51 protein-coding genes and 1 riboswitch are annotated in these 57,671 nt (G+C 65.2%); of the genes, 30 read left to right on the top strand and 21 right to left on the bottom strand.

Annotation, left to right across the window (positions count from 1 at the left end):
• Positions 1-45: 45 nt before the first annotated feature.
• Both VF168_13205 and VF168_13200 read right to left on the bottom strand, forming a co-directional pair.
• The gene (locus VF168_13205) at positions 46-1,017 is read right to left on the bottom strand and encodes a threonine/serine dehydratase (GenBank protein ID HEX7005137.1); all 972 of its coding nucleotides are present in this window, start codon (positions 1,015-1,017) and stop codon (positions 46-48) included.
• 9 nt (positions 1,018-1,026) lie between these two features.
• A complete protein-coding gene (locus tag VF168_13200; protein ID HEX7005136.1) occupies positions 1,027-1,989 on the bottom strand; it encodes a PfkB family carbohydrate kinase in 963 nt (320 codons plus the stop codon).
• 251 nt (positions 1,990-2,240) lie between these two features.
• Between VF168_13200 and VF168_13195 the strand changes: the two genes are divergently transcribed.
• The 4 genes from VF168_13195 to VF168_13180 all read left to right on the top strand — a co-directional run bounded on the left by VF168_13195 (position 2,241) and on the right by VF168_13180 (position 8,579).
• The gene (locus tag VF168_13195) at positions 2,241-5,045 is read left to right on the top strand and encodes a 2-oxoglutarate dehydrogenase E1 component (GenBank protein ID HEX7005135.1); all 2,805 of its coding nucleotides are present in this window, start codon (positions 2,241-2,243) and stop codon (positions 5,043-5,045) included.
• Between the two features lie 144 nt (positions 5,046-5,189).
• Positions 5,190-6,494: a 2-oxoglutarate dehydrogenase complex dihydrolipoyllysine-residue succinyltransferase gene (gene odhB, locus VF168_13190; protein HEX7005134.1), complete on the top strand. Its 1,305-nt coding sequence runs from the start codon at positions 5,190-5,192 to the stop codon at positions 6,492-6,494.
• 56 nt (positions 6,495-6,550) lie between these two features.
• A complete protein-coding gene (lpdA, locus tag VF168_13185) occupies positions 6,551-7,936 on the top strand; it encodes a dihydrolipoyl dehydrogenase (GenBank protein ID HEX7005133.1) in 1,386 nt (461 codons plus the stop codon).
• A gap of 136 nt (positions 7,937-8,072) precedes the next feature.
• Positions 8,073-8,579 (top strand): plastocyanin/azurin family copper-binding protein, encoded by a 507-nt coding sequence (locus VF168_13180; GenBank protein HEX7005132.1) that lies wholly within the window; start codon positions 8,073-8,075, stop codon positions 8,577-8,579.
• 76 nt (positions 8,580-8,655) lie between these two features.
• Here the strand turns inward: VF168_13180 and VF168_13175 are convergent, their stop codons facing one another.
• Positions 8,656-10,758, bottom strand: a complete 2,103-nt coding sequence (locus tag VF168_13175) for an EAL domain-containing protein (protein ID HEX7005131.1) — start codon at positions 10,756-10,758, stop codon at positions 8,656-8,658.
• 221 nt (positions 10,759-10,979) lie between these two features.
• Between VF168_13175 and mqnE the strand changes: the two genes are divergently transcribed.
• Positions 10,980-12,113 (top strand): aminofutalosine synthase MqnE, encoded by a 1,134-nt coding sequence (mqnE, locus tag VF168_13170; GenBank protein HEX7005130.1) that lies wholly within the window; start codon positions 10,980-10,982, stop codon positions 12,111-12,113.
• Complete coding sequence (locus tag VF168_13165; protein ID HEX7005129.1) at positions 12,106-12,966, top strand: menaquinone biosynthesis protein; 861 nt, start codon at positions 12,106-12,108, stop codon at positions 12,964-12,966. The genes mqnE and VF168_13165 overlap by 8 nt, the downstream gene beginning before the upstream one ends.
• Positions 12,967-12,975: 9 nt before the next feature.
• Here VF168_13165 and VF168_13160 read toward each other — a convergent pair whose 3' ends face one another.
• Genes VF168_13160 through hslV form a run of 3 tightly spaced genes read right to left on the bottom strand, consistent with a single transcriptional unit; the run spans position 12,976 to position 15,476 of the window.
• The gene (locus tag VF168_13160) at positions 12,976-13,548 is read right to left on the bottom strand and encodes a dienelactone hydrolase family protein (protein ID HEX7005128.1); all 573 of its coding nucleotides are present in this window, start codon (positions 13,546-13,548) and stop codon (positions 12,976-12,978) included.
• A 57-nt stretch (positions 13,549-13,605) separates the two neighbouring features.
• A complete protein-coding gene (gene hslU / locus VF168_13155; protein ID HEX7005127.1) occupies positions 13,606-14,913 on the bottom strand; it encodes an ATP-dependent protease ATPase subunit HslU in 1,308 nt (435 codons plus the stop codon).
• Positions 14,910-15,476: an ATP-dependent protease subunit HslV gene (gene hslV, locus VF168_13150; protein HEX7005126.1), complete on the bottom strand. Its 567-nt coding sequence runs from the start codon at positions 15,474-15,476 to the stop codon at positions 14,910-14,912. The genes hslU and hslV overlap by 4 nt, the downstream gene beginning before the upstream one ends.
• A gap of 211 nt (positions 15,477-15,687) precedes the next feature.
• Between hslV and VF168_13145 the strand changes: the two genes are divergently transcribed.
• Positions 15,688-16,296 (top strand): thymidine kinase, encoded by a 609-nt coding sequence (locus tag VF168_13145; protein HEX7005125.1) that lies wholly within the window; start codon positions 15,688-15,690, stop codon positions 16,294-16,296.
• Positions 16,297-16,302: 6 nt separating this feature from the next.
• A complete protein-coding gene (locus VF168_13140; GenBank protein ID HEX7005124.1) occupies positions 16,303-17,202 on the top strand; it encodes a cation diffusion facilitator family transporter in 900 nt (299 codons plus the stop codon).
• Here the strand turns inward: VF168_13140 and VF168_13135 are convergent.
• From VF168_13135 to VF168_13120, 4 genes are all read right to left on the bottom strand, one after another.
• Positions 17,199-18,275: a hypothetical protein gene (locus VF168_13135; GenBank protein HEX7005123.1), complete on the bottom strand. Its 1,077-nt coding sequence runs from the start codon at positions 18,273-18,275 to the stop codon at positions 17,199-17,201. The genes VF168_13140 and VF168_13135 overlap by 4 nt on opposite strands.
• Positions 18,272-19,564, bottom strand: coding sequence for an aspartate--tRNA(Asn) ligase (gene aspS / locus VF168_13130; protein ID HEX7005122.1), 1,293 nt, complete (start codon positions 19,562-19,564; stop codon positions 18,272-18,274). Before aspS ends, VF168_13135 begins: the two co-directional genes overlap by 4 nt.
• A 174-nt stretch (positions 19,565-19,738) precedes the next feature.
• On the bottom strand, positions 19,739-20,140 hold the full coding sequence (locus tag VF168_13125; GenBank protein HEX7005121.1) for a hypothetical protein: 402 nt from the start codon (positions 20,138-20,140) through the stop codon (positions 19,739-19,741).
• A gap of 40 nt (positions 20,141-20,180) precedes the next feature.
• On the bottom strand, positions 20,181-20,600 hold the full coding sequence (locus VF168_13120; GenBank protein HEX7005120.1) for an NUDIX domain-containing protein: 420 nt from the start codon (positions 20,598-20,600) through the stop codon (positions 20,181-20,183).
• Positions 20,601-20,803: 203 nt separating this feature from the next.
• On the opposite strand from VF168_13120, the gene VF168_13115 reads away from it, so the two are divergent.
• The 4 genes from VF168_13115 (at position 20,804) to VF168_13100 (ending at position 23,880) form a co-directional block, all read left to right on the top strand.
• Positions 20,804-21,637 carry an aminoglycoside phosphotransferase family protein gene (locus VF168_13115; GenBank protein ID HEX7005119.1) on the top strand — a complete coding sequence of 278 codons (834 nt, stop codon included), beginning with the start codon at positions 20,804-20,806 and terminating at the stop codon, positions 21,635-21,637.
• 44 nt (positions 21,638-21,681) lie between these two features.
• Positions 21,682-22,167, top strand: coding sequence for a hypothetical protein (locus VF168_13110; protein ID HEX7005118.1), 486 nt, complete (start codon positions 21,682-21,684; stop codon positions 22,165-22,167).
• 2 nt (positions 22,168-22,169) lie between these two features.
• Positions 22,170-22,859 (top strand): class I SAM-dependent methyltransferase, encoded by a 690-nt coding sequence (locus VF168_13105; protein HEX7005117.1) that lies wholly within the window; start codon positions 22,170-22,172, stop codon positions 22,857-22,859.
• 160 nt (positions 22,860-23,019) lie between these two features.
• Entirely contained in the window at positions 23,020-23,880 is an 861-nt protein-coding gene (locus tag VF168_13100; protein HEX7005116.1) for a sulfurtransferase, read from the top strand.
• Positions 23,881-23,925: 45 nt separating this feature from the next.
• On the opposite strand, the gene VF168_13095 is transcribed toward VF168_13100, so the two are convergent.
• From VF168_13095 to VF168_13085, 3 genes are read right to left on the bottom strand one after another with little or no spacing between them, the layout of a single operon-like run.
• Positions 23,926-24,660 (bottom strand): thiamine diphosphokinase, encoded by a 735-nt coding sequence (locus VF168_13095; protein HEX7005115.1) that lies wholly within the window; start codon positions 24,658-24,660, stop codon positions 23,926-23,928.
• A 31-nt stretch (positions 24,661-24,691) separates the two neighbouring features.
• Positions 24,692-25,675: an ABC transporter ATP-binding protein gene (locus VF168_13090; protein ID HEX7005114.1), complete on the bottom strand. Its 984-nt coding sequence runs from the start codon at positions 25,673-25,675 to the stop codon at positions 24,692-24,694.
• A complete protein-coding gene (locus VF168_13085; protein ID HEX7005113.1) occupies positions 25,672-27,243 on the bottom strand; it encodes an ABC transporter permease subunit in 1,572 nt (523 codons plus the stop codon). The genes VF168_13090 and VF168_13085 overlap by 4 nt, the downstream gene beginning before the upstream one ends.
• 305 nt (positions 27,244-27,548) lie before the next feature.
• Here VF168_13085 and VF168_13080 point away from each other — a divergent pair, with 305 nt between their 5' ends.
• Entirely contained in the window at positions 27,549-29,399 is a 1,851-nt protein-coding gene (locus VF168_13080) for an ABC transporter ATP-binding protein (protein HEX7005112.1), read from the top strand.
• Entirely contained in the window at positions 29,396-31,198 is a 1,803-nt protein-coding gene (locus tag VF168_13075; GenBank protein ID HEX7005111.1) for an ABC transporter ATP-binding protein, read from the top strand. The genes VF168_13080 and VF168_13075 overlap by 4 nt, the downstream gene beginning before the upstream one ends.
• Positions 31,199-31,624: 426 nt before the next feature.
• On the opposite strand, the gene VF168_13070 is transcribed toward VF168_13075, so the two are convergent.
• Both VF168_13070 and VF168_13065 read right to left on the bottom strand, forming a co-directional pair.
• Positions 31,625-32,677 (bottom strand): thiamine ABC transporter substrate-binding protein, encoded by a 1,053-nt coding sequence (locus VF168_13070; protein HEX7005110.1) that lies wholly within the window; start codon positions 32,675-32,677, stop codon positions 31,625-31,627.
• 66 nt (positions 32,678-32,743) lie between these two features.
• Positions 32,744-32,847: riboswitch (TPP riboswitch) on the bottom strand.
• 27 nt (positions 32,848-32,874) lie between these two features.
• Positions 32,875-34,080 carry an MFS transporter gene (locus VF168_13065; protein HEX7005109.1) on the bottom strand — a complete coding sequence of 402 codons (1,206 nt, stop codon included), beginning with the start codon at positions 34,078-34,080 and terminating at the stop codon, positions 32,875-32,877.
• A gap of 147 nt (positions 34,081-34,227) precedes the next feature.
• Between VF168_13065 and VF168_13060 the strand changes: the two genes are divergently transcribed.
• The 4 genes from VF168_13060 (at position 34,228) to VF168_13045 (ending at position 38,415) form a co-directional block, all read left to right on the top strand.
• Positions 34,228-36,522 (top strand): endonuclease MutS2, encoded by a 2,295-nt coding sequence (locus VF168_13060; GenBank protein HEX7005108.1) that lies wholly within the window; start codon positions 34,228-34,230, stop codon positions 36,520-36,522.
• Positions 36,515-37,171 carry an HAD-IA family hydrolase gene (locus tag VF168_13055; GenBank protein ID HEX7005107.1) on the top strand — a complete coding sequence of 219 codons (657 nt, stop codon included), beginning with the start codon at positions 36,515-36,517 and terminating at the stop codon, positions 37,169-37,171. The genes VF168_13060 and VF168_13055 overlap by 8 nt, the downstream gene beginning before the upstream one ends.
• Positions 37,172-37,204: 33 nt before the next feature.
• Positions 37,205-37,891 carry a TIGR00730 family Rossman fold protein gene (locus tag VF168_13050; protein ID HEX7005106.1) on the top strand — a complete coding sequence of 229 codons (687 nt, stop codon included), beginning with the start codon at positions 37,205-37,207 and terminating at the stop codon, positions 37,889-37,891.
• Positions 37,892-38,142: 251 nt separating this feature from the next.
• Positions 38,143-38,415 (top strand): hypothetical protein, encoded by a 273-nt coding sequence (locus VF168_13045; GenBank protein ID HEX7005105.1) that lies wholly within the window; start codon positions 38,143-38,145, stop codon positions 38,413-38,415.
• 14 nt (positions 38,416-38,429) lie between these two features.
• On the opposite strand, the gene VF168_13040 is transcribed toward VF168_13045, so the two are convergent.
• Positions 38,430-39,554: an ankyrin repeat domain-containing protein gene (locus tag VF168_13040; GenBank protein ID HEX7005104.1), complete on the bottom strand. Its 1,125-nt coding sequence runs from the start codon at positions 39,552-39,554 to the stop codon at positions 38,430-38,432.
• A 126-nt stretch (positions 39,555-39,680) separates the two neighbouring features.
• Between VF168_13040 and VF168_13035 the strand changes: the two genes are divergently transcribed.
• The 6 genes from VF168_13035 (at position 39,681) to VF168_13010 (ending at position 44,571) form a co-directional block, all read left to right on the top strand.
• A complete protein-coding gene (locus tag VF168_13035) occupies positions 39,681-41,066 on the top strand; it encodes an MATE family efflux transporter (protein ID HEX7005103.1) in 1,386 nt (461 codons plus the stop codon).
• Complete coding sequence (locus VF168_13030; GenBank protein HEX7005102.1) at positions 41,066-41,194, top strand: hypothetical protein; 129 nt, start codon at positions 41,066-41,068, stop codon at positions 41,192-41,194. Before VF168_13035 ends, VF168_13030 begins: the two co-directional genes overlap by 1 nt.
• Before the next feature lie 10 nt (positions 41,195-41,204).
• On the top strand, positions 41,205-41,678 hold the full coding sequence (locus tag VF168_13025; GenBank protein HEX7005101.1) for a hypothetical protein: 474 nt from the start codon (positions 41,205-41,207) through the stop codon (positions 41,676-41,678).
• A gap of 59 nt (positions 41,679-41,737) precedes the next feature.
• The gene (locus tag VF168_13020) at positions 41,738-42,283 is read left to right on the top strand and encodes a chromate transporter (protein ID HEX7005100.1); all 546 of its coding nucleotides are present in this window, start codon (positions 41,738-41,740) and stop codon (positions 42,281-42,283) included.
• Positions 42,284-42,308: 25 nt separating this feature from the next.
• Entirely contained in the window at positions 42,309-43,889 is a 1,581-nt protein-coding gene (locus tag VF168_13015) for a gamma-glutamyltransferase family protein (GenBank protein HEX7005099.1), read from the top strand.
• A 253-nt stretch (positions 43,890-44,142) separates the two neighbouring features.
• Entirely contained in the window at positions 44,143-44,571 is a 429-nt protein-coding gene (locus tag VF168_13010) for a peptidylprolyl isomerase (protein ID HEX7005098.1), read from the top strand.
• 13 nt (positions 44,572-44,584) lie between these two features.
• On the opposite strand, the gene VF168_13005 is transcribed toward VF168_13010, so the two are convergent.
• Both VF168_13005 and VF168_13000 read right to left on the bottom strand, forming a co-directional pair.
• Positions 44,585-44,845: a GlsB/YeaQ/YmgE family stress response membrane protein gene (locus tag VF168_13005; GenBank protein HEX7005097.1), complete on the bottom strand. Its 261-nt coding sequence runs from the start codon at positions 44,843-44,845 to the stop codon at positions 44,585-44,587.
• A 127-nt stretch (positions 44,846-44,972) separates the two neighbouring features.
• Positions 44,973-45,980 carry a rod shape-determining protein gene (locus VF168_13000; protein ID HEX7005096.1) on the bottom strand — a complete coding sequence of 336 codons (1,008 nt, stop codon included), beginning with the start codon at positions 45,978-45,980 and terminating at the stop codon, positions 44,973-44,975.
• A 213-nt stretch (positions 45,981-46,193) separates the two neighbouring features.
• Here VF168_13000 and VF168_12995 point away from each other — a divergent pair, with 213 nt between their 5' ends.
• Together VF168_12995 and VF168_12990 are read left to right on the top strand one after the other, a co-directional pair.
• Entirely contained in the window at positions 46,194-47,630 is a 1,437-nt protein-coding gene (locus VF168_12995; protein ID HEX7005095.1) for an FAD-dependent oxidoreductase, read from the top strand.
• 248 nt (positions 47,631-47,878) lie between these two features.
• A complete protein-coding gene (locus tag VF168_12990; protein ID HEX7005094.1) occupies positions 47,879-48,610 on the top strand; it encodes a methyltransferase domain-containing protein in 732 nt (243 codons plus the stop codon).
• Between the two features lie 132 nt (positions 48,611-48,742).
• Here VF168_12990 and VF168_12985 read toward each other — a convergent pair whose 3' ends face one another.
• Together VF168_12985 and VF168_12980 are read right to left on the bottom strand one after the other, a co-directional pair.
• Positions 48,743-49,627, bottom strand: coding sequence for an NAD(P)-dependent oxidoreductase (locus VF168_12985; protein ID HEX7005093.1), 885 nt, complete (start codon positions 49,625-49,627; stop codon positions 48,743-48,745).
• A gap of 82 nt (positions 49,628-49,709) precedes the next feature.
• On the bottom strand, positions 49,710-52,892 hold the full coding sequence (locus VF168_12980; protein HEX7005092.1) for a tetratricopeptide repeat protein: 3,183 nt from the start codon (positions 52,890-52,892) through the stop codon (positions 49,710-49,712).
• A 183-nt stretch (positions 52,893-53,075) separates the two neighbouring features.
• On the opposite strand from VF168_12980, the gene VF168_12975 reads away from it, so the two are divergent.
• Genes VF168_12975 through VF168_12960 form a run of 4 tightly spaced genes read left to right on the top strand, consistent with a single transcriptional unit; the run spans position 53,076 to position 56,698 of the window.
• A complete protein-coding gene (locus VF168_12975; GenBank protein ID HEX7005091.1) occupies positions 53,076-53,552 on the top strand; it encodes a GspH/FimT family pseudopilin in 477 nt (158 codons plus the stop codon).
• Positions 53,549-54,148 (top strand): prepilin-type N-terminal cleavage/methylation domain-containing protein, encoded by a 600-nt coding sequence (locus VF168_12970; GenBank protein ID HEX7005090.1) that lies wholly within the window; start codon positions 53,549-53,551, stop codon positions 54,146-54,148. Before VF168_12975 ends, VF168_12970 begins: the two co-directional genes overlap by 4 nt.
• 6 nt (positions 54,149-54,154) lie before the next feature.
• Positions 54,155-54,919 carry a hypothetical protein gene (locus VF168_12965; GenBank protein HEX7005089.1) on the top strand — a complete coding sequence of 255 codons (765 nt, stop codon included), beginning with the start codon at positions 54,155-54,157 and terminating at the stop codon, positions 54,917-54,919.
• 9 nt (positions 54,920-54,928) lie between these two features.
• Positions 54,929-56,698, top strand: a complete 1,770-nt coding sequence (locus VF168_12960) for a pilus assembly PilX N-terminal domain-containing protein (GenBank protein HEX7005088.1) — start codon at positions 54,929-54,931, stop codon at positions 56,696-56,698.
• Between the two features lie 478 nt (positions 56,699-57,176).
• Here VF168_12960 and VF168_12955 read toward each other — a convergent pair whose 3' ends face one another.
• Positions 57,177-57,575, bottom strand: a complete 399-nt coding sequence (locus VF168_12955) for a hypothetical protein (protein HEX7005087.1) — start codon at positions 57,573-57,575, stop codon at positions 57,177-57,179.
• Positions 57,576-57,671: the final 96 nt, after the last annotated feature.

Here is a 57,671-nt window from a genome sequence, read left to right as displayed (position 1 = left end):
CGGAAGGACCCAGCCGACCACGTGCTGCCCCCGGTCGAAGGTCCGTCAGTCGAGCAGGGACGCGACCGCCTTCTGTCCGACGTTCCCGCCCGAGGCAACCACCACCGTGGGACCCGGGAGGAGCGAGAGCTCGCTAGCTCCTCTGCGCAGGCGCCGATAAGCGGCGAGGCTGAGGGCGCCGGTAGGCTCGACGACGAGACGCGCCTCCAGCAGGTACCAGCGCGCGGTCTCTTCGATCTCCTCCTCGCTCACGGTCACGACCCCGGCCAGCAGCCGGCGGAGGATCTCGAAGTTGAGGTCACCGATTCGCTGCGTTCGTACTCCGTCCGCCATCGTCCGGGTGACCTCCTCGGCCGACCACGACACGGGCCGCCCCACCTCGAGCGACTCCTTCGCATCGGCTGCCAGTTCCGGCTCGACTCCGATCACCCGAGCGTCGGGGGCGAGCGCGGCGATCGCCGTGGCCACACCGGCAGAGAGGCCGCCGCCACCGACGGGCACGAGGACGTTCCGGACGCCCTTCAGGCTCTGAACGATCTCGAGCCCCACGGTTCCCTGACCTGCGACGATGAGCGGATGGTCGAAGGGAGGCACCAGGATGTACCCTTCCGACTCGACGAGTTCCCTCGCCACCCGCTCCCTCTCGTCGCTGCTGTTGCCGCACCGCACGATCGCGGCTCCGTGCGCGCGGGTTCGCTCCACTTTCAGGTGCGGGGCGCCCTCGGGGATGACTATCGTCGCTTCGATCCCCAGCAGTCTGGCTGCGCAGGCGACACCTTGGGCGTGGTTGCCGCTGGAGTGGGCGACGACACCGCGGTCGCGCTCGGCCGGCGTGAGCGAGGCGAGGAAGTTGTATGCCCCCCGGAGCTTGAACGATCCGGTTCGTTGCAGGTTCTCGGCCTTGACGAAGACCTCCTCGGCCTCGTCGGCGAGGGGAAGGCGGATGAGGGGCGTCGGGTAGATCGCTCCCGCGATCCTCTCGGCGGCCTCGCGGATCGCTCCGATGGTGACGGTCATTGGCGAAGTCTACTTGGTGACGTGCTCACGAGCGAGGAACTCCACGAGTCGTTCGGCGTGGGGAAGCGCGGGGATCGCGCCCCTGCTCGAGACCGTGATGGCCGCGCAGGCGTTGGCTCGAAGCGCCACCTCCCTTAATGCCTCGGGCTGCTCCGCGATTCCCGGGTTCGCGACGATGCCGGCAACGAGTGCCGCCATGAACGAGTCTCCCGCGCCGGTCGTGTCCACCACGTTCGTCTCGAAGGCAGGTACCTCCTGTGTCGTGTCCCCGGCTATCAACAAGGCGCCTTTCGCTGCGCGGGTGATCACGAGGAGGTCAAGCTCTCGTGCCAACTCCCGGGCATAAGTCTCGCCGACGCCCCCCGCGACGAACTCGAGTTCCTCCTCGCTCAGTTTCACGACGTGGGCTTGCCCCATAGCCGCGAAGATCCCGCTGAGGGCCTCATCGGCCCCCGGCCACAGGTCGAGGCGCAGGTTGGGGTCGAAGGTAACCGTCACACCCGCCTCCCTGGCGGCTTCCACCGCTGCCAGCGTCGCACTTCGGGACGGCTCGGCGATGAGGCTGATGCTGCCGAAGTGCAGTACCCGCGCCTGCCTCACCGCCTCCAGGTCGACCTCGTCGGGGCGATAGAGCATGTCGGCCGAGGGGTGCCGGTAGAAGTGGAACGACCGCTCGCCATCATCGCCCAGGCTCACGAAGGCCAACGCTGTTCGAGCGCCCTTCTCGAAGCGCAGCCCGCTCGTTTCCACCCCTTCGGCAGCGAGGGCGCGCTCCAGCATCCTGCCGAACGGATCGTCGCCTACCTTGCCCAGGAACGAGGTGGGAACCCCGAGCCGGGCCGCACCCACCGCCACGTTGGCGGGTGCGCCGCCGGGAAGGGCGCTCCAACTGGTCGCTTCGCCTGCCGGCACGCCGGCTTCGTGGGCGATGAAGTCGACCAGCAACTCTCCCAGGGTCACCAGGTGGGCCACCGGATCAATCTACCCCGTGGCCTCCGGAGGCGGCAGCCCGCGACCGTAAGATATGCGGCACCGAGTGCTCAGATTGGGTGCTACAAGGGGACATGAGGTGAGGCGGACGAGCCCTCAGGAACGGATGGTCCGCGGTCGAGCGCGCCTGTTACTATGCGCTCGTGCCAGAAACTGAACGATGTCCGTGTTACGGGCGTCGCCGGTACTGAACCGGCGGAGGAAGGAAGCGACAGTCCAAGTCAGATGACAACATGAGTCAGGCAGACGTCACCATGAACAGTTCCAGCCTGGCCTTCGTCGAGGAGATGTACGCGGCCTACCTCGACGATCCGGCCTCGGTACCGGAAGAGTGGCGAACCTACTTCGCCGGCGCAGCCAACGGGCAGGCTGCCGGCAACGGCTTCGCTGGTCATTTCCGTCTCCAACCGCAGTTCCGACCCAGCAGCCTCTTCAACGCTGGCGCCAGGGTGCTCGCCACGCCCGGGCAAGACGACGCCGCGGCGCTCCAGCACCGGGTCGACAAACTCGTGCGCAACTACCGGGTGCGCGGGCACCGGATAGCGAAGATCAACCCGCTCGGTCGTGAGACGATAGCGCTGCCCGAACTGGACCCCGCCTACTACGGCTTCACCGACGCCGACATGCAACGCCCCGTCCTCGCCGACAACATGCCGGCCGTGCACACCCTCGGCGAACTCATCGAAGCGCTCAAGGTCACCTATACCCGCTCCATCGGCGCCCAGTTCATGCACATCGACAACCTGCAGGTGCGGACTTGGCTGCAGGCCCGGATGGAGCAGAGCCGGAACAGGCTCGACCTCTCGCGCGACACCCAGTTGCGGATACTGACCAAGCTGACCGACGCCGAGATCTTCGAGGAGTTCATCCAGAAGAAGTTCGTTGGCGCGAAACGCTTCTCTCTCGAGGGAAGCGAGAGCCTCATCCCACTGCTCGACATGGCCATCGAGAAGGCGGGCAACCAGGGCACCTCGGAGGTCATCCTGGCGATGGCTCACCGGGGCCGCCTGAACGTACTGGCGAACATCATGGGGAAGAGCCCGAGGGTGATCTTCCGCGAGTTCGAGGACCTCGATCCCGAGATGAACCGGGGACGCGGCGACGTCAAGTACCACCTGGGCTACTCGGGTGACTGGCTCACCTCGGAGGGCGCCAAGGTCCACCTGTCCCTCTGCTTCAACCCCTCGCACCTCGAGTTCGTAAACCCGGTGGCTTTGGGCCGTACCAGGGCGAAGCAGGACAGGATCGGGGACGAGGAGCGCGAGAAGGCTCTGGCCATCCTCATCCACGGCGACGCCTCGTTCATAGGTGAAGGGGTCGTGCAGGAGTCGCTCAACCTCTCCGAACTCCCGGGGTACCGGATCGGCGGGGCGCTGCACGTGATAGTCAACAACCAGCTCGGCTTCACCACCGGACCCGAACAGGGCCGCTCCACCACCTACGCCAGCGACATCGCCAAGATGCTGCAGAGCCCCATCTTCCACGTGAACGGCGAGGACCCGGAAGCGGTGGCCCAGACCATCGAACTGGCGATGGACTTCCGACGCGAGTTCCGCCGCGACGTCGTCATCGACATGTACGCCTACCGGCGGCACGGTCACAACGAGGGCGACGAACCGGCCTTCACGCAACCCGACATGTATCGCAAGATCCGCGAACGACCGACGGTACGGGACGGCTATCTGAAGCGGCTGCTCGCGACCGGCGAGATCGGCAGCGGCGAGGCCGACCGGATCGTGGAGCAGCGCCGCGAACAGCTCGAGCAGGAGCTCTCCGAGGCAAGGCGTGAGGACTACCGGCCCCACTACTCAGCAGGCGAAGGGGTCTGGGAACCGTACCGGGGCGGCAAGGACGAGGACGTTCCCGAGGTCGAGACCGGGCTTCCCAGGGCCCAGGTGAAGAGCATCCTGGAGCGCTTGTCGCAGGTCCCGGACGGCTTCGAGGCCAATTCCAAGATCGTGCGGTTGCTGGGGCAGAGAGTCGAGATGGCCCGTGGGGAGCGCCCGTTCGACTGGGCCGCTGCCGAAGCGGTAGCGCTGGGCAGCCTGGCCGAGGCCGGCTTCAGGGTAAGGCTTACCGGCCAGGATAGCGAACGCGGCACCTTCAGCCACCGCCATGCGGTACTGCACGATGTCAACGGCAACGGCACCTACGTGCCCCTGCAGCATCTGAGCGAGACCCAGGCGCCGGTGAAGATCTACAACAGTCCCCTATCAGAGACCGGGGTACTGGGCTTCGAGTACGGCTACAGCCTCGACTGGCCCGACGCCCTGGTGGTGTGGGAGGCTCAGTACGGCGACTTCAACAACGCGGCGCAGGTGATCATCGACCAATTCATCGCCTCGGCCGAGGACAAGTGGGGCCGCCTCTCGGGCCTCGTGATGCTGCTGCCCCACGGTTTCGAGGGTTCGGGCCCCGAGCACTCGAGCGCCAGGCTCGAGCGTTTCCTCCAGCTTTGCGCCGAGGACAACATGCAGGTCGTCTACCCGACCACCCCGGCCCAACACTTCCACCTGCTACGTCGTCAGGCGTTGCGGCCATACCGCAAGCCGCTCGTCGTCATGAGTCCCAAGAGCCTGCTGCGCCACCAGCGTTCGGTCTCGACGCTCGAAGAACTGGCGGACGGCGCTTTCCGTCACGTCATCCCCGACGACTCCGTCGATCAAGCTTCGGCCCGCCGGGTGCTCCTCTGCTCCGGCAAGATCTACTTCGAGCTGCTCGCGGAACGGGAGGAGCGTGGCCTCGAAGACGTGGCGATCGTTCGCCTCGAGCAGATCTACCCCACGCCAGACGGGAGGCTCCAGGAGGTGCTCGCCGGTTACCGCGATGACGTCCCGGTCGTCTGGGTCCAGGAGGAACCGGAGAACATGGGCGCGTGGCGTTTCCTACGGATACATTGGGGTCACACCCTTTACGGGAGGCCGTTCTGGGGCGTGTACCGGCCGCCCTCGGCGAGCCCGGCTACCGGTTCGGCGAGCAGCCACAGGATCGAGCAGGCCGAGATCATCCGGGCCGCGTTCGAAACGATGGCACGGTGAGCAGCGCGAGCGGGAGCGGTCCGAGTTGCGAGGCCTCAGTGGAGGCGAGGGCGAAACCTCCCTCAGGGGCGCCAGCACCGCTGTATCGGGTAACGTGCGGGGAACTGGGCGAGCGACGTCACCTACGTCATACGAGGAGCAGACATGGCTGTTGAACTGAAAGTGCCCGCCGTCGGCGAGTCGGTTTCCGAGGTATTCATCGGTACCTGGCTGAAGAAGGAGGGCGACGCCGTAGCTCAAGACGAACCGTTGGTCGAGGTAGAGACCGACAAGGCGACGGTCGAGGTTCCAGCCCCGGTAGCAGGCAAGCTGACGAAGGTACTGAAGAAGCAGGGCGAGTCGGCCCAGGTCGAAGAGGTGATCGCTCACATCGAGGAGGGCGCGGCCGGGCAAGCCGAACCAGTGAGGTCGTCGCCCCAGCAAGCCGATCCAGCCAGGTCGGCGCCGCAACAAGCCGAATCGCCCAAGTCGGCGCCCAAGCAGGCCGAGGAACCGTCCGCCGCCGCACGCTCCGCTGTCGAAAGCGGCGTGGCGGCCAAAGGAGCTCCGTTGGTCATGCCCGCCGCTCGTAGGCTCCTCGACGAGCACGGCCTGCGGGCGGAAGAGGTAGAGGCGAGCGGACCGGGCGGCAGACTCCTCAAGGAGGACGTGCAACGGCACCTGGCGTCCGCCAAGAGCGAAGCGCCGGCGACCGGATCGACCCGACCGGCCGCTACCGAAAACGCTCCCGCTCCGGCCGCGGCCGGCGAGCGTGAGGAGGAAGTGGTGCCGATGAGCCCACTCCGCCGCCGCATCGCCGAACGGCTCGTCGAGGCGCAGCGCAATGCGGCCCTGCTCACCACCTTCAACGAGATCGACATGAGCCAGGTCATGCAACTGCGCAAGGAGTACCGCGAGGCTTTCGAGAAGCGCTACGATGTGCGGCTGGGCTTCATGTCGTTCTTCGTCAAGGCCGCTATCGACGCGCTCAAGAGCATCCCTCAGCTCAACGCCGAGATTCGCGATCAGAGCATCGTCTACAAGAACTACTACGACATCGGCGTCGCCGTCTCGACGCCGAAGGGTCTGGTCGTACCGGTGTTGCGCAACGCCGAGCGGATGTCGTTCGCCGAGATCGAGAGCGCGATCGGTGATTTCGGGGTTCGAGCCCAGGCGAACAGGATCGCCCCCGAGGAGTTGCAGGGCGGGACGTTCACCATCTCCAACGGTGGCGTCTTCGGCTCGCTCATGTCGACGCCGATCGTCAACCCGCCTCAGTCCGGCGTCCTAGGTATGCACACGATCCAGGAACGGCCTGTGGCCATCGACGGCAAGGTAGAGATCCGGCCGATGATGTACGTCGCCCTCACCTACGACCATCGGATCGTGGACGGGCGGGAAGCCGTCACCTTCCTCAAGCGGATCAAGGAGGCGATCGAGCGTCCCACGCGGATGCTGCTGGAGGTCTAGTACACAGCGCCTCACAGCGGAGAATGGGGCCGGCAGCGGCCTCGCCGGAGGAGAACATGCCCAAGCACGACGTGATAATCATCGGCGGCGGCCCAGGCGGTTATGTCGCTGCGATCCGAGCAGCCCAGCTGGGCTTCGATGTCGCCTGCGTGGAACAGGAAGAAACCCTGGGGGGAACCTGCGTCCGCGTCGGCTGCATACCGTCGAAGGCGATGCTGGAGTCCAGCGAGCGCTTCTTCGAGGCGCAGAACGGTCTCGAGAAGCACGGTGTCCTGGTGAAGAACGTCAAGCTCGACCTGCCGCGGATGCTCAAGCGGAAGGACGAAGTCGTCAAGGCGAACACCGACGGGGTAGCGTTCCTCTTCAAGAAGAATCGGGTGAAGCGCTACCAGGGCCGTGGCGAAATCACCGGGCCCGGCGGGGTCGTGGTGCACGGCGAAAGAGGCGATGAGAAGCTGGAAGCCGAGAGGATCGTTATCGCCACCGGCTCGAAGGTCGCCAGCATCCCCGGCGTGGAGATCGATGGCGACAGGGTGGGCACCTCGACGGAAGCGCTCTCCTACGAGAAGCCGCCCGAGCGGTTGATCGTGATCGGCGCTGGCTACATCGGCCTCGAACTGGGGGCGGTGTGGAAGCGGCTCGGCTCGCAGGTGACGGTGCTCGAGTACTTCGATCGCATCCTGCCGGGCATGGATCGGGAACTCGCCGCCGATGCCCTCAAGGCTTTCAAGAAGCAGGGGATCGAGTTCCGCCTGGGCGTCAAGGTGACGGGCGCGAAGGCGAAGGGGAACGGGGCGGTGGTCACCCTCGAGGGCGGCGAGGAGCTGGAGGCCGACAGGGTACTGGTTGCGGTGGGCCGGCTACCGAATACCGAGGGACTCGGACTCGAGTCCGTGGGCGTGAAGACCGACGAGCGGGGAAGGGTACTGGTCGACGAGAACCTGATGACCAACGTCGAGGGGATCCACGCCATCGGCGACGTCATCGAAGGACCGATGCTCGCCCACAAGGCCGAGGAGGAGGGGGTAGCGATCGCCGAGATCCTCGCCGGACTGCCCGGTCACGTCAACTACGAGGTGATCCCCGGGATCGTCTACACCGAACCCGAGGTAGCCACGGTAGGGAAGACCGAGGAGCAGCTCAAGGAGGAGGGGATCGTCTACAAGAAAGGCGTGTTCCCCTATCTTGCCAACGGCCGGGCCCGGGCTCTCGGATCCACCGAGGGCAAGGTGAAGGTACTCGCTGACGCTCAGACGGACAGGATAGTCGGTGTTCACATCATCGGCGCGCGAGCGGGCGATCTGATCGCCGAAGCGGTCGCAGCCATGAACTTCTCGGCCTCGAGCGAAGACCTGGCCCGCACCGTGCACGCTCACCCCACCCTCTCGGAGATCGTCAAGGAGGCGGCATTGGCGGTCGAAGGTCGTGCGCTGCACATGTAGGCGACAGTTTCCCTCTCGGGCGGGCAGCCTGGGGAGAACCGGGGTTCACATCGGTACCGGTTTGTCTGGCAAGGCCCTTTCTCCCTGGCGGCGCGGTGCGAGCATCGTGCAGGGACAGAACCGAAAGGGGAGCAGAATGAACAGATTCATCGGACTACTCATCGGCCTACTGCTGTTCTCGGGAGCAGCCTTCGCCCAGCAGGGTGGCGAAGGGGAGGTCGTCGAGATAAGGATGGTCAGCGAGGGCGCGAACTTCTACTTCGACCCGGTCGGAATCCACGTTGCGCCCGGCACCACCATCCGCTTCATCAACGAGAGTGGCCAGCACAGCGCTACGGCTTACTGCGACGGGAACGGCAAACCGCAACGGATCCCCGATGGGGCGGAGTGCTGGAACTCGGGCATCCTGACGGAAGCCGGGGCGACGTTCGAGGTGACCCTCACCGAGGAGGGCGTGTACGACTACTTCTGCATACCCCACGAGGCCCTGGGGATGGTGGGTCGGATAATCGTCGGTTCGGCCGACGCCTACACTCCACCGGAGCCCACCGATCTGATGCCGGCCGCGCAACAGGCACTGCCGTCGGTCGATGCGATCCTCGGCGCCGAAGGCGGGACGCTGCCCTATCAGGCGCCTCAGTAGGCGCTACCCTGGTTCGCGAGCTGACCCGCGCACACGCGGTCTCGGCCCACAGTACGAACGTGAGCCGGCGCCTTCCTCAGGCGCCGGCCTCCTTCTTGCCGTCCAGTAGCAGATACTCGTCGAAGGAAGGACCGGGCAGGGGCCGTTCGAACAGGTAACCCTGGGCCCAGCGGCAGCCGGTGGCGGCCAGGAAATCGGCTTGGGCGCGAGTCTCCACTCCTTCGGCGATGACCTTTAGGTCGAGCTTGTCGGCCAGCAACTGGATCGCTTCCACCAGCACCCGGCTTCGCTCGTCACGCACGACCCGCTGGATGAACGAGCGGTCGATCTTCAGGTGGGTGATCGGCAGGTGCTGCAGGTATTTGAGGCTGGAGTAGCCGGTGCCGAAATCGTCGATGGCGATCTGCACGCCAAGGCCGGCGAAACGACGCAGGTCGCGTGCGGCCCGTTCGACATCCTGCATCAGGTAGGTCTCGGTCAGTTCCAGCATGACAGCGTCGTGAGGCACCCCCGAGACCCCCAGTATCCGCGCGAAGGTGGTCAGGAACTGGGGGGACTCGAGCTGCTTCGGAGAAAGGTTTATCCCCAGATGGAAGTGGGGGTAGCTCTCAAGCCAGGTCTTCAACTGGCTGAGAGACTGCTCCAGCACCCATTCGCCTATCGGGTGGATCGTGCCGTTGTCTTCGGCGACGGGGATGAACTCTGTGGGAGGCACCAGGTCGCGGCGCGGGTGGCGCCAGCGCAGCAACGTCTCGGCGCCGGCCACCGACTCGGTGCCCAGTTCGATGACCGGCTGGTAGTGCACCTCGAACTCGCCCTTCGCGAGCGCCTGACGCAGGTCGGCCTCGATCTCCAGGTTGTCCTTGACGCGCGCGTCGAGGTGAGCGTCGTAGACGACGTAGCGCGCCTTGCCGCCGGCTTTTGCCCGGCGCAACGCGATATCGGCCTGACTGATGACGGCGTCCGGGTCGCGAGCGCTCTCGGCAGCTACCGAGATGCCGATGCTGGTGCTCAGATCTAGCGCAACCCCGGCCAGCCGGAACGGCTCGGTGAAGCTCTCGAGCACCCGCTGGGCTACTCTAACCGCGTTCCAGACGCTGCCGACGTCGAGCAGCAGCAGTGCGAACTCGTCGCCGGCCAACCTCGCGGCGACGTCGCCCGGCCTTATGCATTGACGCACGCGGAGGGCGGCCTGAACCAGCAACTGGTCGCCTACCGAGTGCCCGAACATGTCGTTCACCCGCTTGAAGTCGTCTAGGTCGAGGAATAGCACCGCGTCTCGCACGCCTTGCCGGCGCCGGTCGCTCGCGAACGATCTGCGGGCGATCTCGAAGAAGGCGCTGCGGTTGGGCAGGTCGGTAAGCGCGTCGTGGTCGTGGCTGTGCTCGAGCTGCCGCTCCTTCTCCCGCTCCGAGGTGATGTCCCATATCGAGGAGACGACCCCGTACGAATCGGATTCCCCTTCCAGGCGAAGGGGCGTGCTGCTCACCGAGATCCAGGCCAGGTTGCCGTCGCCTCTGCGGACGGCCATGTCACCGCTGGCGGGACGTCCGGTTCGGAGCGCCTGCATCGACGGGTACCTCTCGAGCGGCAGAGGGGTGCCGTCCTCGTCGATGGCACCCCAGCCGCGGCCCCGCACGCTGTCATCGCTGAGGGTTCGAACATCGGTGCCCAGGATCCGCTCCGCCGCCTCGTTGCAGTCGGTCACCACCCCCTGGAGGTCCTGGATGATGATCCCCTGCTCGAGGGCGGCCAGCACCGCGCCGTAGTGCGACTCGGCGCTCAGCAGTCCTGCGTCGGCCTCGCCACGGCCGGCGAACAGGTTGACTCGCAGCACCATCGGGCTCGGCCCCTGCCCGCCGTCGCCCAAGGGGATCAGGGTGAGTTCGGCCCGGAGCTCGGCAGCTGGATCGCATGACAGCCTGAAGCGCCCTGACACCGCAGCGGCGGCAGACTGAGCCGCAGCGATCCGTTCGGCCAGGTGCGCGTTCTCGTCACGGTGCACCAGTGAAAGCAGCGGCGTTCCCAGCAGGCACTCGCGGCCCAGCAGCCTCGCGAGGCCGTCGCTGCACTGCTGGACGCGGCCGTCCGCTGCGACGACCCCGTAGAAGACACCGGCTTTCACTGACGGGGGCCCGGCCGGGGCCTCCCGGGTGATCGAAGCTCGCGCGCGGCTCATCGGTAACCACTCCTAGTTCGCCGCCCCAAGTCATCGTACGATGACGCCTTACAGCTCGCTTAAGTATCGGCCAGAAGGGCGCTCTCGGCCGATGAAGTAGTCCACTCCCGGAACTCGGCTGGGCTCGTGAGGGCCAGCTGCGATCAACGGTCGTCATGCCTGCGAGTCGCGGGCGCACGTGGACCGGCCTTCCGGGGAGGCGCTGTTATACTTCGCTGGCGATGACGGTCGCTTCCGTACGTGACATGCCCGTTCGTGACTCTGCACTCGAGCCGATAGCAGACAAGGTGCTCGAGGGCAGGCGGCTCGATTTCGAAGACGGGTTGCTTCTCTACCGCACGCCCGACTTAGCCACGGTGGCCCGCTTGGCCGACATCCGAAGGGAACGGATGGTGGGCGACAAGGCCTACTACGTCCACTCGCTGCGGCTCTCGCAGACCAACGTCTGCTACGTCGGCTGCACGTTCTGCGGATTCCAACGGAAGTTCGGCGAGGACGGGGTCTGGGACTACGACCTCGAGCAGGTGTGGGAGTACGTCGACAGACACTGGCACCCCGACCTCACCGAGATCCATATCTCGTCGGGACATCACCCGAAGCGCGACTGGCAGTACTACCTCGACCTGGTTCGCGGCCTCACCGAACGCTACCCGGGAGTGCAGGTCAAGGCCTGGACAGCCGCCGAGATACACCACTTCACCAAGATCACCAGGCCGCGGCTCGGTTACCGGGAGGTCCTCAGCCAGCTCAAGGAGGCGGGCTTGGTGGCGATGCCTGGTGGGGGGGCCGAGATCTTCGCCGAGGACGTTCGTCGGCGGATCGCTCGCGCCAAGGTGAAGGCCGAAGGGTGGCTGGAGATCCATCGTACCGCTCACGAACTCGGGATACCGACCAACGCGACCATGCTCTACGGGCACGTCGAGCGGCTCGAGGACAGGCTCGATCACATGATGAGACTGCGGCGGCTGCAGGACGAATCGCCAGGCTTCTTCTCGTTCATCCCGCTCGCCTTCCAGCCCGACAACAACCCTCTTGCCGTCGAGTTGGGCAGGACCGAGCATACGGTGGGAGTAGACGACCTTCGCAACCTCGCGGTCGCCCGGCTGATGCTCGACAACTTCCCCCACATAAAGGGTTACTGGGTGATGATCACCCCCGAACTCACCCAGGTGACCCTCTCGGCAGGCGTGAGCGACATCGACGGAACGATCAAGGACGAGCGCATAGCCCACGCCTCCGGCGCCGTCACCGAGTCCGGGATGACCGAGGAGGAGCTCGTCCGGTTGATACGCGATGCCGGTCGCATCCCCGTGCGCAGGGATGCTCTCTACAACGAGCTGTTCGTGCATGCCTGAGCGCTCCCCCGAGTCGTCTCTGGCCGAACGGCCCGGACGGGTCGAACGCCTCGGCGTCGTTTCCTACGCCAACGTGGCGCCCCTCCACTACGGCCTCTCGCCGTGGCAGGACGAGGAGACAAGCGTGGAGTTCGTCGAGGGCGTACCCAGTGAGCTGAACGCGATGCTGCTCGCCGGCGAGATCGATCTCACGCTCGTCTCCAGCATCGAGTACATCCGCCACCGCGAACGGCTCGTCGCCCTGCCCGACTTCTCGATCGCAACGCTGGGGCCCGTGTACAGCGTGATGCTCTTCCACTGGCGGCCCTGGGAGGAACTGAGCGGAGCGAGGATAGCGGTGACCACAGAGTCGGCCACCAGCGTCGAGCTGTTGCGTGTGCTGTTGATCGGGAACGACATGGAGGCGGAACTGGTGCCCCTGCCGCCCGACCTCGATGCGATGTTGGAGGTATGCGACGCGGCGCTCCTGATCGGCGACTCGGCGCTCACCGAGGGAGTCGCCAGGCGCAGGATCGGCGGCCGCCAGCCGCTGCTCACCGACCTCGGTGAGGCCTGGTACAGGCTCACCCGGCTGCCTTTCACCTTCGCCGTTTGGGCTTCGCCGAGGGGCAAGTCGCCTTCGCAGCGGCTCGTGGAGCGGCTACGCGATGCCCGACGCCGGGGCCTGGCCGAGATAGGTCGGGTGGCCGAACTGGAGGGCCCGCGCCGAGGCGTGCCCCAGGAAGTGATGCAGCGCTACCTGTCCAACTTCCGCTACCACCTCGAACTCCCCGACCGAGACGGGCTCGAGGAGTTCGCGAGACGCAGCGTCTCCGGCCTCGATACCGCCGAGCTGCGCTACTGGGACCTGTAGGCGGGTCGCCTAGCGGGCGGCGAGGAAGTCGAGCACCCGGCGGGTGAGGAGCGCGGTGGCTTCAGGGTCGTAGGAGGGCAGGGTGCGGTCGGCGAAGTAGTGCTGGTCGCCTGAGTAGACGAACAACTCACCCTCTTCGGCGAGTTCCACGAGTTCGCGCGCAGCGTCGAGGTCGCCCTCCTTCGCGAAGTAGGGATCCTCGTCCATCCCGTGTACCTGTACCGGAACGCCCTTCGGCCAGGCGCCGAACTCACCCATTGGCACACACGAGTAGAAGAGCAGCGCGCCCCTGGCGCCCGGCCTGGTCTGAGCGAGCTTCTGGGCCGGCAGAACGCCCAGCGAGAAACCGGCGTAGACGAGTCCCGCGGGTAGATCGGCGACAGCCCGCTCGGCCCTGGCGATGACCTCGCCGAAGCCGATCTCCCGGGCGTGGCCGACCCCCTCCTCGATAGTGCTGAAGGTCCTGCCGGCGAAGAGATCGGGAGTGTGGACGATGTGGCCGGCCGCGCGCAGCTCGTCGGCGAAACCGACGACGCCGGGCGTGAGCCCGAGGGCGTGGTGGAAGAGCGCTACTTCAGCCATTGCCTACCTCCGCTGGTCGCTGCCCGGGGCACTACGCAAGCCATACGACCGTACGGGTCAGAGTACGAATCGGCTCAGGTCCTCGCTGTCAACGATGTCCTCGAGCTTCTTGCGAACGTATGCGCCGTCGATGACCACGTCGCCCAGACCGGTGGCGAACGAGATGTCCTCCAGCACCGTCTCCAACATCGTATGCAGGCGCCTCGCGCCGATGTCCTCCACCTCGCGGTTCACCCGCTCGGCGTACTCGGCGATCGACTCGATGCCCGACTCCTCGAAGCGCACGAAGCTACCGTCGACCTTCAGGAGTTCGGTGTACTGGCGGGTGAGCGAGTGCTCCGGCTGAGTGAGTATCCGCTGAAAATCCGCGGAGGTGAGCTCTTCCAGCTCTACCCGGATGGGGAAACGCCCCTGCAGTTCGGGTATGAGGTCCGAAGGTTTGGAGACGCTGAAGGCGCCCGCCGCGATGAAGAGTACGTGATCGGTCTTGACCGCCCCGTAACGGGTATTCACCTGCGTTCCCTCGACCACCGGCAACAGGTCGCGCTGGACTCCCTCACCCGAGACGTCGGCCCCCGAACTGCCGCCCGACTCGGCGATCTTGTCGAGCTCGTCGATGAAGACGATGCCGGCGTTCTCGGCCCGGTAGACCGCCTCGCGAGTCACCTCGTCGTGGTCGATCAGTTTCTCTGCCTCCTCGCCTTCGAGCACCTTTCGCGCCTCGGCGACGGTCGTCTTGCGTTTCACCCGCTTCTTCGGTAGGACGTTCGAAAGCATGTCCTGCAGGTTGACGCCCATCTCCTCCATGCCCGGCATCATCGCCGCCATGGGCCGTTCGTCCTTCACCTCGATCTCGATGGTGCGGGCCTCGAGCTGGCCGGCCCGAAGTAGGGAGCGCATCTTCTCGCGTCCCTCCTGGGTGCCGCCCGGCAGCAGGGCATCGAGCAGACGCTCCTCGCCGGCCTGGGCCGCCCGTTCGGTGACTTCGGCCTTCTTCTCGTTCTCGACCATGACGTAGGCGGCCTGCATCAGGTCTCGCACTATCGACTCCACGTCCCGACCAACGTAGCCGACCTCGGTGAACTTGGTGGCTTCCACCTTCACGAACGGCGCCTTCGCCAACCGGGCCAGCCGCCGGGCGATCTCGGTCTTGCCGACCCCCGTAGGACCGATCATGAGGATGTTCTTGGGCACTATCTCGGCTTGCATCGCTTCCGGAAGTTGCCGCCTACGGAAGTGGTTGCGAAGCGCCACAGCCACCGACCGCTTGGCCTTGTGCTGGCCGATGATGTGCTTGTCCAACTCCTCCACGATCTGCAAGGGTGTCAGGTCGGCCGCCGCCCTCAGGATCGCTTCACTCGTCATCTCGCCCCCTGGTCGTGATCCTGCTCTGCGCCAACCGTGAGGACAGTGGCGGTACCGCTGGTGTAGATGTCGATGTCGGCCGCTATGCTCAGCGCCTGCCGGGCGATCTCTTCGGCGCCCAGGTCGGTGTTGCGCAACAAGGCGAGAGCAGCAGCCTGAGCGTAGGCGCCACCGGAACCGACCGCCACAACCGGCTCGTCGGGCGCTATGACGTCGCCCACGCCGGAGAGAGTGAGGATCTGCTCGTCGTCGGCGATGATCAGCATCGCCTCCAGATTGCGCAGGACGCGGTCGGTACGCCACTCCTTGACCGTCTCCACTGCCGCCTTCAGCAGGTTCCCACGACTGGCGTCGAGGTGCCCTTCGAACTTCTCCAGGAGTGTGAAGGCGTCGCTGACTGCCCCTGCGAACCCTGCCAGGACCCGCTCGTCGTGCAGGGTGCGCACCTTCACCGCCCCCTTCTTCACGATCGTTTCGCCGAGGGTGACCTGGCCATCACCTGCGATGGCCGAGACCCCGTCCCGGTGGACAGCGACGATCGTCGTTCCGTGCATGCGGTTCATATCGCAGCACTGTAACAGCTCGACCCGCGCTCACCGGTGTCGCGACGAGCAGCGTTCCTGCCGCCCTTCTCGCGCCCTCCGGCGGTCACCGGCCGGCGCTCGTCCCCGCTACGCCATCCGAACGAGAGTGTCCGCCGGACCGGAGAGCATGCAGCCGTACGTTATGAAGCACCGGGCAGAGGCTCCGCCAGGCCTGGGATAGCATGGGCGAATGCCATTCTTCGAGTTCGGCGGTGGGCGGCTGGAAGCGATCGTGGGCCCGATGTTCAGCGGGAAGTCGGAGGAACTGATCCGGCGGGTCAACCGGGCCCTCATAGCCAAGCAGGAAGTCCAGGTGTTCAAGCCGGCTATCGACGATCGCTACGACGCCCGGTCGGTCGCATCGCACACGGGCCGAAAGATGGAGGCGGTGCCGGTGGAGGACGTGGCAGCGGTTCGGGCCGCGCTGCGAGACGAGGTCCAGGTAGTCGCTTTCGACGAGTGTCAGTTCTTCGGCCCAGAGGTGGTCGACCTGTCGCTGGAGTTGGCGGACGCCGGCCGCCGGGTGATCGTTGCCGGTCTCGACCTTGACTTCAGAGGCGAGCCGTTCGGAGCGATGCCGCAACTCCTGGCGCATGCCGAACTCGTCGAGAAGCTCACCGCGATCTGTCGTTGCGGCCGCCAGGCGACCAGGACTCAGCGGCTCATCGGCGGATCGCCGGCGCACTTCGACGATCCGGTGATCCTGGTCGGGGCCTCGGAGCGCTACGAGCCTCGTTGCCGGGAGTGCCACGTGGTCCTGCGGGAAACCCGGCCAGTACCGCTCTTCCCGGTAGCCTGAGCACCGATGGCTCACTCTCACGACCATGGAGGAGCTCCGGCATCTGAAGCTCGGCGCAATCGTCTGGCTGCCGTGCTGGTCCTGGTGCTGCTCTACGCGGTCGCCGAAGTCGTTGGCGGGCTGCTCACCAACTCCCTGGCGCTGTTGGCCGACGCCGGACACATGCTCTCCGACGCGGGAGCCTTGGCGCTGTCGCTCTTCGCGGTATGGATCGCCAAGAAACCGGCGACCAGCGGCCACACTTACGGCTACTACCGAAGCGAGATCCTCGCCGCACTGGTCAATGCCGCAACGCTGGTCGCGATCAGCGCCTATATCTTCTACGAGGCGTTCAGGCGCCTGGGGTCGACTCTCGAGGTCGAAGGCGGCGCGATGATGCTCGTGGCCTTGGGCGGCTTGATGGTGAACGTCGCCGGCCTGGCGATCCTCCACGGCGGGCGAGACGAGAGCCTCAACGTACGAGGAGCCTGGCTGCACGTGCTGACCGACGCCCTGGGCAGTCTCGGCGCGATAGTCGCCGGAGGCCTCATCTGGCTGCTCGGCTGGAATTGGGTTGACCCGCTCGCGTCGGTGCTGATCGGGGTGTTGGTGACGTACTCGGCCTGGGGACTCCTGAAGGAGACGGTGAACGTGCTACTCGAAGGCGCGCCGCCGGACATCGACGTGGACGTCGTGCGGGCCCGCTTGCTCGGTTGCACCGGGGTGGACGACGTGCACGATCTGCACGTCTGGACGATCACGAGCGGGATGCCTGCGCTGTCGGCCCACGTGGTGGTGCGCCGCGAGCAGTTCCGTCAGGAAACGCTGGTGCGCGTGAGGGAGTGCCTGCACGAGGAGTTCGGCATCGATCACGTGACGATCCAGTTGGAGCATGCCGATCTGGTGGAGCCGGGCACTCCGGTCTAATCGGTCCGTCCCGGTTTGCCCGCCCTGTAACCCTGAACGGTGTGCTCCGGTGGCCGCCCGGCTTGCGGCGGGGTTGCTTCGGGCAGCCGGAGACCCTCCACCCAACCGTCACGGTCGTGCGGGTCCCACACGAGTAGCAGCGCCATGATCCCGTAGAAGGGCAAGTGGCCCACCAACTCGATCCAGTTGAAGACGGTGAGGGTCAGGTTGAACGGCAGCCACGCCACCACGATGGTCGCCCTCACGAAGACTCCGAGAATCAGGAGCAGGCCGATGATGAGTTCGACCATCCCGGCGCTGAGTATGAAACTCAGGTCGCTCATCGGTATCCCCAGCTCGGCCGTGAAATTGAGTGGGTACTCGTTCAGGAACGAGAGAGCCAACGGCAGGTTGGCCAGTTTCTCGGTGAAGGCGACCACGATGAAGCTGAGGCCGGCGCCTATCCGGAGGGCCGCTACGGCGTGACGCGCGAGGTGGGCGGGAGGTTCGAGCCGCGGGAAGATCAGCCGATCGATGGCGTAAGGTCCGCGGCCGGTCAGGAAGAAGAAGGCGGCGAAGCCGAGCATGTGGATGTTCTCTAGCATGGCAACAGGCGAGGTGACGACCGTTCCGAGCAGCCACAGGAGCGCGAGAGCGACCGCAGCCGGGCGGGTAAGGCCACCGTAGAAGAAGGAGAGGGCTATGCCGGTCTGCATCAGCCCCAGCAGAAAGCGCCAGCCGCCTTCGAGAGGCACGCTCGACGCGAAGAGGGTGCCGCTGACCCCGGCCGCGAGGAGTGGAACGGCGACGTGAACACCCAGGATCATGGGCGCAAGTCCGTATAGCCTGCTACGGCCGCCCGGAGTCGCGCCGAACAGTTCCGGTCCGGGGAGTATGCCGCGCCGGCCGCGGAACCTCCAGAGCGCGTAGGCCAGGAGAACCAGAAGCAGGGCGCCGGCGACGTACCAGATCGCCGGTGGGCCGAATGCCCTCGAGAGATGCGCCTGATACTCCGCGCTCTCCACGAACCACTTCTCGTGGGCGGTCGCTTTCGTCGCCAGCAGTGCGGTCAACAGCGCCCAGGTGACCCTCAAGGCTGCAACCTGCTCCCGTCCCGCGGGAAGGCTCTGGCGAAGCGAACGTTGGGGATGCCGAGCAGCAGCGCGGTGAGGCGTTCTGCCCCGAGGGCGAAACCGCCGTGGGGCGGCATCCCGTGGCGGAACACCTCCAGGTACCCGCTGAACGAGTCAGGGTCCATGTTACGTGTGTGCAGTTCCTGGACCAGGCGATCGTAGCTGTGGATGCGTTGGCCACCCGAGCTGATCTCGACGCCGCGGAACAGCAGGTCGAGGCCGCGTGTGAGGCCGTCATCGGTGGGGTAGGTGTAGAACGGCCTGGCCGCCTGTGGGTAGCGAGTCACGAATACGAAGTCGCTGCCGTGCTCCTCCTGCGCCCAACGCCCTAGCAGCCGCTCGGCCTCGGGGTCGAGGTCCTTGCCGCCGGTGGCATGCCCGTAACGCTCTTTCACAAGCTCGCGTGCGTCGAGCAGGGGGATCCGCGGGATAGGTGGAGCAGTGTCCGGCGGCGAGGCGCCAAGCGTGGCGAACTGGGCGGCGCAGCGCTCCGCCACTTGCCGCATCATCGACTTCACCAGCGCTTCCTGGAGGTCCATGACGTCGCCGTCATCCTCGATGAAACCGAACTCGACGTCGAGCGAGAGGTACTCGGAGAGGTGCCGGCTGGTATGCGACTGCTCAGCCCGGTAGACCGGCGCAACCTCGTAGACCCGTTCGAACACCGCCACCATGATCTGCTTGTAGAGCTGCGGCGACTGGGTGAGGTAAGCCCGCTTCCCGTAATAGTCGACCTCGAACTGGTTCGCCCCGCCCTCCGCACCGGCGGCCACCAGTTTCGGCGAGAAGATCTCGGTGAACCCGTGTTCATCGAGGAACGACCGGAACGACTTGACCAGCTCGGCCTGCACCTTCAGTGTCGCCTGGGCCTTCACCCCGCGCACCGTCACGTGCCGGTACTGGAGCAGCGTCTCCGGGTTGGCATGCCACTCCTCTTTCGGGATCTCGACCGGAGGCGGAGCGCTCGCCTCGCTGATCACCTCCAGCGATCGAGCCTGGATCTCGAGGCCATGGGGAGCTCTGGCGTTCTCCACGACCTTGCCCTCGATACGGACGCAGCTCTCGAAGAGCGGTAGGTCGGCGCCCTCGAATACGCACTGCACCAGGCCGCCGCCGTCTCTCAGGAGCAGGAACTGGATGCCGCCCAGGTCACGCCGGTTGTGGACCCAGCCTCGCACCGTCACCTCACCGCCCACGTGGCGGTTCAATCGGGAAATCGGCGTTACCGGCGAACTGGCTACTGCTTCCATCTTCACGCTCCTAATTGAAAACCCCGAGGCTCGAACCTCGGGGTGTACGACTGCGATCGATCGCGACGTCTAGGTCCCGAGGTTCCTCGCATCGGAATTGTCCGAACCGTCGATGAAGGCTCTCGGGCGCTGCAACGTCATCGCCGAGAATCGTAGCAGGGGCCCAGCGGGGTGTCAACGCGCCCGTCGCGCCAGGAACTCCTCGATCAGCCGGATGTGGATCTCGTCCTTCGGCCGGCCGAGGCGCCTCTTGAAGCGCAGGACCGCTTCGAGGCTCACGAACGGGATCCCTTCGATCCTCGCGGCCTCGTCGATCAACGAGTTCGCGTCGTCCCCCAACCAGCCGTCGAAGATCTCTACGCCCGCTGACGGCCGCACCACATCGTCCTTCTGGCCGTGTTCGAGCGGCGCCAACGTTTTGGCGTACTCCCAGGCAGCACCTCGCGAAACGATGTCGAGATCGCTTATCTCATCGACGAGTCCGTGCGCCAGCAGCGGAGCGCTGCCGTGGAGAGCATAGTCGCCCTCCGGGAGTCCGAGTGATTCGACTATGGCGATGACTTCGGCGAGATCCAACGGTCGACTCCTTCCGAAGTTGCTCCGAGCCGCGCGACTCTCACCACGGAAGCGCCGCTGCCGTTTCGGCAGCGCGGACAAGCTGTTGCAACGGACTCCGTTGCGCCAGCTCGCCAGGCGTGAGCCAGGCGTAGTCGTCGTGCTCGTGACTCAGAACGACCTCGCCACCGGTCGCTCGTCCGCGATAGACGATGACTACCATCGGTTCCTTGATCCGCTTGGCCGGATAGGCGGTCACCGGTCTAGGATCGAGATCGACTTCGAGGCCGCACTCCTCGGCGATTTCGCGTTTGATCGCATCGACAGGATCCTCGCCAGGGCGCACCCTTCCGGAGAGGGTCTCCCACAGCCCGGGTCCCGCGTCCTTCGTCTTGCTGCGCTGCATGCTCAGTAACCGTTCGCCTCTGAACAGCACGGCCGCCACCGCGACCACGAGGGGAGGCTCGGAAAGGTTGCCCACGCGGCATTCTTGCACGGCCCAGGTTCGGCCGTTCGGCGGTAGCTGTCGCTTGCCCTGTTCTTGCCGGCTCCACTCTCGAGGGCACTGCAGGGGATGCTTATGATGTAGCCGTGGACCGGAAACACGTCTACGTCTAAGAGAATCAGATCGTCAGATTCGAGAGTCCGGTAGGCGAGCGGATCGAGCTTAAATGGTTGGAGTAACTGCCGATAATTTACGTCCAGGACTATATTCGGCGCTGGGACCTCGTCCCTGACGGCGATCCGATCGAGACGCCGCACAGCACACTGATACCGGTTCGCCTCGATGGTGAATCGGCGATGCTCAAGATCGCAACGGCAGAAGAGGAGCGGGCCGGGGCGAAGCTGATGGTGTGGTGGGAGGGTGATGGCGCCGCTGAGGTGTACGCGCTCGATGGCGAAGCGGTGCTCATGGAGCGGGCGACGGGTGAGAGATCACTCAGCGAGATGGCTCGGAAGGGGGCGGATGACGAGGCTACCCGCATCATCTGCCGGGCAGCGGCGGAGCTCCATGCTGAGAGGGGCCGTCCGCTGCCGGCTCTGGTGCCTCTGTCTCGTTGGTTCGAAGCGCTGTGGCCGGTGGCCGATGAGCATGGCGGCCTCTTCGAGGTGGCGGCCGATCTGGCGCGTCGACTGATCGCCGAAGAGCGCGAGCAGGTGGTGCTGCACGGCGATCTGCACCATGGCAACATCCTCGATTTCGGCAACCGCGGCTGGTTGGCGATCGACCCGAAAGGCCTCTTCGGTGAGCGCACCTTCGATTTCGTCAACCTGCTCCGCAACCCTGACGCCGAGGTTGCGTTGGAGCCAGGCCGGTTCGATCGTCAATCCGAGCTCATCTGCCATGCCGCTAACCTCGACCAGGCGAGGTTCCTCGAGTGGACGGTCGCGTTCGCATGCCTCTCCGCAGCCTGGATCCTCGACGGCGGAGACGAACCGACACTCGACCTGGCGGTCGCCCGGTTGGCCGCAGCCCGGCTCGGGATAGGTGAAAGGAAGTCCCGATCCTCTCGATAACCTGTGACGCCGATACCGATCTCGAGCGCAGGGGCCGCGAGCAGTTGGAGCGACTGCTCGAGAGGTACGACCTGGACCGATGGATCTACACTCGCGAGGTCATCATCCGTTCGTTCGTCGTACCCCACAGCCATCCGGTACTCACCCTGAACACGCGACAGCTCGACGATGACGACGGTCTCCTCGGGACCTTCTTGCACGAGCAGTTCCACTGGTTCGAATCGTCCCGACGCGAGTTCGCCGAGCAGGCGATAGCAGAGTTCCGGAGAATCTACCCGGAGGTGCCTGTCGGCGGAACCGAGGGCGCGACGAACGAGCGGAGCAGCTACCTCCACCTGATCATCTGCACGCTCGAGTTCGACGCGCTCGCGCAGTTGCTGGGCCGAGACCGAGCGACGAGGGTGGTGTGCGCCAGGCCCTACTATCGTTGGGTCTACAGACGCGTCACCGAAGACGAGGCGAAGATCAAGCCGGTGCTCGAGCGGCACAGCCTCTCCCTGGAGCACGCAACGAAGGCCGAGGACTGCTGAACGTGAGTCGGGACTTCGACCACGTCGGATGGTACGACCGCGTCGCCGAGCGCTTCGGCGGGTACACCCAGACCTGGTCGTCGGTCGTCGAGGGCAGGTCCGGAGAGGATGCGTTCGTCGAGTTGCTCCACAGCCGGCTCGAGCCACATATGCACGTACTCGACGCAGGCTGCGGTAGCGGCGAGTTCACCTTGGAGGTCTCCCGACATTCAGCCAGGGTTACCGGCTTCGACTTCGCGGCGAAGATGATCGCGGCGGCCGATGAGAACGCAGCCCGCTCCGGTACGAACAAGGTGCGGTTCGAACATGCCGACACCCGTGATCTACCGTTCGGAGCCGAGAGTTTCGACCTCATCTACTCTCGGCGCGGACCTACCAGCATCCTCCTGCACCCCGAGCTACTGCGGCCTGGCGGCTGGATGATCGGTGTTCACAGCGAAAGACGCGATGTCGTCGAAGAGCGACTGGCATCGAGCGGTCTCCTGGAAGCGCGAGTCGATGAGTTCGAGGCCAGGGAGGTCTTCGACTCGGCCTTCGACTTCGCAGCTTTCTGGTCGCGCATGCCCGGCCACCCTGACTATCTGGCGCCGGAACACCGGCCCGCGCTGGCCTCGCTGATGGAGAAGTACGCTGACGGCGACCGGTTATGCGTTCAGCACTATCGCTTCGTATGGCAAGGCAGGAGAGGCTAGCCCCTAGCCGACTCTCGTGACGTCGTGACGGTTTCAGAGTCGAGTTAGTGCACCCGGTAAGAACCATCATGTTTCGCACTCTGTTGAGATAGTTGACAAATTGTGTCAACATCCCAGCTATCGCATCAGTACTCGGGTGCGCCGAAGAAGAGGAGAGATCATGGAATATGCCCGTCCAGACGTGCTCGTGTCCACCGACTGGGTCGAGCAGCACCTGCACGATCCCAACGTCCGGATCGCAGAAGTAGATGAGGACATCAGCCTCTACAAGCAGGGACATATCCCTGGCGCGGTGATCCTCAACTGGCACACGGAACTCCAGCGTGGTGACATCCGTGACTTCATCGATGCGCAGGCGTTCGCGAAGCTGATGGAGGATAAGGGGATCAGCAACGACACGACCGTGGTCCTGTACGGCGACAAGTCGAACTGGTGGGCGGCGTACGCCTTCTGGTTCTTCAAGTACAACGGGCACGAGGACGTAAGGCTGATGAACGGCGCGAGGCAGAAGTGGGCCGACGAAGGCCGCGAGCTGGTGACAGAGACGCCGGACCACGCGCCCGGCAAGTACGCGGTGCCCTACCGTGACGAGTCGATCCGCGCCTACGTCGCCGACGTGCTGCAACACCTGCTGCAGGTACGTGACGGGAAGGGCGCCCTCGTCGACGTCCGCAGCCCCGCAGAGTTCAGCGGCGAGAAGGTCGCCATGCCCGAGTACCCCCAGGAGGGGGCGCTCAGAGGCGGACACATCCCGGGCGCGAAGAACATACCCTGGTCGCAGGCCGCCAACCCCGACGGTACCTTCAGGAGCAAGGAGGAGCTGGAGAAGCTATATGCGCCACAGGGGGTCACTGCCGAGAAGGAGGTGGTCACCTACTGCCGCATCGCCGAGCGGAGCAGCCACTCATGGTTCGTCCTCAAGTACCTGCTCGGCTACCCCAACGTCCGTAACTACGACGGTTCCTGGACCGAGTGGGGGAACATGGTGGGCGTGCCGATCGAGCAGGGGACCGTCAGCTGAGGAACCAAGGCTCCGGGGCTGAAGCGAAGTCGGTCAGCGCTCCGATCACTCGAGGCTGCGTTCCACCAGCAGGGCGACCAGGCCGGTCCTGACCTCGAGCCGGGGACCGCCTCGCGCCCTGTTCGCCACCCCGAGGCCCACTCCGAACGGTAGGCGGACATCATCGAGGCGGTACTCGGCGCCGTCCACGCTGCACCGCGACTCCTCCAGCGCCAGCAGGCTGAACACGGTCGCGTCAGGCAACTCGAGCGACAGGGCAGAGCCTCCTGGTACCACGTACCCGTCCCGCGCGCCATCGTGCAGCGAGATGCGGACTCCGGCTCGTGACAAGCGAGCGCAGATGAGCAGGGCCGCCAGGGACTGGTCGAAGCGTGAGCCGAAGGCGCCCAGCACCAGAAGCTCCTCTGCCCCGCGTTCCAGCGCCATGTCTATGGCCAGCTCAAGGTCGAGTCGGTCCTTGTCGACAGGGTGCTGGTGGCGAGGCAGGTCCGGAAAGCTGGCCAACACCTCCTTCGTCACCGAATCGAAGTCTCCTACCACCAGGGCGGGTGCGAGGCCGAGAGGTTCGGCGTGGCGGAGGCCTGAGTCTGCCGCGATCACGAGCCGACTCCCCTCCAGCAGTTCGAGCAGGTACGGCGTCACGACGACGTCACCGCCCGCCAGCACTACCGCCTTCACACGGGCCCCCGGTCCGGCTGCCGATACACCGGCTGCCAACTCGCCGGCTGCCGACAAGCCGCCTGCCCACACTCTGGCTGCCCACACTCCGGCTGCCAACACGCCGGCTCACGATCCGAGCCGTTCGCCCTGCTCATCCTGACTCCAACGGAACCAGCGCCTGGGCCGGCACCTCGAGACCCACCTCGTCTCCCCTCCCGATGCCGGTCGGCAGCTCGCGCTCGAAACCCTGCCACTCCACCCTCACTCCCCAGGCGGGGACGAAGAGCACCACTCTCAGAAGGTGTGTTGCCCGTTCGATCGCCTCCACCTGCCCATTCAGGTCGGCCTCGCCCAGCGGGACCAGGCGCACCAGATCGTCACGGAGCAGTAGGGGCGCCTCGGTCATCTCGCCCGCGAGGAACACGTTCCGGTAGCCCAGGAAGCGAGCCGTCCAAACGTCCCTCGGACTCCGCAGAAGTTCCGCCGAAGGCGCCTGCTGCGCTACCCGCCCCGCTCTCATCACGGCAACCCGTGGCGCCACCATGAAAGCCTCCTCCTGATCGTGGGTGACGTAGACGGCCGTGATTCCCAGCTCGTCGAGCAGCGACCGCAACTCGCGCTGGAGGCCGCCGCGAAGGTCGGGATCGAGGTTCGAGAGCGGTTCATCGAGCAGCAGGAGGGACGGTTCGCCGGCCAGCGCCCGGGCCAGCGCCACCCGCTGCTGCTGGCCCCCGGACAACTCGTACACCTTCCGGGCCCCCAGGCCGGGGAGGCTGACCAGATCGAGGAGCTCCCCCACCCTCCTGTTCACCCGGTCACGGGGCCAGCCTGCTTCGACCAGACCGAAGCCGACGTTCCCGGCAACGTCCAGGTGGGGGAAGAGGGCGAAGTCCTGGAACACCATCCCCGTATCGCGCCGTTGCGGAGGTAACCGGGTCACGTCGCTCCCGCCCATGCTCACGCTGCCGGAGTCCGGCTTCTCGAGGCCCGCTACCAGGCGCAGCAGCGTGCTCTTGCCGCAACCGGATGGTCCGAGGAGAGCGAGCCTCTCGCCCTCGGTCAACTCCAGTGAAACCCCGTCAACGGCGATAACATCACCGAACTTCTTGGTGAGCTCACTGAGCCGCAGGCTCACAGCTCGCCCTGGCCGGAGCGGTCGAGGATCAGCATGGATGCGGCCGTGACCAGCATGAGGAGCAACGAGAGGGAAAGAGCGGCGGAATAACTGGAGGCGCCGGGCCTGCCCAGCCGGTCGTAGATGGCTACGGGGATGGTGGCGAACTCCGGGCGGGTGATGACCAGGGTCGCCCCGAACTCTCCCATGGAGACGGCGAAGGCGAAGGCCGCTGCCGAAGAGAGGGCGGGCCTCAGGAGCGGCAGATCGAGTTTCCTCAGCCTCGACCAGGCGCCGGCGCCGAGTGTCGCGGCCGCCTCGCTCCAGGCCGCCGGAAGCGCGCGCAGTGCCGGCAGAAGTGCTCGGGCGACGAAGGGGAAGGCGACCAGCGTGTGGGCGAGAAGCAGCCCCCAGGCGCTCGTGGCGAGCTGGGGGAAGGCGATGAGGAAGCCGAAGCCGAGGCTCACGGCACTGGTCGCCAACGGCAGCAGACTGGCCTCGTCGAGCCAGCGCCAGCCACCCCTGACCACGGCGAACGCGAAGGCGAAGCCGACCAGGAGCGAGAGGAACGTGGTGCCCACAGCGAACATCAGCGAGTTGCCAACGGCTTCGCCGGCCCCGGTGAAGGTAACCGTGAGAGGCGCCTCCAGCAACGCCCGGAACCCAGCCAGACTGGGTCGATCGTGCCCGGGTGGCCAGACCGCCTGCGCCGCCAGCGTGAGCAGGGGGGCGAGGAGCAGCAGTGCAGACACCAGCAGCTGTAGCGCCAGCAGCGGCCTGGTGAGGCCCTCGGGTCGGGGCAAGGGACGTCCCGAGCCCGACAGGCGCACGGCCAGGCGACGCTGCACGAGCACGTAGAAGCGGCTCACCAGCGCCACAAGCAGGAGTTGGGCCAGCACCAGGACTGCGGCGGCGTCGAGCCGCAGGAGCCGGGAGGTCAGCCGATAGATCTCGACCTCGACCGTCGGAAGGTTCGGTGCCAGGATCAGGATGACTCCGAACGAGGTGAAGGTGAAGATGAAGACCAGTGACGCCGCGGCGGCGAGGGCCGGCAACGCCAGGGGCAGCTCCACCCTCAGGGTCGTGCGCCAAGCGCCCGCGCCGAGGACCGAGGCTGCCTCACGCAGCCGCGGCGCGGCCGCCTCCAGGTAGGTGCCGACGATCCGCACGACTACCGGGAAGTTGTAGAAGACGTGCGCCAGCAGGATGATGGCCAGCGTTCCCCGCAAGTCGAGGCCCAGTAGCCCTCGCGGGCCCACCAGTGCCAGGAAGCCTACCGCCGCGACTACCGTCGGCATGACGAAAGGGACCGTGAATGCGCTTCGCAGCAGCTTCTTGCCGCGGAACGAGTAGCGGCCGAAGAGGAGTGCTGCCGGCAGACCCAACAGGAGGGTGAGCGCGGTCGACAGGAGTGCCTGGCCGAGGGTGAAGCCGAAACGCCCCCAGTAGTAGGGGTTCGAGGCGATATCCAGGAGGGCCCCCTGCCCGGCACTCCGCCACAGGATCGTCGCCAGCGGGTAGCCGAAGAAGAGGACCAGGAAGAGGGTGGCGAAGAGCCCTAGCCAGTGCGCCGGTCTTCGGTCGAGCATCGCCACCGAGTGTAACCGCGCAACCAAATCGCGCTATTGACACCGGTGCGGCCCGCGGCTAATGTTATGGCCGGTAGCGACGGTCCGACCGTTGCGGAAGCGGAGCAGGGATGGCAGTACTCACCATCTTCGACGATTCCCCTGATCGGGAGGAGTCTGCCTGCCCGTAGCCTAGCCCTGTTCAGCTAGCCCTTACGACCGTGGGTGACTCTCGAAGCGCTCACGGTCTTTTCGTGGACCCCACGGACCCGGTGAGCATCGAAGCAGATCGGTAGAAGTACGACACGGTTACCGGGCAGGAGAAGATGACGCTCACCAATCGCTACATCGAAGCCGAAAGTCACGAGCCGCCGGGCACCCTCGCCACCATCGCCCGCTACCTGCGGCCCCAGGCCGGCAAGGCGCTCCTCATGGCGACGCTGCTCCTCGCCGGGATCGCCCTGCAACTCACCATCCCCCAGATCCTGCGCCTGTTCATCGACGGCGCCATGGAGGGAGTGGCTACCGCGCGGCTGCAGCAGATGGCGCTGCTCTTCCTCGCTATCGCACTGGGACACCAGTTGCTCGCGGCCGTAGCCACGTACGTCGCAGCAGACGTCGGCTGGACGGCTACCAACCAGCTTCGCGGCGAGCTGGCCGGGCATGTGCTCGGCCTCGACATGTCGTTCCACACCTCGAGAACACCGGGGGAGATGATCGAACGGATCGATGGTGACATCACCGCTCTCTCGAACTTCTTCAGCCAGTTCTCGGTGCGTGTTTTCGGTGGTCTGCTCCTGCTAGTCGGCATCCTTGCCCTGCTCTGGGTCGAGAACCCGTGGGTGGGTCTCGCCCTCACGATTTTCACCCTGCTCGAGTTGGGCGTGCTGAGCTGGACCCGCAGAGTAGGCGTGCCCGCGTCGATCGCCGAACGAGAGGTGAACGCGAGACTGTTCGGTTTCATCGAGGAGCGCCTCGGGGGCATCGAGGATCTGCGGGCCAACGGAGCCGGGTCCCACTCCATCCACCGCTTCGGCTCGATCATGCGCGACTTCTACCAGGGCACGCGAAGGGCCTGGATCATGCGTTCGGTCGTCTGGCTCAGCTCCTATGGCCTGTTCGTCGCCGCCAGCGCGGTTCTGCTCGCAGCGGCGATACTGCTCGTCTCCAGCGGTCGCGTGTCGCTGGGCACCGGTTACATGATCTTCCAGTACCTGCTCATGTTGCAGACGCCTATCGATCAGATCACCCAGCAGATGCAGGAGTTGCAGAAGGCGGCTGCCAGTACCGGCCGGGTGCGCGACCTGCTCGAACTCCGACCGACCCCCGTGCCCCGGGAGGGCCGGCTGCTCCCGGCGGGCCCGCTGAGCGTGGAGTTCGACGACGTCTCCTTCGGCTACGGGGGCGCGGGCGAGGCCGATGCCGAGGCCGTCACCCTGAGCGAGGTGTCCTTCTACCTGCCGGCCGGCAAGGTGTTGGGGCTGCTCGGCAGGACCGGCAGCGGCAAGACGACCATGACGCGGCTGCTGTTCCGCCTCTACGCATCGACATCGGGAACCGTGCGACTGGGTGGCGTCGACCTTGCAGAAGCCGATACGGACTCGCTCCGGGCGCGGGTGGGACTGGTGACGCAGGAGGTGCAACTGTTCCAGGCGAGCGTGCGCGACAACCTCACCTTCTTCCGCCCTGAACACGGCGATGCCGAGCTCGTCCGGTTGCTGCATGAACTGGGCCTGGGACGTTGGTACGACGCGTTGCCGCAAGGGCTGGACACCCGGCTGAGCGCCGGCGGTGCGAACCTCTCGGCAGGTGAGGCGCAACTGCTGGCTTTCGCCCGCGTCTTCCTCGAGGATCCGGGTCTGGTGGTCCTCGACGAGCCTTCCTCACGCCTCGATCCGGCAACTGAGCGGCAGCTCGAACTGGTGGTGGACCGGCTCCTGGGCGGTCGGACGGGCATCCTGATCGCCCACCGCCTGGAGACGGTCGAACGAGCCGATTACATCCTCGTGCTGGGTGAAGGCAAAGTGCTCGAGTTCGGCCCCAGGGAGGAGCTGGCGGCACGAAACGACGGTCACTACGCAAGGATGCTGAGTACCACCCGAACTCCCGTGGCGGGCGGTCCCGGCGGCGGTCTGTCGAGCGTGACCCAGCCGGTGGAGAGGGGGCGACTCGGATGAGCCAGCCAAAGCCACTCGAGCTGACCATCCGGCTGGTACGCCACCGGAGGCTCCTGTTCGTGGGAACGTGCCTGCTCTGGGCCCTGATCCACGTCCTTCCTGTGCTCTACGGGGTATTCGTCAAGGCGCTGTTCGACGCGCTTTCCGGCGCCGGAGCGGCCGGCCAGAGTGCCTGGAGCTACCTCGCCCTTGCCCTCGCCGTAGATGTCGCCCGGCTGGGGTTGCTTGGCGGCGGGATAGTCGCGTGGTGCACCTACTGGATCGAGACGACCCTGCTGCTGCGCCGCAACCTGCTCGATCACCTGCTGAACGCTCCGGGTTCGCGCCGTCTGCCCGATTCTCCGGGCGAGGCGATCAGCCGCTTCCGGGATGACGTGAACGACATCGCCGAGTATGTCGAGAGCTGGGTCGACTTCTGGGGTCTGGCTGCCTTCGCCGCCTTTGCCCTGGTCGTGATGATGGCCATCGACCCGCTCATGACCACGCTCGTGTGCGTGCCGCTGCTGCTCACCTTCTTCCTGACCGGGCTGCTGAGGCCGCGCATCCGCCGTGTCCGCAAGGCGATGCGTGAGAGTACGGGCCGGGTGACCGACTTCATCGGCGAGATGACGGGTGGAGTCCAGGCGCTCAAGGTCGCCGGCGCCGAAGGTTCGGCGCTGGCGCACTTCGACGCGCTGAACAGCCGTCGCCGCAAGGCCGCCCTCGAAGACACCTTGATCACCGAGATCTTCCGCTCGGTGACCGACAACATGGTGAACATCGCCACCGGCATCATCCTGTTGCTGGCCGCTGGGGCTCTGAAGGAGGGCAGCTTCAGCGTGGGGGACTTCGCGCTCTTCGTCGCCTACCTGCCCCGCCTGACCGGGGTGATGTCGTTCATCGGCGCGATGCTGGTGCAGCACAAGCGAACCGGGATCGCGTTCGAACGTCTGGAGCGGTTGATGCAGGACGCAGAAAGCTCGGTGGCCGTGGCCGACCTGGACCTCCACCTCAGCGGTCCGTTGCCGGCCTACGTCGATGTTCGCCCGGAGCCGCTCCCACTACGGAAACTGACCGTGGACCGCCTCTCCTACCGGCATCCCGACGGAGCCCTCGGGATCGACGAGGTGTCGTTCGAGCTCGAGCGCGGAGCTTTCACGGTCGTGACGGGTCCGGTGGGTTCGGGCAAGTCGACGCTCATCCGGGCCCTGCTGGGGCTGTTGCCTGCGACGTCCGGGACCGTGAGTTGGAACGGTGTGAAGGTCGAAGATCCGGCCACCTTCTTCGTACCGCCACGGAGCGCCTACACGCCTCAGGTTCCCCGGCTCTTCAGCGACTCGCTGCGCGAGAACCTGCTCCTCGGCTCTACGAGCGATCCGCTTGCCGTAGAGGAGGCGCTGAACCTGGCGGTTCTGCGTGAGGACGTCGCCAGGCTCGAGCGTGGGCTCGACACCCCTGTCGGCAGCCGTGGTGTGAAGCTGTCGGGCGGTCAGGTCCAGCGCAGCGCCGCCGCCCGCATGTTCCTCCGGGATGCCGACCTGCTCGTCTTCGACGACCTCTCGAGCGCCCTGGACGTGCAAACCGAAGCGCTCCTCTGGGAACGCCTGGGCCAACGCGGCGAGGTGACCTGCCTGGTGGTTTCGCACCGGCCGGCCGCCTTGGCACGGGCGGATCGGATCCTCCTGATGGACGGGGGCCGGCTAGTCGAACAGGGCGCCCTCGCGGATCTGCTTGCCGGCTCGGCCCTGTTCCTGAGCCTGCTGCATCGTTCAGATGAGAGCAGGGAGGTGGGGGAAACGCTGTCACAGACGGCAGTGTGACGGGCGGCACAGTGTTCCGCCGCTCCTGACGCTGGAATTACATGTGCCCGCTCTCATTGGTGTATAACAGTGCCTTGGCAGGGGAGCCATGATGATGATGAGCATTCTCAGGCGAATCAAGGAAAGATTGTTCGGCAACGATGGACGGGCGAAGAACCGCTCCATCAAGCGCGAGTGCGCCACCCTCAGGCGCTGGTCGGAACGCGGTCAGGGCGACCGCTTCAACGTCTGAAACTCCTCCCACCGCGATAGACCGTAGACGGTCCACGGCACCCCGTGGACCGTTTTCACTTCCCGCAACATTCGCAACCTGCCGCACCTGGGCCGCCCAAGCGTACCTGTGCGTCGACGTCCGCGTCGGTGCCGACGTCTTCCTACGCCTCAGCGTCTTCCCGACCCCTCAGGCTACCTGCCACACCCCTCAGGCTACCGGCGCGCCTGCTCGGGCTCGAGGCCCTGGGAAACGACCCGGGTCCACTGCCCCAACCACTGCTCGAGCCCCTCGGCTATCCGCTGAGGCGAAAGCTCGGCGATCTGCTCATCGCCGGGTACCGGGGCGAAACGCTCGAACTCCTCGGGGAGCGGCACGTCGCTACGAACGGGATAGACGAACATCACCCCCGGTATCGCCTCCTGCACTTCTCTGCTCAACAGGAAGTCGATGAACTGCTCCGCCTCCTCGCGCTGATCCGTGCCGCTGAGGATGCCGGCTGCTTCCACCTGCCGGTACACGCACTCCCGACAGAAGAGATTGGCAGTGGGCGCCTCCTCCAGCGGCTCCTCTGCGAACATCACCTCGGCCGCCGGGCTACTGGCGTAGGAGAGGACGACCGGCCGGTCGCCGCCGTAGCGGCTGAAGGCGGTGTAGTAGGCATCCGACCAGCCACTCGTCACCAGCACATCGTTATCGCGCAGTGCCGCCCAGAACTCCAGCCAGCCGCTCTCGCCGTACCTTTCGATGGTAGTGAGCATGAACGCGAGGCCCGGGGAGGAGGTGGCAGGGTCCATGACCGCGGTGAGCCCGCGGTACTCGGGTTCGAGGAGATCGTCGAGGTCGTCCGGCGGTGCGAGCCCCTCGCGCTCGAACCATTCCAGATCGATGTTGAAGTTCACGAAGCCGACGTCCACCGGCGTAACCCGGTGCTCGGCATCGAACACGAACGCCTCGGGGACCGCATCTAGCAGCGGGCTCCGGTAAGGTTCGAACAAGTCGGCCTCGAGGGCTCGGGCGAGGAGGCTGTTGTCGACCCCGAAGAGTACGTCGGCGATCGGCCTGGCGCGGGTGAGGATTGACCTGTTCACCACCTCGCCCGCATCGCCGGCTGGAAGGAACTCCACTTCGATGCCGGTCCGTTCGGTGAACTCCTCCAACAGTCCTGCTGGCAGGTCGAACGATTCGTGGGTGAGGACTCTGAGCGGTTGGGCGAACGCGGGCGCCAGCGTTAGCAGGGCCGCGAGAACCAAAGCTGTCGATCTCATCTCTCGGACCTTTCCGTCACCGGGCATGTTCGTCCCGACGACGGGTCAGCGAAGCGCATACTCTGGGATTTCGAGACATCACGCTTCCTACGCCCGTACTAACGGGATCAGGTACTAGGGTCTGATCTCAGCTCCGCACGCGAACCGCCGGAGCACCCCTGGTGACGGAGCCAAGCTACCGCTGTTGCCCGCCGGTGTCAATGAGCCCGCTCGCGGGTGGCGCTCGACACCGCCTCGGCTTCCCGTCTTCGCTCTCGAGTGCGCGGCAACCAGGTAGCTCCGACGATGAGGGTGAGCAGGTAGATGATGGAACCGGCGATGAAGGCGGAACGGTAGCCGAAGAGGCTCGCCACCCCCACCCCGACCAGCGGCGCGACCGCTCGCGATGCCGACATGACCGAATTGTCGAGGCCGAAGGCGCTGCCCACGTTACTCTGAGTGCTGTAACCCGTCAGGAGCGCCGAGATCGAGGGCATCACTCCGCCGATGGCTGCTCCGCTCAGTGCGTTCAACACCAACAGCTGCCATGGGTGGTGTACCAGGGACATGGGGATGTAGGCGAGGGCGGCGACGAGAGCCGACCAGACGAGCACCCGCTTGTGACCGATGCGGTCGCCCAGGTTCCCGAGGTAGATAGCACTGAGGGTACCGGTCGCCGACGAGATGCCGATCACCAGCCCGATCACCGTGCTCACGCCTTCGGAACCGACCATTATCAGCGGGATGAAAAGTGGCAGTACCGGTACCAGCAGGCCGCGTCCCAGCGTGGCGGTGAAGCGAGTTGCGTAGGCGACGGCCACGCCGTGCGTTGCCAGGATCGATCCCCAGTCCCCCAGCACGCCCTTGCCGGAACGCTGGGCCGGTTCGAACTCCTCGTGAACGCCGAAGGTAACGAGGAACCCGCCGATGGTCAGCAGGACCGCGGTGACGACGAACGCCACCCTGAAGCCGTAGAGGTCGGCCAGGATTCCTCCCAGTACCGGTCCGACGGCGACGCCGCTCCAGAGGGCAGTCTGCAGTACCCCCATCGCGTAGCCGGAACGCTCACGAGGGGTGATCGACGCGATGAGGGCGTTGGCCGCCGCTCCGGTCCCGGTGATGAGGCCCTGTACCGCCCTCAGCAGGGTCAGCTCTTCGGCGCTGCGGGCGAAGCCCATCAGCAGGATGATCACGGCGCCGCCGAACATCGCCCGCACGACCATCGGCTTCCTGCCCCAGCGATCGGCCAGCGCTCCCCATAGTGGGGATGCGACCATCATGGTGAGCGCCTGCGCGCTGAAAACCGCGCCCGCCCAGAACACGAGGCTGGTGCCGGTACTCGAGCCCAGGGCGTTCACGAAGTTCGGTAGGAAGGGGAAGATCATCGAGAACCCGATTGCGGTGAGCAACTGGGAGACGCTCAAGATGATCAGTGTTCGTTGCCATTCTTTCATCGCGATGACGCCGACCCTTCGGCCCGCTCATGCTACCCCCGTCGCGTCCGTCGGCGCCGGTGCCGAGGTCGCACTCGCTCCCGGCCGCTTCGACCCGGACCGGTATACTCGCCTGCTGTGATAGTTGCTCCCACCACGCTGGAGAAGCTTGCCTTCCCGCGGGTCCGCCGGGCCCTGGCCGATCGGACCATGACCCGCTTCGGGGCGCGCCTGGCCCAGGGGCTATCGCCCTCCGGCGATCCCGAGGAGGTCGCGAGCTCTCTGGAGCGTACCGAGGAGGTGCTGGAGGGCGGAGACCTTTCTCTCGGCGGGATCGAGGACATCGAGCCTCTCCTGGAGCGGTTGCGCGAGGGCGGCATGGCCGAGGGGAGCGAACTCCTCCAGATCGCCTACACCCTCGACTCGGCAGCAACCGCCAAGCGAGCGATCCTCGCCTCGAACCGGCCCCGGCTCTCCGAACTCGCTGCCCGCATGGGCTCCTTCGACGGGGTGCTGCGTCTGGTGCGCGAGCAGCTCGACCCCGACGGCAACGTCCGGGATGATGCGACGCCGAAGCTGCGTGAGATAAGACGCCGGCTCAACCCGTTGCGCAACCGCATACGTGAGAAACTGCAGCAGCTCATCAACCACTACTCGGAGTACATCCAGGACCCGATCGTCACCCTCCGGCGCGACCGTTACGTGATCCCCGTGAGGTCCTCCTCGCAGTCGCGGGTGCCCGGCATCGCCCTCGACACGAGCGACTCGGGCGCCACGGTCTTCCTCGAGCCGCAGTCGGTGGTTCCGCTCAACAACGAGCTAGCGCTGCTCGAGTTCGAGGAGCGCGACGAGGTGCGGCGCATCCTCATCGAGCTGGGCCGACGGCTGGCGAACGCGCCGGGAGTCGACGAAACGCTCGACCTGGTCGCCAGGCTCGACCTGGTGCAGGCGAGCGCGGCCCTGGCGCGAGACTGGAGGCTTGCCCGGCCCGAACTGCATGAGGGTGGCCGCGTTCGGCTCCAGGCGGCGCGTCACCCGCTGATAGAGGATTGCGTCCCCAACGATATAGAGCTCACCGACGAGCGACGTCTGCTGGTGGTCACGGGCCCCAACGCCGGCGGCAAGACGGTACTCATCAAGACCCTCGGCCTGGCAGCTCTGATGTCGCACAGCGGCCTCTTCGTGGCGGCTTCGGGAGAGAACCCGCCGCTGCTGCCCCGCCTCGAGAAGCTCCTGGTCGACATCGGCGACGAGCAGAGCATCGAGGCCAGCCTCTCGACCTACGCGGGGCACCTCACCAACTTGCGGCGGATCGTCGACGAGGCCCACGAGCGGGTGCTCGTGCTCATCGACGAACTCGGCTCGGGGACCGATCCCGACGAAGGGGCCGCGCTGTCCCAGGCGATCCTGGAGCGTGTCCTCGCCTCCGGCGCCAGAGGATTGATCACCACCCACCTCGCTCCCCTCAAGGTGTTCGCCTCCAGAACCGAAGGGATACTGAACGCCGCCATGCGGTTCGACGTGGACCGGCTGCAGCCCTCCTACCGGCTCACCGTGGGTCAGCCGGGGCGGTCGTACGCCTTGGCCATCGCCAGGCGGCTGGGACTAGGGGAGGAGCTCCTCGACCGTGCCTCGCGCCTCCTGGGTCCGGAAGGGGAGAGACTGGAAGCGCTGCTCGAAGAGCTGGAGGAGCAACGTGAGGCGCTGAGGCGGGAGCTCGACGAGGCAAGGACGGCCCGAGATACTGCGGTCGGCGAGGCGGAGGTGCTGCGAGCCCAGATCGACAGGCTGCGCGCCCGCGAGGACGAGGTCATGGCGGCCGCAGCCGAACGGGCAGAGGAGATGCTGCAGGACACGCTGCAGCGAGCGAAGGAACTCAAACGAACCGCCACCAGCGATCCGGGACAGAGGCCCAGGGCGCTCGAGGAGATCAGGGAGTTGCGGCGCGGCGCCCGTGAGCGGCTCCGCAAGAGTGAGCAGGAGGCATCGGGGCCCCGCTGGGTGCCCGGCACGCTCGTTCGGGTGGAGAGCTACGAAGCGGAGGGGCCCATCGTCGAAGTTCGGGGTGACGACGTAGTGGTGCAACTCGGCCTGCTCAAGGTCGAGGTTCCGCGCCGCGAGGTGAGGCTGCTCGAGGCCCCGCGACCGAAGCCCGTGGCGGTGCCGACGCAGCAGCCGGGCAGCAGCATCGAGCGAGAGCTCAACATCCGGGGAGCGAGGGTCGAGGAGGGGATCGAGCAGGTGCGGGAGCTGATCCTCGAAGCGCATGCGATGAAGGTCGATAAGGTGCGGATCCTCCACGGCAAAGGGACCGGGGCGTTGCGCGACGCCGTCCGCAACTATCTCAGGGACGAGAAGCGGGTCGAACGTTTCGAGGACGCCGTGCCGTACGAAGGGGGCCACGGCGTCACCGTTGCCTACCTCCGTGTCTGAGCCACTCGAACGGGCGCCGGTCATCGTCTTCGACCTCGACGGCACGCTGGTCGACTCGTTGACCGACATCGTCGTGAGCTTCCGGCAGGCGTTCGGGGAACTGGGCCTCGATCAGCCGGAGGAGGAGGCGGTGAAAGCGCTCATAGGCCGGCCACTCGACGAGATGTACGCCCGCTTCGCGCCCGCTGCTCGGGTGGCCGCCCTCTCTGCCTCCTACCGGCGCCACTACCCCAAGAATTTCACCCGCAACAGCCGCATCTTCCCGGGCGTGGCCGATGTGCTCACCGAGCTGCGCCGGCGCGGTAACCGGCTGGCGGTGGCGACGACCAAGAGAACGGAGATGGCCCTGGCTCTGGTCGAGGCGACAGGGATCGCGTCCTACCTCGACCACGTTCAGGGGACCGACGATTTCCCCCACAAGCCTGCCCCCGACGTGGTTCTGCGCGCTGCCGCAGCGGTGGGAGGGAGCCCCGCGTGGATGGTCGGGGACACGACCGCGGACATCGAGGCCGGCAGAGCGGCGGGAGCCGCTACCTACGCGGTCACCTGGGGAACGCACGACGAGGCCACCCTCGCGGGCGCCCGACCCGATCTGCTCGAGCCCGACCTGAGCAGGCTGCTGGAGGTCACCCGAACGGCTATCCGCTAGCTCCCCGAGCGAGAGGGCGCGGTACCATGCCGCATGGAGTATCCCGAGAAGCAGTACGTCATCGATGCCCTTGCGGAGGACTCCTGGCGGATGTTCCGCATCATGGGCGAGTTCGTGCAGGGCTTCGAGGAGATGAGTGACGTCGACAAGGCAGTCACCATCTTCGGCTCGGCGCGACTTCGTTCCGACAGCACCGTCTACGAGCAGGCAGAGAGGCTCGCTCAGGAACTGGCGGAACGCGGCTACACGGTGATCACCGGTGGCGGGCCAGGGATCATGGAGGCTGCCAACAAGGGCGCCTTCGAGGCGGGCGGACGTTCGATCGGCCTGAACGTCACCCTTCCTCACGAGCAGGAACCGAATCCGTACCAGAGCGACTCTCTGTCGTTCAAGTACTTCTTCGTTCGGAAGGTGATGCTGGTCAAGTATTCGACGGCCTTCGTGGTGTTTCCCGGCGGCTTCGGGACGATCGACGAACTGTTCGAAGCGCTTACGCTCATCCAGACGAAGAAGATCAAGCCGTTCCCGGTCTACCTGGTGGACATCGATTACTGGCGCGGACTGTTGCAATGGATAAATGGCACCCTCCTGCGGGAAGGCGCCGTTTCGGAGGCGGATCTGGGGCTCTTCAAGGTCGTCGACGACGTGTCCAGCATCCCCAACGAGATCGAGGGGTACTACGCGGAGAGCGGGCACGCCGGCTTCGAGGTGCCGCACTGAGCCGAGATTGGGTGCGGCGTCGCAGAGAAGTGACATCGGTACCGGGCTCTCCGGTACCGAGGCATCTTTGCGGCGGCCTCCCACTGCTGATGTAATCGAAGAGGGTGCGGGGATACAAATCCCGGGCAACGGCAAGAGATGGTACGACACGCCTCGTGATCATCGGTCCGTTGTCACTATTTGCTTTACGACGAATCGCCTAGTCGGCGACGTCGCCACCGTCAGGCAGAGGGGGGCCAATGCTCGACCAGGTGAGCAAACTCAGGCGGGATATCGAGTCGACACGGAGCGCGATCGAAAGCCTACTCGACGAGTATTCACTTTTCATAGACCACGACATGGCCGGCGTCATCTCCAGCTACGTCCACTCGCTGCAGCTCGACTTCGAACTGGCGCTCAGCCGGGGCAGCGGCGATGAGCTGAGTCGCATCCTCGAGGACATGCTCGAACTCCACAGCGACACCCGTGAGCGGCTGCTCGGGGAAAGCCTACAGGGCGGCCTCACGGCCCCGATCGAGTCCTAGCGGAATAGGGATCCTCAGATCGCCGGACAGCTTTCGGTGTAGGGGGGCAGTGCCACCGCGCCGAAGACCTGTGCGGCCAGCGGGTAGATCTCGCACGCCTCGAGGCCGTAGCCCAGGTAGGCCTCGTCGCCCTGCCAGATCTCTACGTGAGGATGGGCGCCGTCGTGAGTCTGGCGAGCCGCTTCGACCGTACCGGAGTTGCCGGTCGCGGCGATCAGCTGACCCTGGTCTACCTCGACACCCACCCTGATCCCTTCTTCGATCGCCGAAAGGTGAGCGTAGCGCGAAACGAACCCGCCGGGGTGGCGGATCCACACCTGCCGGCCGCGCAGCTTGTCGAGGATCTCCATGGGTGTGCTCAGGTTCCGCTTGGCGGTCGCGATGATGTCGTCGTACTCCGCCAGGGTCATCTCCCGGTAGTCGAGGTCGGCTCGGATGACCACGCCGTCGGCGACCGCCATGATCGGTGTGCCGTACTCGATGTCGACACTGACCGTTCCGTCGTAGAAGTCGAACCCCTGGTGGGTGCCGTTGCGGTAGGCGCGCAGGGCGCCGGGAAGATGAGAGGAGCGCGAGCTGATGGTGGCGCCCTCGACAGGGACGGTATAGCCGCTGGGCCAATCTCTCGAGAACTGGTGTTCGGCCAGGTAGAGGAGACGGTCCAGCAGCCAGGTGCTGGCTACCGCAGGGTTCTCGCGAGCGAGGTCGGCGGCCGTCTGGCCCTCGGCGTTACGAAGGGTAGGATCGGCGCCGGCGAACATGAGCAGCTGCACCGTCCCGGCTGATTTCGCGTCCCTTGCCGCGTACATGAGCGGAGTCCAACCGGCCTCGGTCGATACGTTCACGTCCGCTCCCGCGGCCAGCAGTTCGCGCACGAGATCTTCACTGGCTCCCGCGCTTATCGCGTAGATCAACGGAGTCTGACCGTACTGGTCGCGGGCGTTGACGTCACTCCCGGCGGCCAGCAGTTCCTGCAGTTGGGCCACATCGCCGCTCTTCACCACCGAGAAGAGCGAAGTTTCGCTCCTGCCACTAACGCCAGCCTCCTCCGCGAAGGGGAGCTGGACGACGTCGAGTTGCCAGAGCGCAACCGCCGCGCCGGCGGCTACGACGAACAGTGTCAGGAGCACACGGAACATGGGGAGCACGATAACTCCGCAGTTGCCCCCGAGGGGTCAGAAAGTCCACCCCGTCGCCACATGACCGGAGCCCCCGGTATCTCCCCGGAAGAACTCCCTCTCGGCGCGGAAGTATCCTAGGTGCTCGTGCCGAGCACCTACCGTCAGGAGGCGCGCAGCCTCATCATCCTCGCACTGCCGCTCGCCCTGGCGCAGATGGTGCAGGCCGGGATGACTTTCGTCGATACGGTCATGGTGGCGCGATTAGGGAGCGCCGCGCTGGCCGGTATCGCTCTCGGTGCGACCGGCTACATGCTGGTGACCATCTTCCTCCAGGGAACGGTTTTCGCCGTGGGACCGCTCGTCTCCCAGGCTTTCGGCGGTGACCGGATCGAGGAGGCCGGCCGGGTCGCCCGCCAGGGGATGTGGCTCGCCCTCCTACTGGGTCTGCCGGCGCTGGCGTTGCTCCTCAACGCCGAGCGGCTGCTGCTGGCGATAGGCCAGGAACCCGCCGCCGCCGAACTGGCAGCGAGCTACCTGAGCACCGCATCCTGGGGCATCATCCCGGCGCTGCTGCTCGTAGCGCTGCGCGCTTTCTTCGAAGGAACCGGTGACACCCGCCCGATCCTCTACCTGATGATCGTCGGGCTGGCGGCCAACGCTCTGCTCGACGAACTCCTCATGTTCGGTCGACTCGGTCTGCCGGAGCTCGGTGTCGCCGGTACCGGACTCGCCACCAGCTTCGTGCACCTGCTGATGTTCCTCCTCGCCGCCCTCCTGGTGGTGCGTCGTCACGCCCGCTTCGAGGTCTTCGCCCGCCCCTGGCAACCGGATCGCTCCCTGCTCACCGAGTTGTGGCGCCTGGGGATGCCGATCGGGTTGACGGTGGGGTTCGAAGCAGGTCTCTTCGCAGCCACCGCCCTACTCATGGGGCTCGTTGGCCAGGTGGAACTTGCCGCCCACCAGATCGCCATCCAGATCGCCACCATGACCTTCATGCTTGCCGTGGGCCTATCCGTGGCCACCTCCGTGCGCGTGGGCCAGGCCCTGGGCCGAGGCGATCCGGATGGAGCACGCTTGGCCGGCCGTGTCGGCATATCGTTGGCGGCGGCCACCATGACGCTCAACGCACTCCTCTTCTGGTTGGCGCCGGAGCTCGTCATCGGCATCTTCCTCGATACGAACGCCCCCGAGAACGCACTAGTCGTTCGCTTCGCCATCACCTTCCTGGCCGTTGCCGCTACCTTCCAGATCTTCGATGGCATCCAGGTGAGTGCCGCCGGGGCGCTGCGCGGGTACAAGGACACGACCGTGCCGATGGTCATCTCGCTCGTCTCCTACTGGTGCGTCGGTATCAGCAGCGGCGCCTACCTGGCGTTCGGCCTCGGCTGGGGCGGAAGGGGCCTCTGGATCGGCCTCGTCTTGGGACTCATGACCGCCGCCCTGCTGCTGCTCGCCCGCTTCACCTGGCGCTCCCGGTGGGCGACCCGTGCGCAGGGTAGAATGGTCGCCGTTTTGGGAAGGAGATCGTGATGGAGACTTTCATCCTGATCATGAGTTACAGCGTGATGGTGCTGATCGGACTGTCGGCTTTGGGCTCTGTCCTCGTCCTGGCGAGTCACTGGCTCATCGACAACTCGGCCGAGATCCAGAGCCACTGAAGACGCCAGGGTGCTCCCACCCCAGAGGGCGGTAGCGAGGTTCCTCTCCGAGCCGGAGCCCTCCAGCGGTCTCGTTAGCTCGGCGCTGCGGCTGACCTTCGTCATGATGTTCATGGCGCAGGTCGCGGTCGCGCTGCTAGTTGTGGCGCTCATCCTGCTGTTGGGTGGAACGATTGCCGGTGGCCCGACTGTACTCGGACCCGTCCTGGCGCTTCTGGCCCTCGCTCAATGCTTCCTGGGCGTGCTTCTGCCCGATGCCCTCTCCCGTACTGGGAGCAAGGGCAGCGTCCTCTCCGCGACACTGCTCTCGGCTGTGCTGCTGGCAACGCCGGCGTGGTTCCTGATGCTCGCCCTGCTCACCGGTCAGGCGCCGCTCGCGCTGCTGCTCCTGCTGGCCGCGCTTCTCACCGGTTACGCCCTGGGCTTCTGGTTGTGCGGCAGGCTTGGCCGGCGAGCGGCGGCAGCCGGACGGAAGCCCAACTGAGTCCCAGCGGCCGGTGCCAGTCGGCGAGTCGCCGGATGTTCCCGTGATACACCTGCTCCATGGAGATATTCAGGCTCTTCTACGCCTTCGCGAAGGTGGGACTCTTCGGATTCGGCGGTGGACCGTCTATGATCCCGCTGATCCAGGAAGAGGTAGTGGAGATCCAGGAGTGGCTCTCCAGGGAGGAATTCCTCGACGCTTTCGCGTTCGGCAACACCTTGCCGGGGCCGATCGCCACCAAGCTCGCCGGCTACGTGGGCTATCAGGTGGCAGGCGTGGGCGGAGCCATCGCCGGCCTGCTGGGCATGACGGTGCCAACGATCGTCTTCATGATCGCCCTCGCAACTCTCTACCTGCGCTTCCGCGACGCCCCCGCGCTGGAAGGCTTCCTTCGCGGGGTGCGACCCGTGGTGATCGCCCTCCTGCTGATGGTCGTGTGGCAGTTCATCCCAAGCGCGTTCGGGCCGCCTGGGCAATGGCTGGGTTCGTGGGCGTTGTGGCTGGTCGCCGCCGTCGCCTTCGTACTGGGCGCCTTCTACAACGTCCACCCGGCACTGCTCATCGTGGCCGGCGGCGCCCTCGGCGTGCTCGTCTTCCGCGCCTGATACCTCGAACCGACCGGAGACTCGGATGAATTTCGACCTTCCTTACCCTTCGAAGCGAGCACCCGTCCTCGCCCGCAACCTGGTCGCCACCTCACAGCCGCTCGCCGCCCAGGCCGGGCTGGCCATGCTCCAGGCAGGCGGTAATGCCGTAGACGCGGCGCTCGCCTCGGCTATCACCCTCACCGTCGTGGAACCCACTGGCAACGGTATCGGCTCCGACGCGTTCGCTATCGTGTGGGACGGCAAACGGTTGCACGGGCTCAACGCCTCGGGACGCTCACCGGCCGCCTGGAGCCCGGATCGCTTCTCTGATGTCGGAATTCCACAGCGGGGCTGGGAGAGTGTGACGGTGCCTGGCGCGGTGTCGGCCTGGAAGGCTCTCTCGGACCGCTTCGGCTCCCTCGAGTTCGACCGCCTCTTCGAGCCCGCCATCCACTATGCCGAGGAGGGGTTCGCGGTCACGCCCCACGTCGCCTTCCTGTGGAACCTGGCTGCCGAGAAGCTGGGCGGCTTCGAAGAGTTCCGCCGCGGCTTCCTGCTCGCGGGCAGGGCTCCACGGGCAGGCGAGACCTTCCGCTACCCGGATCAGGCGCTCACGCTCGAAGCGATCGCAGGCAGCGGCGGCGAGGCCTTCTACCGTGGCGAACTGGCGGAACGGATCGCTGCCGACGCCGAACGGCACGGCGCGGCCCTCCGGCCGGATGACCTGGCGGCCCACCGGCCCGAGTGGAGCGGGACCATCTCCACCTCGTACCGGGACCTCCACCTCCACGAGATCCCACCGAACGGGCAGGGTCTGGCCGCATTGCTGGCGCTGGGCATCCTCAGGCACTGCCCCATCGAGGAGTACCCGATCGATTCGGCCGACAGCCTGCACCTGCAGATAGAGGCGATGAAGCTCGCCTTCGCCGATGCTCACCGATACGTGGCCGACCCGGATCATCTCGACCTGCGCCCGTCGGAGCTGCTGGCGGACGAGTACCTGCAGGGGCGAGCTGCGCTCATCGACAGGCGGCGCGCGAGAGTACCCAGTTACGGGGTACCGGCCAGAAGCGGCACCGTCTACCTCAGCGCCGCCGATGCGAGTGGCATGATGGTCTCGTTCATCCAGTCGAACTACCGCGGCTTCGGGTCGGGGATAGTGGTGCCGGGCACGGGCATAAGCCTTCAGAACAGGGGCGCGGGGTTCACTCTCGAGGAGGGTCACCCCAACCGGGTCGGCGGCTGCAAGAGGCCGTTCCACACGATCATCCCGGGCTTCCTCATGCACGGTTCCAAACCGCTGATGAGCTTCGGCGTCATGGGCGGGCCGATGCAGCCGCAAGGGCACCTGCAGATGGTGCTGCGCGTCGGCATCAACGACCAGAATCCGCAAGCGGCGGTAGACGCGCCCCGCTGGCAGGTGATGGGCGGCGCTGACGTCGCGGTCGAGCCTGGCTTCGAACGGAAGGTACTCGATGAACTGGCGAGCAGGGGCCACAGGCTCAGGCAGGCCCCGGCCGAGGAGAGTTTCGCCTTCGGCGGAGCACAACTCATCTATCGCCTCGAGGACGGCTACGTCGCCGGCTCCGAGTGGCGCAAGGATGGCCAGGCAGTAGGGTTCTGAGCAGTGACGGGTGGCGGGCGCATGAAGTGGCGCGGGGCGGCCCCGGAGTCCGGCTGCTGGTCTTCGCGTTGGACCACGCCTGGCTTCGCGCCGCACGGTCCCACGCCACACTACCGGTACACGACGCCAGCAAAACTACAGCTGGGGAAACGCTCTGTTACCGACGCGGTTGGAAGGCGGCCGACATGGTGTTCCGTATAACGCGTTAGGCTCGGAGGTGGTCGCAGCTCCGCGGCCAGGGAGGGAAACACCCATGGAAAGTGCTCAAGCTGGAAAAGTGGTGCGTGTCCACTACACCGGGAAGCTGGATGACGGGACCGTGTTCGACTCCTCCGAAGGACGCGAGCCGCTGGAGTTCACCCTGGGCAGCGGTCAAGTGATCGCCGGTTTCGATCAGGCGGTAGACGGAATGACGGTGGGCGAGACTCGCTCGGCCCGCATACCGGCCGCGGATGCCTACGGGCAACGCCGCGACGACCTGATGCTCGAGGTGGACCGCGAGCAGATCCCGGAGGGGATCGAACTCGCCGTCGGCACCCAGCTGCAGCTGCAGCAACAGGACGGCCAGGCGGTTCCGGTCACGGTCGCGGAACTCGACAGTGACAGCGTCACCCTCGACGCCAACCACCCGCTGGCCGGTCAGGACCTGATCTTCGAACTGGAACTGGTCGGGGTCGATTGACCCCGACCGTTAGCTAGTCGCGTCCCCCTCGGCGGAAGAGCCCGACGATGAACAGCAGCACGACCGCGCCGATGATGGCCACCAGGATGCTGTAGAAGTTGAAGCCGGTCACGCCCTGCCCGCCGAACAGACTGAAGATCCAGCCGCCCAGGAAAGCGCCCACGACACCTACGATGATGTCCATGAGGCATCCCTGATTCTTGTTCGTGCCCATGATGAGGCTGGCGATCCAGCCGGCCAAGGCGCCAAGGATGATCCACAGAATGATGTTCACGTCCACTCCTCTCGAGACGTCCCGAGCGTGAATATAGCGGGGAGTGACACGTTTCGCCGTGTCGAGAGCCGCGATTCCGGCGGATATACCGGTTTCCGACGAATTCCGCCCGGCTTGCCGATCCGCCTCAGCGGCGTGAACCGATCTTCGCTTCGGTCAGCAGGTGCTCGTACTCCAGCGCCTTGGCGGTGCCCACCACTACCGCGTCGGTAGGGTTCTCGGCGACCGCCACGGGGATGTTGACCGCCTGCTGAAGGTAGGTGTCGAGGCGACGGAGCAGTGAGCCTCCGCCGGTCATCACCACGCCGCGCTCGATGACGTCGGAAACCAGTTCGGGTGGGGACTGCTCGAGCACCCGTCTGAGGACGGCGGCTATCTTGTCCAGCGAGCTCTCCAACGCCGAGATGACGTCTTTCGTGCTCACTACCACCGATTTGGGCATCCCGTCGATCAGGTCGCGTCCCCGTACCTCGATCGTTCGGTTCTCGTCATCGTCGACTATGGCGGCTGCGCCAACGTCGCGTTTGATGTTCTCGGCGGTCCTGTCGCCTATCAGCAGATTGTGCTGCGCCTTGACGAAACGAACGATCTCCTGGTCGAAGGTGTTGCCGGCGATCCGGATCGAGTCCGAGACAACGATACCGCCCATACTGATGATTGCGATGTCGGTCGTGCCACCACCGACATCGACCACCATCGAGCCGATCGGTTCGGCGATGTCGATGCCGGCTCCGATCGCCCCCGCCACCGGCTCCTCGATCAAGTACGCCTTCCGGGCGCCTATCTCGTTCATGGCCTGCAGCACGGCCCGCTTCTCCACCTCGGTGATGCCGCTGGGGATGCAGACCATGATGTTCGGGCGCAAGAAGCGGCCCGGCCCCGAGAGCACCTTGCGGATGAACGCCTTGAGCATCTTCTCGGTGAGGGTGTAGTCGGCGATGACGCCCTGATCCATCGGGCGGATCGCGGTGATATTGCCGGGGGTGCGCCCCAGCATGCGGTAGGCCTCCTCGCCGACCGCCTTGACATCCGTTGTTCCCTTTATCACGGCGATTACCGCCGGCTCGCGCAACAGCACGCCCTTGCCCTTGACGTGGATGCGCACGTTGGTCGTTCCCAGGTCGACACCGATCATCCTGCTAACCCTAACAACTATGGATGAGACTCGACTCAGGGAGGGGGAAAGGCCACAACGGCCTCCGAGCGGGCACCTCGGGGATTGGTAGCATCGACCATGCCTGTGATCTGGGCCGCCGAGCTCCTACCGCGCACAGTCGCTACGGTACTGGCGGCGGGCCGGGGGGACGTCTAGATGCCGCCCCTCCCACCCCCGACGACACTGCAGCACGTGACCTTGCCGCCTCGGGAGGCGCGGATCGCCGCCGAGGTGGACGTACTGGTGGTAGGTGGAGGCCCGGCGGGACTGGGCGCAGCCCTGGGTGCCGCCTGGGCGGGTGCCGAAGTGGTGCTCGTGGAACGGTACGGATTCCTGGGCGGCAACGCCACCGCCGCCCTGGTGATGCCGCTCATGTCGCACTTCACCCAGAGCCAGCCCTCGGCAAATCTGGACCTGACCCGCCTCCTGCCGGCCGACCATGGACCGGGTGACCCCGTAGTGGCAGGCGCCCTCGAGGTACTCCTCCACCGGCTCATCTCCAACGGCTGGGGCTTAGCTCCCAGCGAGGAGACCGGCTACACGGTGCCGTTCGATCCCGAGGGGTACAAGCAGGTGCTGCTCGAACTCCTCGACGAAGCGGGCGTCCGCTATCTGTTCCACTCATTCGCCAGCGGTGTAGTGGCCGGCGAGGATGGGCCGACCGGGGTGACCTTCGAGGGCAAGTCGGGCCCGCTGGTGATCTACGCCGACTCGATCGTCGATTGCACAGGGGACGGCGACGTGGCTGCGGCCAGCGGCGCCGAGTATCGGGTGGGACGCGAACTAGACGGCCTCGTCCAGCCGATGACGCTGATGTTCCGGATGGTCGAGTTCGAACGGCCCGAGTTCGCCGCCTACGTCCGTGAGAATCCCCAGCAGTGGCGTGGCGTGCACGGACTCTGGGCGCTCATCGAGGAGGCCCATGCAGCTGGTGATCTCGACCTTCCCAGAGACGACATCCTCCTCTTCGCCACGCCCCATGAGCGGGAGTTGAGCGTGAACAGCACCAGGGTGGGCGGGGTGCTGGGTAGCGACGTGTGGGATCTGACGCGGGCCGAGTGGCAGAGCCGCCGGCAGATGAGACAGATAGAGGCCTTCCTGCGCAAGTATGTGCCCGGTTTCCAGACCGCCTACCTTGCTCAGAGCGGTGTGCAGATAGGCGTGCGTGAGACGCGGCGGATCGTTGGCGACTACGTTCTCACCGGCGAAGACGTGGTTTCGGCCCGCCAGTTCGACGACGTCGTAGCGAGAGGTGCCTATCCGATCGACATCCACGACCCGAGTGGCAAGGGAACCGTGCTCAAACGGCTGCCCCCAGGGGAGGCCTACGACATCCCACTGCGCTGTCTCCTCCCACGCGGGGTGGACAGGCTACTGGTGGCGGGGCGCTGCATCTCCGGAACCCATGAGGCTCACTCCTCGTACCGGGTGACGCCGATCGCCGTGGCGACCGGTCAGGCGGCAGGCGTGTGCGCTGCCCTTGCCTCGGCGAGGGGGGAGAAGACGCGGCACGTGCCGGTGGCCGACGTGCAGAGTGTGCTGTTGGCCCAGGGCGCGAACCTGCGCGACCTCTCTGCCCAAGAATCGACGGGGCGGCGCGAGCCCGAACGGTCCTCGCGCCGAGGCTGATTCGGGCGCGGGGTCCGGCTCGTGCGCCGTCTGTTAAGGGAATAGAAAAAGAACCTTGGAAGGATCTCCGCCGGGGGGGCAGCGGGGTGCGGAGATGCAACTCCCAAAGTTCTGAACGAAGTGTAACAGAATCCGATGCGATTGCAAGGGCATCCAGGATGCAGATGCAACTGATATGGCCTTTTACACAGAGATACTTCCTGGTACCGGCGGACTTTCCGCTGCCGCTCACGACATATACTCGCTAGGTGCAGAAGCCGCCCTTCTCTGCCCTCGCCCAGGTTTACGACGAACTGATGGCCGACGTCGAGTACGAGGAGTGGCTCGATTTCGTCCTCGAGCAGGCCGAGCGGCGCGGCCACCCCGAAGGGCGGGTGCTCGACCTCGGCTGCGGCACCGGGAATATGACGATCCCGCTCGCACGCCGGGGGTACCGGGTGACGGGGCTCGACGGCTCCATGGAGATGCTCGAGGTCGCCAGAGGCAAGGCGCCGGACCTCGACTGGCGCTTGGGCGAGTTCACGAGCTTCGACCTCGGTGAACGTTTCGCGCTGGCGGTCTCGGTGTTCGACTCGCTGAACAACCTGATCTCACCCGAGCAGTTCCTGGCGGCCACCAGCAGGGTGAGATGCCACCTCGTTCCCGACGGCCTCTTCCTCTTCGACGTGAATACTCGGGTGGGCCTCGCCGATCCGTGGCATGACGGCCTGGTCGAGGGGTGGGCGGGCGACATCTTCTACCGCTGGGTACACAGCTACGATCCGGCTACCGAGCTCGCCCGGGTGGAGGCGTATTGCGAGCACGATGGGCGGAGCTTCACCGAGGTCCACCTCGAACGACCGTTCGATCCGGCCGAGGTGACCGAGTTGCTCGCATCATCCGGCTTCGTCGAGGTGGAAACGCTCAACTATCCGGACGGAGAGCCGGCCGGGGAAGACGAGGAACGGATCTGGGTCGTCGCGCGAGCGCCGAAAGACTAGTCGTGCTGCTCTTCCGGTGACCCTAGCCGAAGCGGCTCCGTCGCCCGCGAGCGCCGTTACCTCTTCCGTTCTAACCACGGCACTTCGTCGGCGAATGCCTCCACCTTTCGACTGAGCGGCCTGGTTGCGACACTAGTCGATACCGGCGAGCTGGCGGACCACCCTGGCGATGTTGCTGACGTCCTCGTCACCAAGGCCGCGCCCAACCAGGCTGGTTTCCAACTGCTCGACGTGTGCGGTTATCGGCAGCGGCACGCCGAGTTCCCGGGCAGCGGCGAGAGCGATCCCCAGGTCCTTACGGTGGAGGCGGGTGCGGAAGCCGAGCGGGTAGTCGTTCCTGATCATGTTGGGACCCCTGTTGCTGAGGCCCCAAGACCCGGCGGCTCCGCCCGAGACGGCCCTGTGAGCCGCCTCCATGTCGATGCCCGCCTTCAGGCCGAGCGCCAGACCCTCGGCGACAGCAGCGTAGGTGCCGGCGATTATCACCTGATTGATGGCCTTGGTGAGCTGACCGCTGCCTGTGGGCCCGACGAGAGTGATGCTCTTGCCCAACTCCTCCAGAAGCGGCCGTGCCCGTTCCAGGTCCTCTGCGCTTCCACCGGCCATTATCGACAGTGTTCCCTGGACCGCGCCCTCGCTGCCGCCCGATACGGGGGCGTCGAGCATGGAGGCGCCGACCTCTTGCAGGCGCTCGGCTATCCGCCGGGTGGCGGCCGGGCTGATCGTACTCATGTCTATGAGGAGCGCGCCGGGGCCGAGGCCGTGGATTACGCCGTTCTCGCCCAGCACCACCTCTTCGAGGTCCGGGGTGTCGGACACCATCGTGAACACGAATCGGGAATCGGTGGCAGCCTCCTCGGGTGTGGCAGCGCGGTCCGCTCCTGCCGCCGCCAGCGGCAACTCGCGTTCCCTCGTTCGGTTGTGGACCTTGACCTGGTAACCCGCCTCGAGCAGGCGCGCCGCCATGGGCGCGCCCATCGTTCCCAAACCGATGAAGCCGACGCTCGTCTCGTTCACGGGCCTACTGTAACCAGGCAACCCCTCTAGGTTCTGTCCTGAAGCGGTGTCCGCGCGACTTCCCATGCCCGTCGACGGCGGGTCAGTGGCCGGCTACGCTCTCCTGACCCTGCCACCAGGCACTCAGAGCGTCGGGTAGCCGTACCCGTCCGCTGCTCAGTTCCCCGTTCAGATGGAGTATCGGTCTCAGTTCACTGCTGCTAAGCACCTGACTCTTGCCACTCTCCTCGACCGCCTCCCCGAACATCCGCAGGAGTGTCTGCTGGTACGGCCGGTACTGGTCATCGCGCAGGACGATCGCAAGCGCTCGTGCCGCTCGCTCGACGTCACCAGACACGAGCGAAGCCTCGATCTCGAGGCCGGTGAGCCAAGAACGGAGCCCGACGTCCGACGCCTCATGCTCGTCCACCAGACCCGCCAGAGCCGTTTGGCCCATCGCGACCTCCTCCAGAGCAGCGATGGCATCGCCGGAGCGGAGCAAGGCGAGGGCGATATGGGCCCGACTCTCGGCGATCTGGTAGGGGAAGCGAGCTTCGCTAAGAGCGCATCGAGCCTGGGCTACCGCCTTGGAAGGGTCGCCGCAGAGCAGTGACGTGAGGATGCGGGTATCGCGCCGCAGCGGCCAGTGGAGTCTCCCTGATCCCCGCTTGTCGATCGCGTCCCGGACAGACGCCACCAGTGCCCGGGCGTGCCTCAGGTCGGCTCCCTCGGGAACCTCGTCGACGTTACGAAGGTAGGGGAGACGGTACGGCTGACCCAGGGCGCGGAACAGGTAGGCTCTTCCGAGCCGCAAGGTGCCTCGCAAGACCCGATAGCTGCTATCGACACGCAATCGCTCGCCGAAGGTCTCGAAGGTGTGCATGTTGGCTTCGAGCAGGTGGATGGCTCCCTGATGGTCGCCTTCGGCCATGAGCAGCAGCGCCCGCTCGTTCTCGCTGCGCGCCAGCCAGAAGGCCCGCTCTTGTTCGCTCGCCCACTCGTCGCCGGCACGAATGATCGCCCGTGCCGCTTCGAAGTCGGCCCGCGCCAATTCCAGACTGCCGCGCTTGCGGTGAAGCGTCGCCCGCCGGGACAGATAGCGCGTCTGTTCGCTGGTGAGGGCGTCACTCAGGCGAGCCAGGCGAACGGCTTCGTCCAGCGCCTCCAGCGCGGCGTCGAAACGGCCGAGCGCCAGCAGCACATCGCCGCGTTGGAAGGCGACTCTTGCTTCGATCAGCTCATCTCCACGGGCGACCGAGTCGAACTCCCTCAGCGCCGTCTCGAGGTCGCCCCGGTCCTTGGCGATGAGCCCCGCCCAAACAGCCGCCTTGGCTTTCGCCACACGCACCGCTCTTCCGGCGCCTGCCGCCCTGGTGAGCCTGGGTCGCGCGACCTCCTCCACGTATCTGGCCGCCTCGTCGAGGTCGCTACGCCACCTGGAGATGCTCGCCCGCACCAGGGCCGCTTCCGCTTCCCGCAGATCGTCCCCGCTGCCGGGGCAGCGCTCGAGCAACTCTGTCGCGGTGTCCACCTGGCCCCTGAGGACCGCGCCCTCGGCACGTTGGATGAACGCCCAGGACCTCAACTGTTCGCTCGCCGACTTCTCGAGCTCCGCGAAAGCCTGCTGCGATTTCGGGTGGTCGTGAGCTCCGAGCCGGACGAAGTGAGCGGCAACCTGGTAGGCCACGTTCTCGAAAAGCTCGCCCCTCCCGAGCTCACTCCTCGCAGCCTCCCACAGCGGCCGCACGAGCGACTGCTGGAGCCCGCCGTCGTCGATCCTCTCGGCCAGTGCCGGCCAATCGCGCGCATCGAACAGGTGGTGGAGGTGACGGTGCGCCGCCTCGGCCGGATCGGCGCTGCTGATGCCCGGATGGAAGAAGTCGGCTGCCCGCCTGCTGTAGCTCCGGAACCGCTCGGGGTCGTTCTCGAGCAGTGTTTGCCGGAGCAATCGGGCGAATTCACGCGAGAAGGGCCGATAGCGGTCGGGCGCGGGCGGAACCGGGTCGAGGAAAGCGAGCTCTATGGCGTTCGGCTCGGCGGTGTCTTGGCGCACCGACTCCAGGGAGGCGGCGGTGAAGGTGGGGAACTCCGCCAATGAGAGGGCCGCCAACGCTGCGAGGAAATCGCGAAGTCGTTCGTCGCCGGCGCTCACCACCAGCGAGGCCAACTGAGCGACGTGCTGCGAGTTGACGTCTTCGACCGGGTCGGCGCCGGTAGGTCCTCTGACCTGGGCCAGCAAGGTGAGGGTCCGCAACTCCTCGAACGAGCGTCCGGCACGCCGCACCACCGCCTCCTGCTGCCGGGGGTCGAGGTTCGGCAGCCGCGACCGGACGTACCTTCGGGCTTCGCTCGCCGTGGGCGGGCTCAGCCGGATCGGCTCGTCGAAGGCGCCGAGGCTCGCCATCGCTCGGGCCGGCACGTCGCTCATGCTTACCAGCAGAGCGACAGAAGGGAGGCGGGAAAGCGGGTCGAACAGCGACATCCAGAGCCACTCGGCAGCGCTGACCCGCGGCACCTCCGGTGTGTTGAGGCGAAGCAGTGTGCTGCCAAGACGCTCCTCCTGAGCGCTGGTACGCGATACGTGAGCCAGCAGCACCGTGGGCGTCTCGCTAGCGCGGACTGCCTCGAGGATGACACGCGCTACCTCGGCCTGCGCGTCGGCCTGCACGGCGTAGGCGCCCGAGGAACCTACCTTGACCAGTTTCGACTCGATCACTTCGGCGGGGACGCCCACGCTCAGAGCGAGCCTGGTCAGAGAAGTGGCCAGATGACCGGCGCCGAACTCGAGACGGACGATCCTGTCGGCTGCCTTGGGGGCAGCCTCCAGCGCCTCCTGGATGTAATCGATGAGCAGGGTCTTGCCCGAGCCGGGACGCCCGGTGACGAGCAGCTTGGGGAAGACGCCTGAACGCACGCCCCCCACGAACTCGCGATAGGCCCGCCGCTTCTCGCGTCCAAGGAGCGCGACCGCGTCGGACTCGGCGCCCTTCCCGTGAGCCAGGAGCACCTCGATCTCGGGAGCGCTCAGCTTCCCCTGACCGCACTCCTCCCACAGCTGGGCGAGGATTTCGAAGAGGGCGCGCTTGTCCGCGGGCCGGCCCTTGTCCCTGTAGATGATGTTGCGGACGACGTTCGGGTTCGCGCCGCGGCGTTCCATCTGCTGCCGCAACCAGTTGATGCTCCCCTGGACCCCCAGTTCGTCCCGGCGGTTGGCGGCGGCGCGCCGAACCTCCTCGAACAGCTTGCGCCAGGGGCTCGCCCCCTCCGACTGCTTCTGGACGGTCATTGTCCCGATTCTACTCGACGGCGGTAAACAGGTACACAGGTGGGAACTGTATCGAGTTGTTCGTCAACGTCCCTCCCACTCACGGCTCGTCCCCAAGATGTGGAGACCCACACAATAGGTAGTGCTCAATGCTCCCCCATTCAGGGGTGCCGGCGGGTACAAGCCGGCTCATAAGCTGCTCACATGCGAGATTCGAGCGGTTTCTCTGTCATCGAACTCCTCATCGTAGCCGCGATCCTCGCCATCCTGCTGGGCGTCGGTTTCGTTCGCTTCGACCCCTCCCGATGGGAGTTGTCCCAAGCGGAGCAGGTCCTTTCGCAAGAGATCTCGAGAGCCAGGTTCGAGGCCATCAAATCGAACAGGATGGTCGAACTGCAGTTCGACCTTACCGGTGAGGGAGCCTATTCCCTGTGTGTAGACGAGAACTCGGACCAGGTCTGTGAGGCTGCCGAGGTCATTTCCACGACCACGTTCGGGAGCGGTGACTTCCCTCGCACGCGGATAGCTGGTACTGATCTTCCCAACAACCGGATACGTTTCGATCTTCGCGGCATCCCAACGGAGAGTCTTTTCGGCACGTCCATAGACCTGGAGACGGAGTCCGGAAGCGCCACGAGTAAGCTCGTGCTTTCGGCCACGGGAAGAGTGGAGATCCAATGATTACTAGCTCGTTCCGCGATTCGCGCGGACTCACCATCCTCGAGGTGCTGGTAGCGCTCTCGGTTATCGCAATCGCCTTCTTAGCCTTAGCGATGGCACAGATTACAAACCTGAAAGCTACTGTACGGACGCAAGCGATAACCGAGCTCAAAGCAGCTGCCAACGTAGTCTTGGAAGAAAAGATGTCAGATGTCCTTCGAGCCGACTCATACGAGACAGAGCCGGCGGCCTACGACCTGGCGGACGAGTATGAGGAGGGGATGATTCGATACCTCCGGTTCTGGTTCCTTGACTACTACTACGGTTGTTCCAGTAGGCCTGTACCCTCGGGACTTCGCGCGTTGGACGAGACGGTGGTGTGCTACGACGAAGACTCGGACAGGTTCGAAAACATCGAAATTACATGGCAGCTGAAAGGCCGGGAGCAAATCGAGGGCGAGGGCCTACTCGACATAATAGTCACGGCTACACACGACTCTGGGTCGAGTCTGACAATCGGCGATGTCGTTAGTTGTTACGCAGTCTATCCGTCACCGAGCAGTGAAGTGCCGATGCCTTGTCCGGAACCTGCCGATCCAAACGGTGTAGGAGGCTAGACGGCTATGCGCGGGAAGCTTTCAGAACGAGGTCTGACCATAGTCGAGCTGATCATCGCTGGATTCATCCTCACGGTCATCCTCGGGATCGTAGGTACTTACCTCGCCGAACAGAGCCGGCTCAACCGAGCCACGCTAGTTTCGAGCGAAGTACAGGACAAGGCTCGTTTGGTAATGCAATTGGTTACTCAAGACTTGCAGTTGGGCGGGGCCAAGACCTACGTTGACGAAAACGGCGAAATCATGCCGGTGTCAACGGCCGGCATTTCGTCATGCCCAGACGATGCAGCCGGAAACGCCACTTGCCTTGTTGCGATAGATGGTTCTCTACAGGACGTCTTTTCGACCGTTTACGTAAATACGCTCAGATCGCCGGCTGAGTCGTGCCGGGAGGTGGCGTATATGTTTGACGGCGACATGCTTCAGCGGGCAGATCAAGCTTGCGGAACCTCGACTGACCTGCTGGATCCCACCGCAGATTCCGCAGCGTACAGTCCTCTCGCGCCGAACATAGTAGCGCTAGATATCGCTTACAAGTGCAGTGACGGTGATCTGATGTCGAGTTATCCCGACGAAGCGATTTGCCCCGTTGGGATCGGTTACCTTCGCTCAGCAATCGTGTCAGTCGTTGCCCGTTCCAATGACAGGCTAGATGGCCCAGGTCCAGCGACATTTACGACTGTTTCGGGACTTTCCGTTACATGCCCGGCTGACTTCCGCTGTTTCGCTCTTCAACAGGAAGTTCTGATGCCGAACTTCAAGGACAGGTAGGGGACTACGATGAGATCTGACAAGGGCATAGCTATCATCACTGCGTTGCTGATCATGGTTGTCGTGGGGCTCTTGGCAACCGGTGGAGCGTTGGTAACTCGGATGGAACTGAACATCGCGAGAAACGACGCGAGTTCACTCCAGGCACACTACGCTGCCCAGGCCGGATTGCAGAAGTACAAGACGATCCTGTTCCAATACTTCCGCTTTCTCGAAACGATCTCGGGGACTCAGAATCCCGAGCGGACTGCGTGCTTCGACCGAATGGGAACGGGCATGGACATCGATCGAGACGGGAGTGAGGAGTACCTCTGGAGTGGCGGCGAGATCACGTTCGCAGAAGAGTGGGTCAAGAATTCCAGCGGTGAGGAGGTGGGCTCTTATGTCGTTACGATTCACCGGGACTCCGGTAACAAGAACATGTTCACTATCGAGTCCAAAGGAAGGTCGAACGGCGCAAGAGCCACGGTTAGAAGTACTCTTCTGGTCGAAAACACCGGTGTGCTGGAGAACGCGATTTTCACGGGACAGGGGCAGACGAATCAGTATCTGAACGGCGGGGTCACTATACGAGGTGGGGTTTACGTGGTTGGGGACGAGAATAATCCCAACAACACCGTAATTGGGGCCAATGGCAATTTTTCCATGCTCAACGAGTACGACCTGACCAATGGGAATTACGAAGCGATGCGGTATCGGGTCTCGGATGGGAATCGGGTAGCGGACAATTTGTGCGCGTCTTTGCGAGTCGATAACGGCCAAGTTGAGCTTAACGGTTCAGTCAAGCTCGGTGACCCCTCAAACTGGCTCCTAGGCGTTTACATTGGAGACAGCCAGGAGGATCTGAAGGTCACAGATACGCTATTGCAGTGCGTGGAAAACAAAGGGATCTGTTCCGAAATCGGTCGTTTCACATTAGACCTCTCCGAAGGAGGTGCTCCGAAGTTCCCACTGCTTGGGGACGAGCCTGCTGAAGAGTCCGGCTGTACGGAGGCCACCTGGAGCGACTGTATCTTTCAATCGGGCCTGAAGAACGGGCTCGTTGTGGCTCATGTTGCATCGACCGGCGCAGGGTATCCGCTATTCGGAAGTACCGGCGCGCAAGACGGTGTTTCGGATGAGTGCGAGGACTTCCTTTCCGATCCGCTCCTGGTCTTCAGCAATAGTGCGGTTGACTGCACTTATACGGATGCGAACGGAGTTTTGCAGGGCTTCAGGTATACGACGTCGAACGGTTGGAGTTCAGCTAGTTTCCAGGTTTACGGAACGGTCAGCCTACACGGTTACGACGTCAAGTTCGACTGGCCGGTGGAATATGTCGCCAAGACGTTGAACGGTCCAACGGAAGCCGATGTGGAGGACTGGAACGCTTCGTTCGTAGTCGAGGCCAACGGTAGCGGTGCCGGTGGAGGTATCGATATCAATCAAAACTTCCTGACCAGCGACGACGAGATCGACATTACAGGTAAGAAGCGGCTATTCCCAGACCACGTCCTCGGTCTGGTTGCCGAGGGAGAAGTCTACCAGCGAGCAGCAAATGTAATGGCCCCGGTCTACGCGGGCGATACGTTCAGAATCATCAAGGGTAACAAGATTCTCGGATCGGTGGTCGCGAACAAGTTCTGCACGACGAGCGCTGGGGACAGCATTGATTGTAATGCCGGCCAGAATGCGGAGGTGATTTACGTAAACACTGGTCATAACAAACCGGACATAATGCAGTACGTTGATAGCGCTGGCATACCTCTGTTCAAGGTGCTCTCGTACGAGAGGCGATAGGCACGTATAAGCCTCCTTAAGCGGGGGATGGGCGAGTGGCCGGGGTCGATACCCGGCCACTACTGCTCTCTCGTGCTTATAAGCGATTCTGGTTGCTGTAGTGGCGGATCGTAGAAACACATCTAATCGCCCGGGTTCCTACCTCCGACCGAAGTAGCTAGCCCGATCAGATACGGGACCTGCATTCTGTCTGGTCGTGGCAATCAGAGCGACGGAAGCCGGTCGTCGTCGTTCGACCCGCAATCTATTGGTTCTGGGGGTACCGTATGGCAGGAGCTGAAGCGTGGTCTAGTGTCCTTCCTAGAGTTGGAAAGCGCGGATCCGGCGTTGGGAGTCAACCGGGAGGACTGCGTCCCTAATACTCTTCTACGATCCCCGGTTGGGGGCGCATTGCTCCAGGACACGCGCGAGGAGGTACAAGGAGAAAGCCCGTCGGGCGACGGGCTTCTTTTGCAGGGGTGCTATTAAGGGACGCCGACTAGAACAAACTTGCCTGTGCCAGGCAGTCGGTCACCCTGCGGTCTTCCTTGACCCAAGTAGTCACCTCGATTGAAGACTCTTCCACATGGGACGATCCGACGTAGGTTACCTCCCGCATCGTAGTCGGAACACCCCAAGTCTCCATGCGGACGACCCTCAGACTGCCGTCGTCACACAATCCATCTCGACCCCCGGAGTTAATAGTGAGTAGCTCGGCCACACCGGTGTGCAGTACGGTTCTGCAGATCGTCCGCCCATTCTCGAAGACGCAATCCTCCTCGTTGAAGGGCGGCGGTTCCCCCTGGGCCCACTCCGGTGGTGCCGCGAACGCGAGCGAGGTGAGAGCTACAAGGATCAGAATGAATACAAGACGGTGTGCGTTTGTCGCACGTTTCATTGCTCTACCTCCTTCCTGAACGTCCACAACCAGCCGATATCGCGAGGCACGATACAAATCGGCCTACTGTGGTGAGGCTTACGATAGGGGCACTGT

The sequence above is a fragment of the Trueperaceae bacterium genome, from assembly GCA_036381595.1.
Classification (GTDB): Bacteria; Deinococcota; Deinococci; order Deinococcales; family Trueperaceae; genus DASVCN01.
The sequence above is the reverse complement of the archived record's forward strand: the minus strand, read 5'-3'. Positions and strand labels throughout refer to the sequence as shown.

Coding starts and splice junctions, on each gene's coding strand:
- VF168_13205 (HEX7005137.1), bottom strand. CDS start 1,017: ATGACCGTCACCATCGGAGCGATCCGCGAGGCCGCCGAGAGGATCGCG.
- VF168_13195 (HEX7005135.1), top strand. CDS start 2,241: ATGAGTCAGGCAGACGTCACCATGAACAGTTCCAGCCTGGCCTTCGTC.
- odhB (HEX7005134.1), top strand. CDS start 5,190: ATGGCTGTTGAACTGAAAGTGCCCGCCGTCGGCGAGTCGGTTTCCGAG.
- lpdA (HEX7005133.1), top strand. CDS start 6,551: ATGCCCAAGCACGACGTGATAATCATCGGCGGCGGCCCAGGCGGTTAT.
- VF168_13180 (HEX7005132.1), top strand. CDS start 8,073: ATGAACAGATTCATCGGACTACTCATCGGCCTACTGCTGTTCTCGGGA.
- VF168_13175 (HEX7005131.1), bottom strand. CDS start 10,758: ATGAGCCGCGCGCGAGCTTCGATCACCCGGGAGGCCCCGGCCGGGCCC.
- mqnE (HEX7005130.1), top strand. CDS start 10,980: ATGACGGTCGCTTCCGTACGTGACATGCCCGTTCGTGACTCTGCACTC.
- VF168_13165 (HEX7005129.1), top strand. CDS start 12,106: ATGCCTGAGCGCTCCCCCGAGTCGTCTCTGGCCGAACGGCCCGGACGG.
- VF168_13160 (HEX7005128.1), bottom strand. CDS start 13,548: ATGGCTGAAGTAGCGCTCTTCCACCACGCCCTCGGGCTCACGCCCGGC.
- hslU (HEX7005127.1), bottom strand. CDS start 14,913: ATGACGAGTGAAGCGATCCTGAGGGCGGCGGCCGACCTGACACCCTTG.
- hslV (HEX7005126.1), bottom strand. CDS start 15,476: ATGAACCGCATGCACGGAACGACGATCGTCGCTGTCCACCGGGACGGG.
- VF168_13145 (HEX7005125.1), top strand. CDS start 15,688: ATGCCATTCTTCGAGTTCGGCGGTGGGCGGCTGGAAGCGATCGTGGGC.
- VF168_13140 (HEX7005124.1), top strand. CDS start 16,303: ATGGCTCACTCTCACGACCATGGAGGAGCTCCGGCATCTGAAGCTCGG.
- aspS (HEX7005122.1), bottom strand. CDS start 19,564: ATGGAAGCAGTAGCCAGTTCGCCGGTAACGCCGATTTCCCGATTGAAC.
- VF168_13100 (HEX7005116.1), top strand. CDS start 23,020: ATGGAATATGCCCGTCCAGACGTGCTCGTGTCCACCGACTGGGTCGAG.
- VF168_13085 (HEX7005113.1), bottom strand. CDS start 27,243: ATGCTCGACCGAAGACCGGCGCACTGGCTAGGGCTCTTCGCCACCCTC.
- VF168_13080 (HEX7005112.1), top strand. CDS start 27,549: ATGACGCTCACCAATCGCTACATCGAAGCCGAAAGTCACGAGCCGCCG.
- VF168_13075 (HEX7005111.1), top strand. CDS start 29,396: ATGAGCCAGCCAAAGCCACTCGAGCTGACCATCCGGCTGGTACGCCAC.
- VF168_13070 (HEX7005110.1), bottom strand. CDS start 32,677: ATGAGATCGACAGCTTTGGTTCTCGCGGCCCTGCTAACGCTGGCGCCC.
- VF168_13050 (HEX7005106.1), top strand. CDS start 37,205: ATGGAGTATCCCGAGAAGCAGTACGTCATCGATGCCCTTGCGGAGGAC.
- VF168_13040 (HEX7005104.1), bottom strand. CDS start 39,554: ATGTTCCGTGTGCTCCTGACACTGTTCGTCGTAGCCGCCGGCGCGGCG.
- VF168_13030 (HEX7005102.1), top strand. CDS start 41,066: ATGGAGACTTTCATCCTGATCATGAGTTACAGCGTGATGGTGCTGATC.
- VF168_13020 (HEX7005100.1), top strand. CDS start 41,738: ATGGAGATATTCAGGCTCTTCTACGCCTTCGCGAAGGTGGGACTCTTC.
- VF168_13015 (HEX7005099.1), top strand. CDS start 42,309: ATGAATTTCGACCTTCCTTACCCTTCGAAGCGAGCACCCGTCCTCGCC.
- VF168_13010 (HEX7005098.1), top strand. CDS start 44,143: ATGGAAAGTGCTCAAGCTGGAAAAGTGGTGCGTGTCCACTACACCGGG.
- VF168_13000 (HEX7005096.1), bottom strand. CDS start 45,980: ATGATCGGTGTCGACCTGGGAACGACCAACGTGCGCATCCACGTCAAG.
- VF168_12980 (HEX7005092.1), bottom strand. CDS start 52,892: ATGACCGTCCAGAAGCAGTCGGAGGGGGCGAGCCCCTGGCGCAAGCTG.
- VF168_12975 (HEX7005091.1), top strand. CDS start 53,076: ATGCGAGATTCGAGCGGTTTCTCTGTCATCGAACTCCTCATCGTAGCC.
- VF168_12970 (HEX7005090.1), top strand. CDS start 53,549: ATGATTACTAGCTCGTTCCGCGATTCGCGCGGACTCACCATCCTCGAG.
- VF168_12965 (HEX7005089.1), top strand. CDS start 54,155: ATGCGCGGGAAGCTTTCAGAACGAGGTCTGACCATAGTCGAGCTGATC.
- VF168_12960 (HEX7005088.1), top strand. CDS start 54,929: ATGAGATCTGACAAGGGCATAGCTATCATCACTGCGTTGCTGATCATG.
- VF168_12955 (HEX7005087.1), bottom strand. CDS start 57,575: ATGAAACGTGCGACAAACGCACACCGTCTTGTATTCATTCTGATCCTT.